The 53,985-nt window shown below is 62.0% G+C and carries 64 protein-coding genes (1 of these 64 only partly in view); 49 read left to right on the plus strand and 15 right to left on the minus strand.

Annotated features, from left to right (window positions below; translation table 11 throughout):
* Nucleotides 1–89: 89 nt before the first annotated feature.
* From ACVOMF_RS00005 to ACVOMF_RS00105, 21 genes are all read left to right on the plus strand, one after another.
* Nucleotides 90–407 carry a hypothetical protein gene (locus ACVOMF_RS00005; RefSeq protein ID WP_481507523.1) on the plus strand — a complete coding sequence of 106 codons (318 nt, stop codon included), beginning with the start codon at nt 90–92 and terminating at the stop codon, nt 405–407.
* Nucleotides 400–1,308 (plus strand): DNA methyltransferase family protein, encoded by a 909-nt coding sequence (locus ACVOMF_RS00010; RefSeq protein WP_481507524.1) that lies wholly within the window; start codon nt 400–402, stop codon nt 1,306–1,308. Before ACVOMF_RS00005 ends, ACVOMF_RS00010 begins: the two co-directional genes overlap by 8 nt.
* Nucleotides 1,298–2,047, plus strand: a complete 750-nt coding sequence (locus ACVOMF_RS00015; protein WP_180849840.1) for an N-6 DNA methylase — start codon at nt 1,298–1,300, stop codon at nt 2,045–2,047. The genes ACVOMF_RS00010 and ACVOMF_RS00015 overlap by 11 nt, the downstream gene beginning before the upstream one ends.
* Nucleotides 2,048–2,413: 366 nt before the next feature.
* Nucleotides 2,414–2,599: a hypothetical protein gene (locus ACVOMF_RS00020; protein WP_481507525.1), complete on the plus strand. Its 186-nt coding sequence runs from the start codon at nt 2,414–2,416 to the stop codon at nt 2,597–2,599.
* Between the two features lie 130 nt (nt 2,600–2,729).
* A complete protein-coding gene (locus ACVOMF_RS00025) occupies nt 2,730–4,412 on the plus strand; it encodes a DNA primase family protein (protein WP_481507526.1) in 1,683 nt (560 codons plus the stop codon).
* Nucleotides 4,409–5,509 carry an ankyrin repeat domain-containing protein gene (locus ACVOMF_RS00030; protein WP_254573920.1) on the plus strand — a complete coding sequence of 367 codons (1,101 nt, stop codon included), beginning with the start codon at nt 4,409–4,411 and terminating at the stop codon, nt 5,507–5,509. Before ACVOMF_RS00025 ends, ACVOMF_RS00030 begins: the two co-directional genes overlap by 4 nt.
* On the plus strand, nt 5,506–6,279 hold the full coding sequence (locus ACVOMF_RS00035) for an ankyrin repeat domain-containing protein (protein ID WP_481507527.1): 774 nt from the start codon (nt 5,506–5,508) through the stop codon (nt 6,277–6,279). The genes ACVOMF_RS00030 and ACVOMF_RS00035 overlap by 4 nt, the downstream gene beginning before the upstream one ends.
* A gap of 41 nt (nt 6,280–6,320) precedes the next feature.
* A complete protein-coding gene (locus tag ACVOMF_RS00040) occupies nt 6,321–6,536 on the plus strand; it encodes a hypothetical protein (protein ID WP_254573922.1) in 216 nt (71 codons plus the stop codon).
* Nucleotides 6,537–6,600: 64 nt separating this feature from the next.
* Nucleotides 6,601–7,626, plus strand: coding sequence for an ArdC family protein (locus ACVOMF_RS00045; protein ID WP_481507528.1), 1,026 nt, complete (start codon nt 6,601–6,603; stop codon nt 7,624–7,626).
* Nucleotides 7,627–7,827: 201 nt separating this feature from the next.
* Complete coding sequence (locus tag ACVOMF_RS00050) at nt 7,828–8,343, plus strand: hypothetical protein (RefSeq protein WP_481507529.1); 516 nt, start codon at nt 7,828–7,830, stop codon at nt 8,341–8,343.
* Complete coding sequence (locus tag ACVOMF_RS00055; protein WP_481507530.1) at nt 8,343–8,726, plus strand: hypothetical protein; 384 nt, start codon at nt 8,343–8,345, stop codon at nt 8,724–8,726. The genes ACVOMF_RS00050 and ACVOMF_RS00055 overlap by 1 nt, the downstream gene beginning before the upstream one ends.
* Complete coding sequence (locus ACVOMF_RS00060) at nt 8,726–8,917, plus strand: hypothetical protein (RefSeq protein ID WP_481507531.1); 192 nt, start codon at nt 8,726–8,728, stop codon at nt 8,915–8,917. The genes ACVOMF_RS00055 and ACVOMF_RS00060 overlap by 1 nt, the downstream gene beginning before the upstream one ends.
* Nucleotides 8,914–9,264 carry a hypothetical protein gene (locus ACVOMF_RS00065; protein WP_481507532.1) on the plus strand — a complete coding sequence of 117 codons (351 nt, stop codon included), beginning with the start codon at nt 8,914–8,916 and terminating at the stop codon, nt 9,262–9,264. The genes ACVOMF_RS00060 and ACVOMF_RS00065 overlap by 4 nt, the downstream gene beginning before the upstream one ends.
* Complete coding sequence (locus ACVOMF_RS00070) at nt 9,261–9,638, plus strand: hypothetical protein (protein ID WP_448478782.1); 378 nt, start codon at nt 9,261–9,263, stop codon at nt 9,636–9,638. The genes ACVOMF_RS00065 and ACVOMF_RS00070 overlap by 4 nt, the downstream gene beginning before the upstream one ends.
* 32 nt (nt 9,639–9,670) lie before the next feature.
* Nucleotides 9,671–10,141, plus strand: coding sequence for a hypothetical protein (locus ACVOMF_RS00075; RefSeq protein WP_481507533.1), 471 nt, complete (start codon nt 9,671–9,673; stop codon nt 10,139–10,141).
* Complete coding sequence (locus ACVOMF_RS00080) at nt 10,138–10,704, plus strand: hypothetical protein (protein ID WP_481507534.1); 567 nt, start codon at nt 10,138–10,140, stop codon at nt 10,702–10,704. Before ACVOMF_RS00075 ends, ACVOMF_RS00080 begins: the two co-directional genes overlap by 4 nt.
* Nucleotides 10,705–10,760: 56 nt before the next feature.
* A complete protein-coding gene (locus ACVOMF_RS00085) occupies nt 10,761–11,063 on the plus strand; it encodes a hypothetical protein (RefSeq protein WP_481507535.1) in 303 nt (100 codons plus the stop codon).
* Between the two features lie 252 nt (nt 11,064–11,315).
* Complete coding sequence (locus ACVOMF_RS00090; protein WP_481507536.1) at nt 11,316–12,845, plus strand: site-specific DNA-methyltransferase; 1,530 nt, start codon at nt 11,316–11,318, stop codon at nt 12,843–12,845.
* Between the two features lie 2 nt (nt 12,846–12,847).
* Nucleotides 12,848–15,490, plus strand: coding sequence for a DEAD/DEAH box helicase (locus ACVOMF_RS00095; protein ID WP_481507537.1), 2,643 nt, complete (start codon nt 12,848–12,850; stop codon nt 15,488–15,490).
* A 28-nt stretch (nt 15,491–15,518) separates the two neighbouring features.
* Nucleotides 15,519–17,291: an ATP-dependent nuclease gene (locus ACVOMF_RS00100; protein WP_481507538.1), complete on the plus strand. Its 1,773-nt coding sequence runs from the start codon at nt 15,519–15,521 to the stop codon at nt 17,289–17,291.
* Between the two features lie 35 nt (nt 17,292–17,326).
* Nucleotides 17,327–18,070: a hypothetical protein gene (locus tag ACVOMF_RS00105; RefSeq protein ID WP_481507539.1), complete on the plus strand. Its 744-nt coding sequence runs from the start codon at nt 17,327–17,329 to the stop codon at nt 18,068–18,070.
* A 21-nt stretch (nt 18,071–18,091) separates the two neighbouring features.
* On the opposite strand, the gene ACVOMF_RS00110 is transcribed toward ACVOMF_RS00105, so the two are convergent.
* On the minus strand, nt 18,092–19,354 hold the full coding sequence (locus ACVOMF_RS00110; protein ID WP_481507611.1) for a Y-family DNA polymerase: 1,263 nt from the start codon (nt 19,352–19,354) through the stop codon (nt 18,092–18,094).
* A 13-nt stretch (nt 19,355–19,367) separates the two neighbouring features.
* Between ACVOMF_RS00110 and ACVOMF_RS00115 the strand changes: the two genes are divergently transcribed.
* Nucleotides 19,368–19,616: a hypothetical protein gene (locus ACVOMF_RS00115; protein ID WP_152905369.1), complete on the plus strand. Its 249-nt coding sequence runs from the start codon at nt 19,368–19,370 to the stop codon at nt 19,614–19,616.
* Nucleotides 19,617–19,623: 7 nt separating this feature from the next.
* Here the strand turns inward: ACVOMF_RS00115 and ACVOMF_RS00120 are convergent, their stop codons facing one another.
* The gene (locus ACVOMF_RS00120) at nt 19,624–20,016 is read right to left on the minus strand and encodes a hypothetical protein (protein ID WP_481507540.1); all 393 of its coding nucleotides are present in this window, start codon (nt 20,014–20,016) and stop codon (nt 19,624–19,626) included.
* Between the two features lies 1 nt (nt 20,017).
* On the minus strand, nt 20,018–20,479 hold the full coding sequence (locus ACVOMF_RS00125) for a LexA family protein (RefSeq protein ID WP_481507541.1): 462 nt from the start codon (nt 20,477–20,479) through the stop codon (nt 20,018–20,020).
* 193 nt (nt 20,480–20,672) lie between these two features.
* On the opposite strand from ACVOMF_RS00125, the gene ACVOMF_RS00130 reads away from it, so the two are divergent.
* Nucleotides 20,673–23,609 (plus strand): UvrD-helicase domain-containing protein, encoded by a 2,937-nt coding sequence (locus ACVOMF_RS00130; protein ID WP_481507542.1) that lies wholly within the window; start codon nt 20,673–20,675, stop codon nt 23,607–23,609.
* 6 nt (nt 23,610–23,615) lie between these two features.
* Here ACVOMF_RS00130 and ACVOMF_RS00135 read toward each other — a convergent pair whose 3' ends face one another.
* Together ACVOMF_RS00135 and ACVOMF_RS00140 are read right to left on the minus strand one after the other, a co-directional pair.
* Nucleotides 23,616–24,188, minus strand: a complete 573-nt coding sequence (locus tag ACVOMF_RS00135) for a hypothetical protein (protein ID WP_481507543.1) — start codon at nt 24,186–24,188, stop codon at nt 23,616–23,618.
* A gap of 25 nt (nt 24,189–24,213) precedes the next feature.
* The gene (locus tag ACVOMF_RS00140; protein ID WP_481507544.1) at nt 24,214–24,657 is read right to left on the minus strand and encodes a hypothetical protein; all 444 of its coding nucleotides are present in this window, start codon (nt 24,655–24,657) and stop codon (nt 24,214–24,216) included.
* A 184-nt stretch (nt 24,658–24,841) separates the two neighbouring features.
* Between ACVOMF_RS00140 and ACVOMF_RS00145 the strand changes: the two genes are divergently transcribed.
* Together ACVOMF_RS00145 and ACVOMF_RS00150 are read left to right on the plus strand one after the other, a co-directional pair.
* Nucleotides 24,842–25,336 carry a hypothetical protein gene (locus ACVOMF_RS00145; RefSeq protein WP_481507545.1) on the plus strand — a complete coding sequence of 165 codons (495 nt, stop codon included), beginning with the start codon at nt 24,842–24,844 and terminating at the stop codon, nt 25,334–25,336.
* Entirely contained in the window at nt 25,333–26,109 is a 777-nt protein-coding gene (locus ACVOMF_RS00150) for an ankyrin repeat domain-containing protein (RefSeq protein WP_481507546.1), read from the plus strand. The genes ACVOMF_RS00145 and ACVOMF_RS00150 overlap by 4 nt, the downstream gene beginning before the upstream one ends.
* 276 nt (nt 26,110–26,385) lie before the next feature.
* Here the strand turns inward: ACVOMF_RS00150 and ACVOMF_RS00155 are convergent, their stop codons facing one another.
* Nucleotides 26,386–26,685, minus strand: a complete 300-nt coding sequence (locus tag ACVOMF_RS00155; RefSeq protein WP_481507547.1) for an HNH endonuclease — start codon at nt 26,683–26,685, stop codon at nt 26,386–26,388.
* Nucleotides 26,686–26,921: 236 nt separating this feature from the next.
* Between ACVOMF_RS00155 and ACVOMF_RS00160 the strand changes: the two genes are divergently transcribed.
* The 7 genes from ACVOMF_RS00160 (at nt 26,922) to ACVOMF_RS00190 (ending at nt 31,346) form a co-directional block, all read left to right on the plus strand.
* Nucleotides 26,922–27,155 carry a hypothetical protein gene (locus ACVOMF_RS00160; RefSeq protein ID WP_481507548.1) on the plus strand — a complete coding sequence of 78 codons (234 nt, stop codon included), beginning with the start codon at nt 26,922–26,924 and terminating at the stop codon, nt 27,153–27,155.
* Nucleotides 27,145–27,879 carry a DUF6988 family protein gene (locus ACVOMF_RS00165; RefSeq protein ID WP_481507549.1) on the plus strand — a complete coding sequence of 245 codons (735 nt, stop codon included), beginning with the start codon at nt 27,145–27,147 and terminating at the stop codon, nt 27,877–27,879. Before ACVOMF_RS00160 ends, ACVOMF_RS00165 begins: the two co-directional genes overlap by 11 nt.
* An 8-nt stretch (nt 27,880–27,887) precedes the next feature.
* Entirely contained in the window at nt 27,888–28,862 is a 975-nt protein-coding gene (locus ACVOMF_RS00170) for an SOS response-associated peptidase family protein (protein ID WP_481507550.1), read from the plus strand.
* Nucleotides 28,863–28,936: 74 nt separating this feature from the next.
* Nucleotides 28,937–29,224 carry a hypothetical protein gene (locus ACVOMF_RS00175; RefSeq protein ID WP_481507551.1) on the plus strand — a complete coding sequence of 96 codons (288 nt, stop codon included), beginning with the start codon at nt 28,937–28,939 and terminating at the stop codon, nt 29,222–29,224.
* A gap of 99 nt (nt 29,225–29,323) precedes the next feature.
* Nucleotides 29,324–29,836 (plus strand): H-NS family nucleoid-associated regulatory protein, encoded by a 513-nt coding sequence (locus ACVOMF_RS00180; RefSeq protein ID WP_481507552.1) that lies wholly within the window; start codon nt 29,324–29,326, stop codon nt 29,834–29,836.
* A gap of 2 nt (nt 29,837–29,838) precedes the next feature.
* The gene (locus ACVOMF_RS00185) at nt 29,839–30,246 is read left to right on the plus strand and encodes a hypothetical protein (protein ID WP_481507553.1); all 408 of its coding nucleotides are present in this window, start codon (nt 29,839–29,841) and stop codon (nt 30,244–30,246) included.
* A gap of 524 nt (nt 30,247–30,770) precedes the next feature.
* Nucleotides 30,771–31,346: a hypothetical protein gene (locus tag ACVOMF_RS00190; protein WP_481507554.1), complete on the plus strand. Its 576-nt coding sequence runs from the start codon at nt 30,771–30,773 to the stop codon at nt 31,344–31,346.
* A gap of 112 nt (nt 31,347–31,458) precedes the next feature.
* On the opposite strand, the gene ACVOMF_RS00195 is transcribed toward ACVOMF_RS00190, so the two are convergent.
* Genes ACVOMF_RS00195 through ACVOMF_RS00205 form a run of 3 tightly spaced genes read right to left on the minus strand, consistent with a single transcriptional unit; the run spans nt 31,459 to nt 35,930 of the window.
* On the minus strand, nt 31,459–32,280 hold the full coding sequence (locus tag ACVOMF_RS00195; protein WP_481507555.1) for a GIY-YIG nuclease family protein: 822 nt from the start codon (nt 32,278–32,280) through the stop codon (nt 31,459–31,461).
* Nucleotides 32,277–33,128, minus strand: coding sequence for an HNH endonuclease (locus ACVOMF_RS00200; protein ID WP_481507556.1), 852 nt, complete (start codon nt 33,126–33,128; stop codon nt 32,277–32,279). Before ACVOMF_RS00200 ends, ACVOMF_RS00195 begins: the two co-directional genes overlap by 4 nt.
* Nucleotides 33,129–33,131: 3 nt before the next feature.
* Nucleotides 33,132–35,930, minus strand: coding sequence for a UvrD-helicase domain-containing protein (locus ACVOMF_RS00205; protein WP_481507557.1), 2,799 nt, complete (start codon nt 35,928–35,930; stop codon nt 33,132–33,134).
* 195 nt (nt 35,931–36,125) lie between these two features.
* Here ACVOMF_RS00205 and ACVOMF_RS00210 point away from each other — a divergent pair, with 195 nt between their 5' ends.
* Together ACVOMF_RS00210 and ACVOMF_RS00215 are read left to right on the plus strand one after the other, a co-directional pair.
* Nucleotides 36,126–37,022 (plus strand): PDZ domain-containing protein, encoded by an 897-nt coding sequence (locus tag ACVOMF_RS00210; RefSeq protein ID WP_481507558.1) that lies wholly within the window; start codon nt 36,126–36,128, stop codon nt 37,020–37,022.
* Entirely contained in the window at nt 36,995–37,489 is a 495-nt protein-coding gene (locus ACVOMF_RS00215; RefSeq protein WP_481507559.1) for a hypothetical protein, read from the plus strand. The genes ACVOMF_RS00210 and ACVOMF_RS00215 overlap by 28 nt, the downstream gene beginning before the upstream one ends.
* 1 nt (nt 37,490) lies before the next feature.
* Here ACVOMF_RS00215 and ACVOMF_RS00220 read toward each other — a convergent pair whose 3' ends face one another.
* Entirely contained in the window at nt 37,491–38,615 is a 1,125-nt protein-coding gene (locus ACVOMF_RS00220; protein ID WP_481507560.1) for a COG3904 family protein, read from the minus strand.
* Nucleotides 38,616–39,003: 388 nt separating this feature from the next.
* Here ACVOMF_RS00220 and ACVOMF_RS00225 point away from each other — a divergent pair, with 388 nt between their 5' ends.
* The 8 genes from ACVOMF_RS00225 to ACVOMF_RS00260 all read left to right on the plus strand — a co-directional run bounded on the left by ACVOMF_RS00225 (nt 39,004) and on the right by ACVOMF_RS00260 (nt 43,592).
* The gene (locus ACVOMF_RS00225) at nt 39,004–39,210 is read left to right on the plus strand and encodes a hypothetical protein (RefSeq protein WP_049408821.1); all 207 of its coding nucleotides are present in this window, start codon (nt 39,004–39,006) and stop codon (nt 39,208–39,210) included.
* 50 nt (nt 39,211–39,260) lie between these two features.
* Nucleotides 39,261–39,452, plus strand: a complete 192-nt coding sequence (locus ACVOMF_RS00230; protein WP_481507561.1) for a hypothetical protein — start codon at nt 39,261–39,263, stop codon at nt 39,450–39,452.
* A gap of 187 nt (nt 39,453–39,639) precedes the next feature.
* Entirely contained in the window at nt 39,640–40,014 is a 375-nt protein-coding gene (locus ACVOMF_RS00235) for a hypothetical protein (RefSeq protein WP_481507562.1), read from the plus strand.
* A gap of 201 nt (nt 40,015–40,215) precedes the next feature.
* Nucleotides 40,216–40,407, plus strand: coding sequence for a hypothetical protein (locus tag ACVOMF_RS00240; protein ID WP_481507563.1), 192 nt, complete (start codon nt 40,216–40,218; stop codon nt 40,405–40,407).
* 20 nt (nt 40,408–40,427) lie between these two features.
* A complete protein-coding gene (locus tag ACVOMF_RS00245; protein ID WP_478060954.1) occupies nt 40,428–40,574 on the plus strand; it encodes a ribbon-helix-helix protein, CopG family in 147 nt (48 codons plus the stop codon).
* Nucleotides 40,575–40,633: 59 nt separating this feature from the next.
* Entirely contained in the window at nt 40,634–42,112 is a 1,479-nt protein-coding gene (locus ACVOMF_RS00250) for a DUF6035 family protein (protein WP_481507564.1), read from the plus strand.
* Nucleotides 42,109–42,810 carry a hypothetical protein gene (locus ACVOMF_RS00255; protein WP_481507565.1) on the plus strand — a complete coding sequence of 234 codons (702 nt, stop codon included), beginning with the start codon at nt 42,109–42,111 and terminating at the stop codon, nt 42,808–42,810. Before ACVOMF_RS00250 ends, ACVOMF_RS00255 begins: the two co-directional genes overlap by 4 nt.
* On the plus strand, nt 42,807–43,592 hold the full coding sequence (locus tag ACVOMF_RS00260; protein ID WP_237053351.1) for a DUF6988 family protein: 786 nt from the start codon (nt 42,807–42,809) through the stop codon (nt 43,590–43,592). Before ACVOMF_RS00255 ends, ACVOMF_RS00260 begins: the two co-directional genes overlap by 4 nt.
* Before the next feature lie 21 nt (nt 43,593–43,613).
* Here the strand turns inward: ACVOMF_RS00260 and ACVOMF_RS00265 are convergent, their stop codons facing one another.
* Entirely contained in the window at nt 43,614–43,988 is a 375-nt protein-coding gene (locus tag ACVOMF_RS00265; protein WP_481507566.1) for a hypothetical protein, read from the minus strand.
* Nucleotides 43,989–44,017: 29 nt separating this feature from the next.
* Nucleotides 44,018–44,431, minus strand: a complete 414-nt coding sequence (locus ACVOMF_RS00270) for a helix-turn-helix domain-containing protein (RefSeq protein ID WP_481507567.1) — start codon at nt 44,429–44,431, stop codon at nt 44,018–44,020.
* On the opposite strand from ACVOMF_RS00270, the gene ACVOMF_RS00275 reads away from it, so the two are divergent.
* The 6 genes from ACVOMF_RS00275 (at nt 44,383) to ACVOMF_RS00300 (ending at nt 49,462) form a co-directional block, all read left to right on the plus strand.
* Nucleotides 44,383–45,243, plus strand: coding sequence for a hypothetical protein (locus ACVOMF_RS00275; RefSeq protein WP_481507568.1), 861 nt, complete (start codon nt 44,383–44,385; stop codon nt 45,241–45,243). The genes ACVOMF_RS00270 and ACVOMF_RS00275 overlap by 49 nt on opposite strands.
* Entirely contained in the window at nt 45,240–45,602 is a 363-nt protein-coding gene (locus tag ACVOMF_RS00280) for a hypothetical protein (RefSeq protein ID WP_481507569.1), read from the plus strand. The genes ACVOMF_RS00275 and ACVOMF_RS00280 overlap by 4 nt, the downstream gene beginning before the upstream one ends.
* A gap of 61 nt (nt 45,603–45,663) precedes the next feature.
* Nucleotides 45,664–46,131, plus strand: a complete 468-nt coding sequence (locus ACVOMF_RS00285; RefSeq protein WP_481507570.1) for an ABC transporter permease — start codon at nt 45,664–45,666, stop codon at nt 46,129–46,131.
* A 227-nt stretch (nt 46,132–46,358) separates the two neighbouring features.
* Nucleotides 46,359–47,558 carry a tyrosine-type recombinase/integrase gene (locus ACVOMF_RS00290; RefSeq protein ID WP_023093922.1) on the plus strand — a complete coding sequence of 400 codons (1,200 nt, stop codon included), beginning with the start codon at nt 46,359–46,361 and terminating at the stop codon, nt 47,556–47,558.
* Nucleotides 47,559–47,599: 41 nt separating this feature from the next.
* Nucleotides 47,600–48,619 carry a PDDEXK nuclease domain-containing protein gene (locus ACVOMF_RS00295; protein WP_481507571.1) on the plus strand — a complete coding sequence of 340 codons (1,020 nt, stop codon included), beginning with the start codon at nt 47,600–47,602 and terminating at the stop codon, nt 48,617–48,619.
* A 333-nt stretch (nt 48,620–48,952) separates the two neighbouring features.
* A complete protein-coding gene (locus tag ACVOMF_RS00300; RefSeq protein WP_023093924.1) occupies nt 48,953–49,462 on the plus strand; it encodes a JAB domain-containing protein in 510 nt (169 codons plus the stop codon).
* A 176-nt stretch (nt 49,463–49,638) separates the two neighbouring features.
* On the opposite strand, the gene ACVOMF_RS00305 is transcribed toward ACVOMF_RS00300, so the two are convergent.
* Genes ACVOMF_RS00305 through ACVOMF_RS00315 form a run of 3 tightly spaced genes read right to left on the minus strand, consistent with a single transcriptional unit; the run spans nt 49,639 to nt 52,671 of the window.
* A complete protein-coding gene (locus tag ACVOMF_RS00305; protein ID WP_023093925.1) occupies nt 49,639–50,586 on the minus strand; it encodes a cation diffusion facilitator family transporter in 948 nt (315 codons plus the stop codon).
* Nucleotides 50,583–51,158: a TetR/AcrR family transcriptional regulator gene (locus ACVOMF_RS00310; RefSeq protein WP_023093926.1), complete on the minus strand. Its 576-nt coding sequence runs from the start codon at nt 51,156–51,158 to the stop codon at nt 50,583–50,585. Before ACVOMF_RS00310 ends, ACVOMF_RS00305 begins: the two co-directional genes overlap by 4 nt.
* Before the next feature lie 13 nt (nt 51,159–51,171).
* On the minus strand, nt 51,172–52,671 hold the full coding sequence (locus ACVOMF_RS00315) for an MFS transporter (RefSeq protein ID WP_023093927.1): 1,500 nt from the start codon (nt 52,669–52,671) through the stop codon (nt 51,172–51,174).
* A 652-nt stretch (nt 52,672–53,323) separates the two neighbouring features.
* Here ACVOMF_RS00315 and ACVOMF_RS00320 point away from each other — a divergent pair.
* Nucleotides 53,324–53,985 carry the 5' portion of a DUF932 domain-containing protein gene (locus tag ACVOMF_RS00320; RefSeq protein ID WP_023093928.1) on the plus strand. 169 nt of this gene lie beyond the right edge of the window, so only the first 662 of its 831 coding nucleotides appear in the window; the start codon lies at nt 53,324–53,326; its stop codon lies beyond the right edge, outside the window.

Here is a 53,985-nt window from a genome sequence, read left to right on the forward strand (position 1 = left end):
CCTCGCGGGCGGGGGCGCGGGGGGGGCGCCGGCGGTCCGTGTGGGCCTTCCCCCGCCCCCGCGGTTGGGCTATGCCAAGGGGGTGGCCAATGGGGCCCACCCACCCCGGAGGTGGTATCGCGCTGGTGCCGGCCCACATGGACCCGGCTTGGATGCACGACTTCGTGCTCAACCATCCCAACACCACCGCCATCCTCCTCACCCGCGGACGACTGAAGTTCGTGCGTCCGGACGGAACCACTGGAACTGCCGCGCCGACCGGGTCGGTGTTCGTGGCTTACGGCCAGCGGGCTGCCCGCAACCTCAAGAGGGCGCAGGAAGACGGTGTGCTGCGTGGGAAGTTCTTTGCGATCCAGCGGGTGACGAAGGTGGCCAACGCCAACCAGGGGAGTGCCAACGATGAGTAATCAGACCGAAGGCGCTCTGCGCGTCTTGCAGTGGCTTGGAAGCATGGAGGCTCGCGTCAACAACTCGCATACCAAGGGCTGGCGTCAGGTGCCCGGAAATCTTCCGATGCACACGTGTCCGAGGGATTACGCCAAGGAGTGGGAACAGAAGGTCGCCCACCGCAAGGGAGCTGCGAACAAGCGCTTGGTGAAGGCCATCCGAGCCATTCCCGCCAGCAACAACCGCGAGCGAATGACTTTGTTTGTGAATTACGCGCTGAAAGTGGCTGTCCATCGGCAGCTTGAGAAGTTCCAGGCCAACTTGGGATTGCCCGTGATGCCGTGGGTGGACATGGATCTGTTGGGGCCCGTGAAGGAAGGGCAGGCCGATTGGCACGGACAGGTGACCGATGCCTACGTGACTGCCATGCAGCATGCAGCGCCCTTTGAGTGCCTGCTGGGAGAGGTGTTCAACGTCGTAGTGGGGGCGGGCCAAAAATCGGATTGTCAGCACTTCACGCCCTGGGACATGGCCAGTGCAATTCCGCGACTTCTCCCCGAGGGCAGGACGTTGACGGGCGACGCCATGGTGGCGCCGGTCACGGTGATGGATCCCGCGTGTGGTTCTGGAACGCTGCTGTTGGCTCAGATCCAAGGCCATCTTCGGAATGGCCATAACCGTCCTGACGCACTGAAGAACCTTGTGGTCATGGCCAATGATCGGGACCCGCTTTGCGCCGCAACGACGGCCCTCCAGTTGCTGATGAATCAGCTGGTGTGGGAACAGCCGATTGGCCTGGTCAACGTGGAGTGCAAGGACACGATCACGGAATACCTGAAACCGAAACCGGTGTTTGGCACGGTGATCGCCCATTGGACGACTGAGTCGACCACTTTCAAGGAGAACCCCCATGACGCATAAGGAAATGTCCCCTGGTCTGGCCAGTGGTCTGGTCAAAGCAATCCGTGGAATTCCCACGCGACCGAACCGTCCGTGGAATGCCCGCGAGGCCATGGAGCTGTTCGTTCAGCACACCTTGGTGAGTCTCATCCACGCGGGCAACATGATGGCGATCGACAAGCTGGGCGCATGCTTTAGCGGCCGGGCGCTCGGCTTCGCCACGTTGCAGGAACACAGCCCTCCGGTCGAGCCGTTGGCTCATGCCATCAAGGCCTATACGGACCTGGTGGGCGAGTGCCGCCCGTTCGAAGACTTGCTGGTTTGGGTGCATGCCGAGTTGTTGGCCACCAAAGGCGGGGAAGGCATTGGTCAGTTCTTTACGCCAACGGATTTGGTGGAACTGACCGCTGGTATCGCTCAGGATCATTTCATCCGTCACCCGGCCAACCCTCGCTGCTTCAGGATTCACGAGCCGGCATGCGGTGCCGGTGGGTTGCTGTTGGGCGCTGTTCGCTCGCGAATGGAAGGCTTTCCCAGCGACACGATCGAGGTGAGCGCCGTGGACCTGGATCCGTTCTGCGTGGCGATGACGGCCTTGCAGCTGCAGGCAGCCCAAGTGCTGCATGGCGTCCCGCTCAAGCACGTCGAGCTCTGGGTAGGAAACACCTTGGCTGGCCCACTGAAGCTGGGTTACATCACCAACCGGTGGAAGGGAACGGTAGAGGAGTTGTTGGAGCAAAAGGCGGTGATGGTTGTTTAGTCAAGTGTGGCCTCCCGCCCCGCCGTAACAAGCACCCGTTACACCCGTCCCAGGTGCTTGTTACGGAGGAATCTCCCGTTGATTCAATGGCTTTGCAGTCGTGTCAGTGCTTGTAACGGGTGTAACGGGTAGGTGGGTATTACTTTCCAGTGCATAGGAAGTGTGGGCTTGAATGACTCATGAGTTTTTCAAACTGATGGATCCACTTGTTACACCTGTTACACCCGTGACAAGCCTTATCTGACAAGGGTTCCAGCGGTAACAAGGGGTGTAACAAGCACCTGTTACACCTTGGTCCAAAAGTGCGAACTACCTCACGCATTTGCAGAAAATGCTGTTGAGGAAGCAGAAATTGGTTTTAGTCAAATGATCGGTATGGACAAGTTCGTGAGCTCTGTTTGGATGGAGTTGTGGCCACAACAAGGCCACATCATCCAGGAAACGAGCAATGACGAACATCCCGAGATCGAAGAAGGCGACTCAACCGCGAGACGAATTGTTGAAGGCTCGGGTAAGCCGAGCGTTCAAGCAGCGGCTACAAGCGGCGGCTGATGCCCAGGGCAAGACTCCATCGGAAGCCATGCGCCAAGCGCTGGTGGAATGGATGAGTCGCGTCCAGCAAGCCGCGTAATCAATAAAAAACCCCGGCGCCAACCGGGGTTCTAAAACGGACAACACACACATGAACGATACAACGACAACCTCGGGTGTCAATGGGCGCCCCAACAATGTCCTCTCCTTTCGAGGAAATGCGGCTCCCAAGGCCGCGTTTGGCGCACCAGCGCCCAAAGCAACCTTGAGCGATCAAGCGTTTGAGGCTGATTTCGCCGACCATCTGAAAGCGACGGAGGAGTATGCGATCGGCGGCAAGCTGCCAGATGGCGATGACGATTGCAGCTTCTTTCGATGGCTGCCTGAGCAGGGCTATTGGGACCGGTGTTCTGAGAAGGACATGGCCGCCAAGGCGCTTTCCTGGCTCCGATTGGAGCGCAAGGACAAGGCGAACGCCGGTCACGCCACCAGCTGCATCAACACCGCCGTGCTGGAGTTGATGGGTGATCGGCAATGCTGGCTGCCCAAGAAGTCCGATCGCCGGGCCATCGTTCCCCTCAAAGGGGGCTACCTTGAGATCGTCAAGCCGGACGAACCGAGCCGTGCTCCAGCTGCGGCTGATGGTGAAGAAGTCATCGATCAAGACGTCTTCTCACCCACCTACGGACAGAGCTTGGGGCTGCGGCAGGCCATCCTGTTTCCGGAAGACGTGGCGCCCTCTAGGACGCGTATCCGGGTGCTGGCGCCGAGCAAGGAACATGGCATCACTTACCAAGTGCCGGCCAAGCTGCGGCTGGACCAGGTGGATGGAGAGGGGTATTACATCCCCAAGCCGTTGGACCCCCATTCGAAGTTCGGTCAATACCTGGATCTCTTCCAGCCCGATCTGGAGGTGTGCGCGCTCTTACAGGAAGCGGTGGCCAGCTCGTTGATGTCGATCTGCTTTGAAAAGGCCTTCTTCCTGGTCGGGTCGGGCAGCAATGGAAAGTCCACGTTCCTCCACATCCTGCGCGCCCTTCACCCTCGCAACGTGTCGCTGCGCCTGGAGAAGCTGGACGGAACTTTTGCCATGGCCCCTTTGGTGGGCAAGAGCGCCTACATCGTCACGGAGACGCCCAAGGTCCTTGCCGCATCCATCCAGGAAGTGCTGAAGGCGCTCATTTCGCGTGACCCCATCCAAGTGGAGGCCAAGCGCAAGGATGCTTACACCACGCTGCCGATCGGCACCCTGTTTGCCAGCGTCAACTCCTGGTTCACGGTGTCAGGGCACGAGCACGGGTTCTGGAGAAAGGTCCTGGCCATCCCCTTCAACGTTCGAATGGGGGAGAAGACCCACGAGAGTGCGAACGGTGGAAGTGGAAAGAAGCGCGAGCCTGATTTCCACCTGCAGATCACCGAAAGCGAGGAGGAGATGGCCCAGGTGTTGGACTGGGTGCTGGAAGGAGCGCTGCGCCTCATGGAGCGAGGCGGGTTCTCCGAGAAGCTGCCCGATGCCGTGGTCGCACTGGCCGAGCAGAACCGAATGGAGTCGGACACGACCATGGCCTACATGGCGGACCGCGAGGCAACCTACGACAGCGGTGTTTGCACCGACAAGACCGCCATCTATGCCGATTACCGCCAATACGTGTTGGAGGAACTGGGTAAGAAGCCCGTCAACGCGGAAGACTTCTGGAAGCGCGTTCGCGAGAAGTTTCCCGAGGCCGGCATCTACCAAATCTCCCATGGGGGCAAGAAGCCACGTGTGGCAGAGATTCGGATTGCTGGGATCAAGCCGTTGAGGGACTTGGCCGATCTGGAAATGCCTGTATGAGCACCTCATCCGACGATCTCCAATCTCGCTTTGCCGAAGCCGCCCTGGCCGGCAACCTCGCCGAGTGCCAGCGGCTCCATGCCCTTGGTGCCGACGTGAACCATGCCGACAAGGACCGGTTCACCCCGCTGCACGAAGCCGCCCAAGGCGGACATCCCGAGGTGTGCGAATGGTTGATCGGGCAGGGGGCGCAGGTGGACGCCGTCGACAAAACGAACAACACCCCGCTCCACGAAGCCGCTCGGTTCAACCAACCCCAAGCAGTGATGTCTCTGGTCAACGCGGGGGCAAGTCTCGAACGCCCAGGATACGAAGGACGAACGCCGCTCTATCAAGCCGCGCTCTACGGGTCCAAGGATGCGTTGGAAGCGCTCATTGCCGCAGGGGCGGACGTCCACGCCCGCATCGGCTACACGCAGTGGGACACCGTGACCCGGAAGCTAATCTACGACGCCCAGGTCGTGCGGGAAACGACGTTCAGCAACGCCACGGCTCTGCATGCCGCCGCGCAAGCTGGGGCCAACTGCTCATCGCCCAACCGGCCCGATCACTTGGGGTGTGCAGAAGCGTTGCTGGCCGCTGGGGCGGACATCGGGGCGAAAGAACGGGTGAGGGCGACGTTGAAGAACGTGCTGCCAACTGGGGATGAGGTTGAATCTTCCTTTTCACTGCTGCCGCTCAACGCGGCCACCACCCAGGACATGGCCAAGCTCCTCGTGGCCCACGGGTCACCCCTGGAAGGCAACCCATCCCCGTTTGCCAGTGCCGTGGGCGTTGTGAAGGGGCAGCAAGGCATGGACATCGCGGCCTTCCTGTTGAACCAGGGCTACCGGCCCAACGATCACGATCGGAAGGTCATGGCGAAAGTGGGGATGGAGCCAGGTGCGCTCGACCACCGGGCTCATGAGATGCGCTCGGAGGAACGGCACAGGCGCCTGGAAGAAACGTTGAATCAGGCCTCGCCCGCCGTAGCCCATGGCAGCAGCCCAAGTGCTCCATGCATGGTCATCGGCGGGGCGTTATGGAGCGCCCGCAATGACGTCAAGGCGCAGCCAGTCGCCGTCCAAGAAGCACCCCGCCAACGGATGCGCCTATGAGATCGCGTGACAGGTTTGAGATGTCTCTTCACGAGGCCGCACGTTTGAACCGCCCGGACATGGTGCTTGCCCTGTTGGAGGCTGGCGCCGACATTGAAAGGCCGGATGAGGAAGGTCGAACCCCGTTATGCCTCGCCGCGCTCTATGGGTCCAAAGAGACTTTGAAGGCCTTGATCGGCGCGGGCGCCGATGTTAATGCTCGCATCGAACATTCCACATTTGTAGGTGCGCAGAGGCAGCAGACAGGGTTTCTGAGGCAAGTCGCCGGAACGACTGCGCTGCACCTGGCCGCGGAAGCGGGAAGGCGATATGCAACGCCAAACGCTCCCGACCACCTTGGATGCGCACAACTGCTGTTAGCGTATGGAAGTGATGTTGGTGCGGAAGAATTGACTAAGGAGACTCGGATCATCGCAGGAGTCAAATGTGACGAGCCTCATCTGGTCAGCAGCTTTGTCCCACTGAATTATGCGGGCACGTTAGAGATGGCCAAGTTGCTTGTTGCCCATCGATCCCCCAGGAGCACAAGCGATTCACCCATCGTCAGTGCGGTGCGCATGCTGGAGGGTTGTCGAGGGTTAGACATCGCGGCCTTTCTGTTCAAGGAGGGGTATGAACTGACCGAAGGCGCGTGCGCCGTGATGAAATGGTTAGGCATTCCACCTGGCATGCTGATTCATCGAGCTTACGAAATGCGCGCGGGTGAGCGACACAAGCGCTTGGAAAGGCAGCTGCGCCAAGCATCGCCTGGCTCAAGGATGCGTTTGTGACCGGGGCTTGCCAAATCCCGACGCCGTCGCATGCTGAAGCCATGGACCCTTCCGACGCCCTCCACGAAACCGCCCTCGATCGCCAGGACGCCCTGACGGCTTCCCCCCGTTTCGTGGTCCTGAAGACCCCCGCCGGCATCAGCTTCCAACTTCAGGACGACGACGGCGACCCTGACGCCCGATTGACCATCGACCGGGCGTTGGCGCTGCTGGTAAACGCCCTAGAGCAAGGCAGCGCAGTGACCATCCACGCCTGACGTATCCATTCACCAATCCGGCGCCGCCGACAGGGTGCCTTTCCTTTCCCAGGAGAGCCCTGTCGTGTCCGATTCCACTTCTGAAAGCTTCCTCCAGCGCCACTCCCGCGACGTCGCCGAACGCCTGATCCGTCAAATGGAAGAGGGCACCGGCCCCTTCGTCCAGCCGTGGGACGCGCGCATGGACCTCGGGCTGCCGATGAACCCCACGACTGGCAAGACCTACAAGGGCGGCAACTTGCTTCACCTCTGGGCCCTTCAGACCGCATGGGATGTGAAGGACAACCGGTGGATGACCTACAAGCAAGCCGCGGCCGTGGGCGCCCAGGTTCGCAAGGGTGAGAAGGCCAGCGTCATCGAGTATTGGGACTGGTCACCGGTCGAGGAGGCGAAGAAGAGCGGCGATCCCGAGCTCATCACCAAGGCCCACCCCAAGGTGTTCTTCCCCCGGGTGTTCAACGCCTCGCAGATCGACGGGTTGCCAGACCTGGTGCTGGCGGCACCGCGGCCCGAACCGGAGATCCACCAGGCGTGTGAGAAGGTCATCCGGGACAGCGGGGCCGAGATCCACCACGACGGGGGCAACCAGGCGTTCTACCGCCCGATGACCGACAGCATCCACATGCCCGAGCGCAACACCTTCCACTCGGCCAGCGGCTACTACGCCACCGCCCTCCACGAACTGGCCCACTGGACCGGCTTCCCAACCCGATTGAACCGCCCAATGAAGGGCGGCTTCGGCAGCGAGGATTACGCCAAGGAAGAGCTGGTGGCGGAGGTGAGCAGCATGCTGATGGGCGAGCGCCTGGGCATTGGCCACGACCCCACCCAGCACGCAGCCTACGTGAAGTCGTGGATCAAGATCCTGCGCGCCGACCCGCGCGAAATCTTCCGCGCCGCTGCGGCTGCCGAGCGGGTGGTGGAGTTCTTGAAGGTGCCCGAGCTCGTGCACGAGCCCCTGGCGAAGGTGGAGCGGGAACAGACCTCGGTGGCGGCCAACCGGCAGGAGCTTGAGAAACCTAACGACGAAAAGGTTCGCGCCAAAGGGCGTGCGAAGACCAAGCAGCGAGAACATGTGATGGTGGCCTGATCCCCTTGCGGGTTCTCCATTTCGAGTTATGCATAGGGATACCTACTCACGAAATGGAGGTGTCTCTTGAAGCCCATCGTTCTTGCCCTTGCTCTGGCCCTCGTTGCCCCCACGGCCTTTGCTGCCGACAACACCTCCGCTCGCCGCTACGGCACCTCCGAAGGCTTGTCCGTCCAGGACGCGCGACTGGGGGAAGTCCTGATGGTTCGCCCCGTCCAGCTCAAGAGCGACAAGAAGGTCAACGCCGGTTCGGCCATCGGGGCCGCGGTGGGCTACGGCGCAGCCCGCAAGGTGGACGGCGACTACCGCAATGCCGCCCGCGTGGCCGGGGGCGTCATCGGTGGGGTGGCCGGCACGGCCATCCAGAACGGTCTGTCTGGCCGCCGAGCCATCGAGATCTACGTGCGCGACCTGAGCGACAAGCGGCAGCGTGTCATTGCGATCGTCCAGGACGCCGACGTGGACGTGCGAGAGGGTGATCGGGTGTTCCTGGTGGGGAAGGGAAGCAAGACGCGGGTGGTGCCTGTTCCCGCTGACCGGAACTCCGCCTGCGACGCCACGGGGTGCTACGGCATGGCTATTGGTCAGGATGTAGACGCTCCTGCCTGTGCTGACGATTGTCAGCCGTTAGCGCGGCAGTCATTGCCGGACAGTGATTGCCTCACCGCTTGTGGCACTACGCCAACCGGTTTCACCAGTGGCATGGGAGCTCGCTGATGACCTGGTCACCATTTCGCCCCAAGCGGGGCACACTTCCCATGACGCTTGAATCCTTCAAGCAGTCGCCGGGCAAGGTCGTGATGGACGAGAACGGCTATGCCGGTCTTTCGCCCGAAGCGGTGAATCAGATTGAACGCCTGCGAAAGAGCAAGGGGTGGGGTGTTCACGTCGGTTCCGAGCCGGCGACGGTCTGGTGGCAACGTCTTTTCCGGCGGACGGTTACCGCCCCCGGCAAGAGCGACTTGCCATTGAAGTTGAAGGTCGTCCCCTTATCGCCTACCCGTCCTGGTCCTTACGTGCCGGATGCTCCTTCGTCGCCGGGCATGTCGGCCGGCATCCTTCGGCCCTTAGTTGGCCGTGGTCGAAGTGAGGCGAACTGATGGACACCAACGTTGATGAACTGGAAGTCGAATTAGCGTCGCAAAAGCGACGGCATGAAGTTGTTCTCTCTGCCATCCAAGGGCTTCATGAGCGACACCGGGAAGAGCTGAAGCATAGTTTCTGGACGGGGGTTGCTGTTGGTGCACCTGCCGGTGTGATCGCATGGGTTCTGGGTTGGGCATTCGCATGATTATTCTAGGCCCAGCTCTTTTCATCCTGATGAGTGTCGCATTCTTCTGGGCATCCAAACAGGCGGGTCGAGGTGTGGCTATAACGCTTGCGTTTGGTCGACTTGCTTTTTCAAAGCAGGTTCCGACGCATTTCAAGGCATCGAGCTGGACGTGGATATTGTTCGCCACCTCGATTCTGGTTACGGCGGTTGGAATTTCGGCGTTGATCTATGGTGGATGGCGAATATTCTACGGCGCTCTTGTTCTCGGAGATGCTGTTGTCGTCACCTCGGTTGCAATCGTCCTATCGGTTTGCAGTATTTTCTTTGTGAGCGGCTTCTCCTCCTTCAGAGGATTTGAGTCGTGAGCACCACCTCCCACGGCCATCTCCGCCCCGACCCGGTCGACCTGCGCGATCCACGCGATTTCCTGTTCGAGGCCGACGGGCAGCGCGACGCGTTGCTCCAGGCCCTCTACGACGTATCGCTGGTCAACCGGCGGGACGTGGACGCCATCGACAGCGTGCTGGACGCCCACCGACTGGCCTACGGCGAGCCCGAGCAGGTGGCCTACGCTCAGCAGCGGGATGGCCTACATGACCGGCCATTGCCTTTGGTGAGCAGCGATGGGGGCGTTGGTGATCTTGGCCTCCAGCGCTACCTGGACGAGCACCGCGCTTGGAACCCGGTCACCCAGCGGGAGCGCGAGCTTTGCTCGCAGACAGAGGTGGTGGACGTATGAGCTTGTCTGCTTACCGTGTGGCTCGGAATGACATGCGTGCACTGCGACGCCAGACGTTGGCCAAGGTTTTCCGTTCCGGGATGACGGCCATCGAAGCATCGCAAGCGCTCGCCATGGAACTGGGCTACAGCTTCACGGACACCACCATTCATGCCGACCTGAAGGCGCTGGGGCTCACCCCTGTATCAGGCACCGAACGGGTGAGGGCGATGACCAAGGCCCGCCGCTTGGAGGTCCAGAAGGGCGTGCTCGCGGGGGAGTCAGTCCAGTCCCTTGCCGAGCGGTTGCACGCCCCGGTTCACACCATCAAATCCGACTGCCATGTCCTGGCCGAATCCGGCGACTTGCCCCAGGACATGCTTGCACGGGGGCGTGTCCAGCGCCGTCTCGCCGCCATGACGGCGGACATGGTCCGCCTGGGGCCTGAAGTCCGAGCGGCCTATGAAGCGTTATGGGAAGCGGTGGCGGACGATGCCGATAAATTTCCAGGGAGTTTTCCATGAGCCTCATTCGTCGCACTGCTTCCTGGTGGAACGCACGCCATGATCAAGCCCTCTACAGCCCATCCCTTCAGAAGGCGCTGGATGAGCGGCTTCGAGAAATCGCGGATGGGCGCGATAAGTTGATCGAACGAAGCATTCAGCTTAAAGGTGCTCTACATTCAATGAAAGTGGTCAGTCCGTCATTGCATGATGTGCTCTGCGACATAGATGCAGCTCCCACCATGAATGACGTTTGGTCGGCCTTGATGGACCCTCAGGTTGGACGCGGATTGAGTCAACGAGTGAGGTCCGAATGCGAGCAATGGATAGTAGATTGGATTCAGCCTACCCCTAGAAGTCATAGGGATGGCGTAGTGGAGCCTGCAGTCCGAGTGTTGCGACAGTTGCCTGACGATGCCGGACTCGATCTGGGGTGCATGACTAACACTAAGACAGATGCGTTTGCCATCGTTCTGAAGGAAATGGCCGAGCAGTCTATGGCAGCCCATAGGGTCGCCCTGGCCGCTAAGCTCGATGCAGCGCCCGTCAACCTTGAAACACCCAAACCTCGCCAGCGTTTCTGAACCTTGCTTCGCAGTTTCTTTGAACCCCTTGCCAACCGGCCCCCCAGGGTTTTGCCGTGGTGGACGTGCCGGGCCAGCCCAACGTGCCCGTCAGGGTGGGCGGCCGGGTGGTGGGCCAGACCGACGCCAAGGGCCGCTTGGTGACCGGCGACGTGGCGGCCTTGGTGCCCACCACCGTGCGCATCGACGACAAGGCGTTGCCCTTGGGGACCCAAGTGGGCGAGACCGAAAAGACCGCGATGCCCGGCCGCCTGACCGGCATGCACGTGGCCTTCCCGGTCCTCACCGAAACGGCCCGCGCCTACACCCTGACCGGCACCGCCATCCCACCCGAGGTCATCGCCCAGACCGCCCGCTAGACCACCTTGGTGGGTTTCGAAGGGGCGCTCTATCTACTGCACCCGGAACCTGGGCAGGTGGTCGAGGTGACGGGGGTCTGCAACGCCCAGCTGCCTCCGGACCTAGGGTCTGCGCAAACGGTGGTGCAGCTCACCTGCCAGTGATCAGCCAACCCTTGGATAACAAAGGGTTGGGCCGTCTCATAGCCTGCGAAACTGGCCCCGTATCATTGAGCTGAACGATACTTGGGGCCTGTCTTAGGGGATCACTGGATGCCACTGCTTTCTTGGTTCAATCGCGACGCTGACCTGACGCGCGCCGCCCTGGCTCCCTACCGGCTACTGGAGCCGGTCGCCAAGCTTTCCTACGGGGAGGAGGACTCCCCCAACATGCTCATCGAGGGGGACAACCTCGATGCGCTCAAGGCGCTGCTTCCTTACTACGCGGGGCAGGTGAAGTGCATCTTCATCGATCCGCCCTACAACACTAAGTCGGCGGTCAGTGAGCACTACGATGACAACATCGAACACTCTCAGTGGTTGTCGTTGATGTATCCACGCCTGGAGCTACTGAAGGAGCTTCTGGCCGAGGAGGGGTCCATATGGATCACGCTGGATGACAACGAAGCACACTACTTCAAGGTCATTGCGGACGAGGTGTTCCAACGGAAGAACTTCATGGCGGATATAACGTGGCACCGAAAGATATCTCCTGCCAACGACGCCAAGCATTTCAGCAATGACAACGATCACCTCTTGGTCTATGCAAAGAATAAAGACAAGCTTTCGGTCAATCGGTTGGCAAGAACAGAAAAGAACAATGCCGTCTTCAAGAATCCTGATAACGACCCTCGCGGCCCTTGGAATTCGGTGACCCTGACTGGCAACAAGACCAAGGATGAGCGCCCAAACTTGTATTTCATGATCACTGGCCCGCAGGGCCAAGAGGTGTGGCCGCCAGATGGCCTGACTTGGCGCGCCAGTCCAGACACCTATGCCGAAATGGCGACAAATAAGCTGATCTACTGGGGGAAAGACGGTTCGTCGCGCAGCCCTCGCATCAAGCGCTTTGCAGATCAAGCCAAGCCGGTGATCCCTAGGAGTCTCTGGCATTACGACGATGCAGGGCATACCCAAGAGGCCATGCTTGAGTCCAAGAAACTCTTCGGGCCTTCCGCGTTTTTCGGAACGCCCAAGCCGGAGCGCTTGATAAAGAGAGTGTTGGACATCGCAACGAATCCGGGGGATCTGGTTCTCGATAGTTTTCTGGGCTCTGGAACCACATCTGCCGTAGCCCATAAGATGGGGCGACGTTGGATCGGTGTTGAAATGGGCGAACATGCGCGCAGCCATTGTCAGTCGCGTATGTCGAAAGTGGTTGATGGGGAGCAAGGCGGGATTTCTGAAGCCGTGGAGTGGAAGGGCGGTGGTGGCTTCCGCTTCTACAAACTGGGAGTGCCTGTGTTTGATGAGGGTGGGCATATCCGGGAGGGCATCCGCTTCGAACATCTAGCGGCGCACGTTTGGTTCGCCGAGACCGGCACCGCGCGATCCACACGCGCACCAAAGAAACCCTTTTTGGGCGAGCATCATGGGGTGGGCTATTACCTGCTGTTCAACGGGATCCTGGGCGATGAAAGCAAGGCTGGCGGCAACGTGCTGACCAAGAGGGTGTTGCGAGGGCTGGAGCCGTTCGAAGGACCCAAGGTGATTTACGGTGAGTCCTGCGACTTGCCGAAGGAGCGGCTGGAAGAGCTCCAGATCACGTTCAAGCAGACCCCCTACGACATCAAGGCGCGTTGACGATGGCTCTCTCCCTGAAGGTGTATCAGCAGCGGGCCCTGGCCAGCCTGGCCCAGTTCCTGGAAGACGCACGGCTGACCGGTCCTGCATCTGCTTTTGAGAAGAACGTGGATCCGGGCCTGGTCACGACCTACAAGTCCATGCCGGGCATGGAAGCCACACCCTATGTGTGCCTGCGCATCCCCACGGGCGGTGGCAAGACCGTGATGGGGGCTCACATTATTCAAGCGGCAGGGGATGCTTACCTGGAGCGCACGTATCCGCTGGTCATGTGGATGGTGCCCACCACCCAGATCAAAACCCAGACGCTGGAAGCGTTCAAGAATCCCCGCCACCCCTACCGTCAGGAGTTGGATGAGGCCTTCGGTGGCAAGGTGGCAGTGTTTGACGTCGAAGACTTCACTCACATCCGGCCTGCCGACTTGGGCACGAAGGTGTGCGTGGTGATTTCCACGATGGCAGCCCTTCGCGTGGAGAACCAGGACGGCCGCAAAGTCTACGAGCACCACGAGGACTTGGAGGCACATTTCGCGGGAAGCGTGTCCGATCTGCCTTATCTGGAGCAGAACGCAGCGGGCAAGGCCATCGCCTCGTTCGCCAACCTTCTCAAACTCCACGGGCCGTTGGTCATCACCGACGAGGCGCACAACGCCAACACGCCGCTGTCCTATGAGGTTTACCAACGCTTAGGTGCGAAGGTGGTGGTGGAATTGACCGCCACTCCAGAAGCCACCAAGAGCAACGTGCTGGTCAGTGTCAGCGCCTTCGAGCTGAAGGTGGCCAACATGATCAAGTTCCCCGTCGTGCTCAAGGAGCACGTGGGACAGTGGGAGGTGGCGGTGGGCAGTGCCGTGGCCCGCCGCAACGAGCTGGGCAAGACCGCGCTCAATGAACCGGACTACATCCGCCCCATCCTGTTGATCCAGGCCGAGAACGCCAAGGGCACCGCGACGGTGGAGGAGGTCAAACGCCACCTCATCGACAACGAGAAGGTGCCGGAAAAGGCCATCGCCATCGCCACCGGAGACCAGCGGGAAATCGATGGCGTTGACCTCTTTGCCAAGGATTGCCCCATCGAGGTCATCATCACCAAGCAGGCCCTCAAGGAGGGCTGGGACTGTTCGTTCGCCTACGTCTTCTGCTCGGTGGCCCAGGTCAAGAGCGACAAGGACATCCAGCAGCTGCTGGGCCGCGTGCTGCGCATGCCCTATGCCACCCGGCGCAAGCAAGAGGCCATGAACAAGGCCTATGCCCATGTCACCACCACCCATTTCAACCTGGCCGCGGCCGAGCTGACCAAGTCGCTCATCGACATCGGTTTCAATCCGCTGGAAGCCGTGGGGGCCGTGCAACGTGAACCAACGCCGGGGCCAGGCTTGGAGCTGCAGGGCGGGGCCAATCCGGTGCCCACGCCGCCCAAGACCACCCTGGCGGTCAGCAAGCCACCGGACCTGACCAACGTGCCAGAGCGCGACCAGGGCAACGTGGTGTTCGTGCCCAACGAGGATGGCAAGGGTGGCACGGTCGAGATCACGGGGGAGGTGGACGATTCCACGGTGGAGGCGATCACCCTGGCCGTGCCCGCCAAGGAGCGGGAGGACGCCGCGGCCACCATCGAGCGTCACCAGATCGCTTCCAAGGCCGTCAAGGCTCCAAGCCAGAATGGGGCTGTTTTCAGCGTGCCCCGGCTCTGCGTCATGGAGCAGGGTGAGCTCGAGTTCATCGAAAGTGGCGCGGTGCCGCCCGGGTTTACTTGGGATCTGCTGGCTTACCCGCCGGACTTGTCCAGCCTCAAGTTCAACGCCGACAGCCAGACCTTCGAAGTTGATCTGATCGACGAGAAGGTCACCTACACCAAGATCGACGACGACGTGAACACCTACCTGCCGGGCTTTGCCAAGGACAGGACTGAGGCAGACCTGGTGGGGTGGTTGGACCAGAAGATCCGCGACCCGGCCGTGAAGCAGCCGGTGCTTCGGGAATGGGTGCGCCGGGCCATCAGCGGCCTCTCTCAGGACCGGGGCTTCTCGCTGTCCCAGCTTCTCAATGGGCAGTTCGTCCTCCGGCGCAAGCTGAGTGAGCAGCTCCAACTGGCCAAGGCCGAGGCGCTGAAGGACGGCTTTCAACAGGCCTTGTTTGGACCGGAAACCGACGTTGTGGTCAGCGATGAGCCGGACGCGATGTTCACCTACCCTGCGGACATGACGCTGTATCCGGCGCACTCCTATTACCAGGGCGGCACCTACCGGTTCCGCAAGCACTACTACCCCTTCGTGGGTGACCTACAGTGGAAGACCGCTGGCGGCAAGGTGGGCGAAGAATTCCTCTGCGCCCAAGCCATCGACCAGCTGGATGAGGTGGAGTTCTGGGTGCGCAACCTGGTGGATCGCAGCCAGTTCTGGATGCCCACGGCCAAACAGCGCACTTACCCGGACTTCGTCGCCCGGCTCAAGGACGGACGCCTACTGGTCGTCGAATACAAAGGCGGGGACCGTTACTCTTCCGACACGGAGAAGGAAAAGCGGATGGTGGGCGACCTCTGGGCGAGCAAGAGCAACGGCAAGGGGATCTACCTCATGGCCCAGCTGAAAGATGAGAAGGGCAACAGCGTCACGGAGCAGCTGAAGGCGGCAATTAACAAATAGGTTGCGGGCCACAAGTGGAGGCAAAGGAATGGCTGTCTACATTTCGGATTTGGACATCAGGAATTTTCGGTCTTGTGTAGCTGCCAACTTGCAGCTGACCCATTTCACTCCGTTGGTTGGTTTGAACAACTGCGGGAAGAGCAATTGCCTCACCGCTCTCCAGTGGTTGATTCGCAAGGTAAAGCTGGGTGTCGAGGATTTCCATGACCTGGCCCAGCCGGTCCAGGTCATGGGAACGCTGGTCGGCATCACCGAAGCTGACCTGGACGTCCTTGAAGCCAAGCACCGAAAAAAGATCGAGCCTCATGTGCGCGATGGCGTTCTCCATGTTCGGCGTGTGCAAGAAGTGCCGGGCGGTGAGGTGACGTTGACCGTTTTGGATCCGGACACCAACGAATGGGTCCCCAATCCCACGGGGATCGACAACGCCATTTCTGAACTGTTCCCTGACCCTATCCGCATCGGGGCGATGGAGAACGCTGAAGAGGACGCCAGCAAGGCCAAGACAACCACCACGATTGGCAAGCTGTTGGCCTCCATGTTGGCGGCTATCCAGGAGCACCACGAGCAGGCTTTGACCCCTCACCTGGCCGCTATCTTGGGGATGATTTCTGCCGAAGGCGGGCAGCGTTTCGAAGAGCTTGGCCGAATCGACGAGTCGATCAACCGCAAGATCTCTGACCTGTTCCCCGGCATTCGCATCAAGCTCGATTTCCCGGCGCCTGTTTTCAATGACCTCATCAAGGCAGGAACGGTCAAGGTTTACGAGGGCGACGGTCAAGGGCGTTCCTTCGGCTCCTACGGCCATGGGGCGCAGCGCGCCATCCAGATGGCCATGGTCCGGCATCTGGCAGACTTGAAGCGCGGCGAAGCCGCTGCGGGCGGCGTGACGTTGCTCTTGGTAGATGAGCCGGAGTTGTTCATGCACCCCTTCGCGGTTGAGCAGGTGCGCGAAGCCCTGCGCGCGTTGTCCGATGCCGGTTACCAAGTGGTCTTCTCAACCCATTCTGCCCAGATGATTTTGGCCAAGGATGCAAAGAACGCTTTGTTGATGACCAAGGTTCATCCCGACGGCACCAAAGCACGCCCGCGCATGCAATCGGTCGTGGAACAACTGGTGGAGAATCCAACTCACCAGCTACACCAGCTCTTCAGTCTGACGAACTCGTCCCAGATCTTGTTTGCCGACAAAGTTGTGCTGACAGAAGGGAAAACGGAACTTCGTCTGCTGCCGTCCATCTTCCAGGCCGTCGCCGGAAAGACCATGGGGCAGTCCTCTCTCGCGATTGTTGCGATGACGGGAGTAGCTGACACTAAGAAGTCCATGGAAGTCCTGTCCGCCATTGGCCTGCCATCGTGCGCCGTCGTCGATCTCGACTTCGCATTTCGTCATGCTACGAAACATGGTTTCTTGCAGGGGGACGATCCCAACATCGCTGCGTGCAAGTCCATCTTTTCCCAAATGGCCGAGGATGGTCTGGTATCCCTTGACGGCGGTTTGCCGTGCAAGGGTGTCCAAGGGTCTGCGGCCAAGGCTTTCGAGTTGCTGGCTGCGATGGACGAGGCAAAGCCCCACATTGCGGAACTGGTCAGGAAATTGCGCGATCAGAACGTCTGGCTTTGGAGCGCGGGAGCCATCGAGCCCCATCTCGGCCTGTCGGAGAAATCAGAGCACGCTTGGCTAACTTTACAGGTCCGTCTGGAGAGCGAGCCGCTGGAAGATATCTGCGCGGATGCTGAAGGCATTCGTTCCTTGATCGAATGGATGGGGGCCGTTCCCGTTGAGGTCCAACCTGCGTGAGTGGCCGAAAGTGGAATGCGTATCAGCTGACGGACTTGGAGCGCGAGCTCCGTATTTCCGAGCATCGGTTCTACGTTGAGCAGGCGAAGAGTCGGTTGCTGTCCCAGTTTGCCAACATAGAGGCAGAGGCCGAGCAAGCGGAAGCCGAGCACTGGGAGCGCAGTGGCCAGTCATTTGATCCGGAGTGGGACGATCCAGGGGACCTTGCAGAGGCCGCTCGCGACCACGGCGTGGAACTCTACCAATTGCTGAGCGACATGCATGACCGGACGCGCCTGAGCGTCGTGGCCGGCATGTATCACCACTGGGACAAGACTTTTCGGCGCTTCCTGGTCCGGGAATTTAGATGGCCACGGTTGGTGATCGGTGATCACACCCGTCGTGCACTCTGGAAGCTCGACAGTGCGAAGCTGGAGAAACTGCTCGGCGCGGTAGGGTTGGATCTGACTGGGTTGGTCTCTTATCCCCGCATTGACGCTATGCGTTTGGTGGTCAACGTATTCAAGCACGGAGAGGGGAGGTCGTTGGATGAGCTCCGCCAGCGCTACCCTGAATTCCTGCGAGCAAGTGCTCACGGTTGGAGCTTCATCGACGACACCTTCCTGGAAGTGACTGACGACCAGGTCGAGCAGTTCGCTGCGTCCATCGAACTCTTCTGGCGTGAGTTGCCATCGACCGTGACTTTCGATGAGGAGGCGGTGCTAGACGTTCCAGACGAGTTTGAGAAGGCTTGGAACAAGGACCTCGCGTCCCAGCAGGCATCCCCCGCCAGTTCCTAGATCTTCGTCCACGCTGTCGCGTCAGCGCGCTTTCACCAGCTGATCCCACCGGGTGGTGTAAGCCGGCGACAAGTTTTTCTGGTTCATCGCCCACACCGGCTTGGCCAGCGCCGGCCCCTTCGATCGCCACGCCGACGACGCCATGCCCATCGTGCCCCGGCCGAACTTCGCGTTGGCCTGATCCATGACCTTCATGAGGGCTTGCGAGCGGGGGTCGATGCCGGCGAACAGGTCGCCCTGATGGACGTCGCCGTGCGTGAGGTCGAGCAACCCGACGCCGGCTTTCTTGTAGCGGTAGCCGTTCTTCCACATGGCCTTGGCCAACCCTTGGGCCACCAGCAGCACTTCGCGCGTGTCACTCGTGGGGCCGATGAAGTTGAACGCCTTGCTGGGGTGATACTGCGCCGCGCCGGGCTTGAAGGGGTTGGTGTTGAGCCACACCCACACCCCACTGGCCTGCAGCGAGCGCGAGCGCAGCTTCTCGCACGCCCGCTGGGCGAACGTGGACACGGCTTGCTGGAGGTCCTCCAGCGACGTTACTTCTTGGCCGAAAGAGCGCGACACGACGATCTGCTGCCGCTCCGGTTCCACTTCCTCCAGGTCGTTGCATACCACGCCGTGGAGTTCCCGTTGGGTGCGCGCCAAGGTCACCCCGTAGCGAGCGCGCAGGGTGTCGGGATCGGCTCTGGCCAGGTCCGCCGCGGTGAGGATGCCTTCGGCGCCCAGCTTGGCCGTGAGCTTGCGCCCCACGCCCCACACGTCTTCCACCGGATAGCTTTCCAGCTCGGGCGAACCGGGCAGGGCGGTGACCACCCCGTGCGGGGTCTTTTTGGCGAGCTTGTTGGCGAGCTTGGCCAAGGTTTTCGTAGGACCGATGCCCACGCAACACGGGATGCCCACCCACTGGAGGATCTGGGCGCGGACCTGGCGGGCCATCGCCTCGCGCTGCTCCGACGGAACCCCGTCGAAGGTCACGAACGATTCGTCGATGGAGTAGACCTCCACCCGTGGGAACCACTCCCGCAGCACCGACACCACCCTGCCGGACAGGTCGCCGTAGAGCCCGAAGTTTGCCGAGAAGATTCGCAGTTGGCGGCGGATGTGGGGCGGCACCTCGTGGATGGGCTGGCCCATCTTCACGCCCAGGTCCTTGCACTCCTGGCTGCGGGCGATCGCGCATCCGTCGTTGTTAGACAAGATGCACACCGGTTGGCGCCGCAAGGACGGGTTGAAAACCCGCTCGCAACTGGCGTAGAAATTGTTTCCGTCAACGAGGCCGAACATAGGAGTGTGTGGCGTGACGAACTTCGACATGGAATCTTGCGAGTGGTTGATCGAACATCAGAACGATCCGTGGGTAAAAAACCATCGGGCAGAACGGTTGAAGAACTGCCTTGAGCAACAAAAAGCTAAGCAGGAAGCCGAGGACCAACGGAACAGGTATCGCAAGGCAAGGAGGGACCGGAAAGCGCTGCAACGAGAAGTGGCTGGCGAGCTGAAGGCGGCACCTGCCAGCAAACGTTCCAGCAAACGTCCCATCATGTAACTGCTGGCTAGACTGGCGCCCATCCAAGCTCGGCGGACCCAAGGTGAGTCCGCCGCACCTGGGACATAGCTCCCTCGAACCGTTCCAGCTCGCCTTCGTCGGTGGCGGCCCGCCGGTAGGTTTCCCCGTCGTTGTCTAGCACGTCTAACACACCCGCCACGCCGGTGCCGTCCTCGGCCAGGGTCACCTGGCTTTCGTAAATGCACGTGCCGGTCCTCGAGCGCCAGCAGCGCAGTGTTTCCCCGTCCAAATGCACCGCCCACCGGTCGTCCATGTCGCGCGGCCAGAGGCCCTCGCGCAGGCGCACCACATCCTCGGCGGTGAAGACATGGCCACACCGGATGGGCCAGCGCGGGCCCTCCATCGGTTTGAGCTTGCTCCAGCGGCTTGCATCGTCCATGTCAGCGCCTCCATTGCTTGCGGAAAGACCAGGTCACCACGCCCCACACGTCGAGCTCCACGTCCTCCGGGACGACGATGGGGGCGTTGGCAGGGTTGCCCGAATGGAGCTCGTAGCGCCCGGCGCGCAGGCGCAGCTGCTTCACCGTGAAGCCGCCTTCCCAGTTCACCATGACAATGTCGCCAGGCCTTGCGGTGATGGAGCGATCTACTACCAAGGTGTCACCTGGGAAGATCCCGAAGTCGACCATCGACGTGCCCGTGTCCGCTTCGACGTAGAACGTGGCCACTGGGTTTCGCACCACGCGCTGGTTGAGGTCCAGCACGTCCTGCGAGCCGTAGAAGTCTTCAGCAGGCGAGGGAAAACCGCACGTGACCCGCACCGGCAGCAGGAGCAGCGGCAGGGGAGTCGCGTGGAGGTTGGCGGCGCCCAGGTAACCGGGCGGAAGCGTGGTGTCGAGCATGGCGGTAGTCTCTACAAGTCAGAATCACCCGGTGAGACGCACCGGGGAGACAGGCTAGCCCCGCTTCCAGACCCTCGTCATTTAGTATTTCGCTGAACGGGCCCAACCCCTTGTCACTGCGAGGGTGGGCGGGGCCGTGAAACCGATGGGACGGTGCGCGGGGCCGGTTCCACGCGCGGGAAAGGGAGAGGGGATGCCAACTTGGAAGCCATCGCGGCTGCGGAGCTGGTTGTTCAGCGGGAGCGGCTGGATCTTCAACTCAGACGGGGACGCGTTCGAGCTGTCCCTCGATCGTGGCCGGCGCGTCGTGAAAGGCCCCTTGATCCTCATACACTCGCTGGAGTGCAAGCCGCGGCACAACTTCTCCACGACGCTCGAGTGCCACTTCCACATCATCGGAACCGGTTGGGTGGTCGGGGAAGGTCTGGGGGAGGACAAGGCCGAGGAGCTCCAGCAGTTCGTGCGGGAGGAAGTGACCGGCAGCCTGGCTCACTACGGATCCCGCGCCATCAAGATCCTGGACCCTTGGCAGCGGCAGGTGGATCAGCGGTTGGAAGCGGTGAATGAGGTGGATCCGGCCTTGCTGGAGCAACTTAAGGCGACCATCCCTTCGCCAGCGGCGATTGGCTTGCCCACTTGGGGAGCGCTGCTCGATCACCCGGCATTGGCTAAGGAGCGCAAGAAGAAAAACAGCTTCTACCCGACGCTCGACCAAACCCCCGAGGCTTACTTAGAGGGCGTGGACGAGCGCCGCCGCCGTGCCGTGTTCACCAAGGCCTTGGCAGCTTGGGCGCAGCGGCAGAACGCGTGGGTAGGCGAGCAGGGCTGGATTGGCCGTCGCCGCCGGCGAGCGCGCCTGGCCGACGATGCTCCTCCGGTGCTCCAAGGCGTGCAGTGGATCGATGCCACGCCACCGTCCTACCACCCTACGGCAGAGGCCTGGCTGGTCCGGTTGGTGGACGCGCACAACGCCGCTTTTGAGGCACACCAGATGGAGGCCAAGCGCTCGTTCTTCGAGCGGGTGGAGTCCAACCCCCTGACCGAGGAGCAGGCCAAGGCAGTGGTCTGCATGGACGACGAGCTGCTGGTCGTGGCCGCCGCCGGCTCGGGCAAGTCCTCCACCATCGTGGCCAAGGCCGGCTACGCGCTGGAGGAGGGGCTCTGCGCACCGGAGGATATTCTTCTGTTGGCTTTCAACGCCGACGCGGCCGAGGAGTTGCGTCAGCGCATCGCCAAACGCTTGGGCCACCTCGATGGGGCTGATCGCATCGCCGCCAAGACCTTCCATGCGTTCGGACTGGAAGTCATCGGTGCGGCGACGGGGAAAATGCCTACCCCGGCGCCTTGGTTGAGCAATGGCAAGGACGAGGCTTTCATCGGCCACTTGGTCGATGAACTTTGTGCCGAGAATCCGACGTTCGCGGCGCAGTGGGATCTCTTCCGATTGCTCTACTTCAAGGACGTGGGGCGGTGGGACGCGCGCGAGGAGCCCGAGGACTACGACCCAGATAGCCAGCGCAAGCGGGGCTTTCGCACGCTGCGCGGGGAGATCGTCAAGAGCAAGTCCGAGCGCCTCATCGCGGATTGGCTGTTCCTCCACGGTGTGAACTACCGTTACGAAGAGCCGTATCCCCACGACACCCGCACCTCCACCAAGCGGCAATACCGCCCGGACTTCTACTACCCCGACATCGACGTCTTCCACGAACACTTCGCGCTCAACGCCAAGGGCGAGGCGCCTCCAGCCTTCAAGGAATACTTGGAGGGCGTGCATTGGAAGCGCAAACTCCACCGCGAGCAGGGCACCAGGCTGTTCGAGACCACCGCCCACGGCCTGCGCACCGGGGCCGCGCTGGCCGCGCTCAAGGACCTGTTCCAGTCAAGGGGCATCGACCTGGTGTTCGACCCTGATCGCGTCCCTCCGGACAATGACCCGGTGTCACCGCAAGCCATCGCGAAAGTCATGCGCGTGTTCCAGCAGCACATGAAGGGCTCGCGGCAGACGGTCGAGCAGGCCCGTGAGCGCATCGACACATTGCCGGGCGCCTTCGTTCCGCGCATGGAGTTGTTCCTCGATCTCTACGAGGCCGTTGCCCAGCGCTGGGAAGACCGGTTGGCAGCAGAGGGTCTGGTGGACTTCGACGACATGCTCAACCAGTCCGCCGACCACATCATCGCTGGCCGCTTTCCTTGCAGCGTCAAGATGGTCTTGGCGGACGAGTTCCAGGACACATCCCGCGCGCGGATGCGTCTGCTCCAGGCAATCGTTGACGCCAGTGGTGCGCAGTTCACGGCGGTGGGCGATGACTGGCAGAGCATCTATCGGTTTGCCGGCGCCGATCTAGCAATCATGTCGGGGTTTCAGAAGGCCCATCCCCATGCGGCCGTTCGGCACCTTTCCCAGACGTTCCGGTGCCCTCAGTCGTTGTGTGATCTCACATCGGAGTTCGTGTCGAAGAACCCGATGCAGTTGGCCAAGAAGGTCTTCACCAGCAACCCATTGAAGGGGCCCCGGGTGAGCGTGGTCGCGCTGCCGACGGTCGAGGACATCCCCGGACGGTTGAAGGCCAACATCCAGGCGCTCTACGACAAGCTACCGGAGGCCACGGAGGGGAAACCGCTGCGGTCCATGCTCATCCTGGGCCGCTACCGCAACGACAGGCCCAGGGAGCTGGAAGCCTGGAGGCAGCGATTCGGCGACAAGATCGAGGTCCGATTCCTGACGGTTCATCGGGCCAAGGGACTGGAAGCCGATTTCGTGGCGTTGCTCAACGTGGTTCAGGACACCCTGGGATTTCCCAGCCAGGTGCAGGACGATCCCATTCTTCAACTGGCGATGCCCGAGCCGGAGACGTTTGCCTTCGGCGAAGAGCGCCGGCTCTTCTACGTGGCCCTGACCCGTGCGAAGAGGTCCGTGGTGATCTACACCACTCAACACCAACCCTCTCAATTCCTGGTGGAGCTCCAAGCAAACCACGGTGTGGAGATCACGCAGGTGGAGGGGGCGCCGCCAGAAGCCTGCCCGGTGTGCAGGAAAGGCGTGCTGGTGGAGCGCGTCAATCGTGCAACCAAGGAGGTGTTCCACTCCTGCAGTCGGTTTCCGCGTTGCCCACCGAACAAGGAAGATTGAAGCTGGTCAGGGGGCCTGAACGGGTCGGAGCAGCTGGCGGTCGAGAAGTTCCAACAGAGCATCCGCGACATCTGCGGCGGCCACGGCCCAATCGTTGTCTTCTCCGAAATACGTTTCCTCCAGCGGGTCTTCCTTGCCCCCGTGGAAGAGGTTGTTGCGCACACGGCGCATGGCAACGACCAAGGCTTCGGCTTCGTTATGGGGCAGGTTGACGGGCTGGTAGGCGGCTCGTGGTCGGCCTGCCTGGTCGAACTCAATTCGCTCCCTTTTTGGCCGATTGCGTGGTGGTGCAAGCAGCATTCTCTGCGCGGGCATGGGAACGAGGGCGACGAAAGTTTGCCCCATACGTGCCACCGCTTGATCCACCTTGTTCCAGTCCACGTCTACCATGTGAACGGGAGCAGGTGGTGATGACGCGCTGCGGCGCACATCGATCTCCAGTGAGCCGATCTTGAGCTTTTTCCAGATTGGTGGCTTGGGAGTCTTTATCTGAAAGAAATCGCCGGTTCGCTTGAGCTGGAACTCAAGCATTCCGAAAGCTTTCAACAGCCGATAGGCATTGTTGGGTGATACGGGCATGGACGCATGATAGTCCAGCCTCCTACTACCCCGCTGCCTTCCACGGACGCCCCTGCCGGGCGGCCAGGTCCGCCGCGTCCTCCACCCCTTTCATCCACCAATGGGTGTCGTCCAGGGTGGCGGGCGCGCCGCGCTCGTCCAGCACGCGGTCCAGCGCCTCGCACACGGCGAACTCCGCGTCCCGCTCCCGGCTGCCCGGTGGGTGCGCGTGCGCCCGGCCGTGCCGATACGCCACCAGGGTTTTCGCGCCCATGTTCCGGCCCTTGGCCAATTGGGTGATCACCAGCGGATCAGCCCCACTGTCCAGCAACGCCCTAACGGTCGGTGCGTCGGCGGTGAGCAGGGCGACGTGAAACGGCGTGTAGCCACGGGCGTCGTGCGCGTTGGGTTGGGCCCCGCGCCCGATCGCCGCAGCCACCTGGGCGGGGTTGCGCTGCTGGATTGCAGCGAGCAAGTCGGTGTTGGTCATGCGTCCTCCTTTCCCCTTGGTTTACCGCGGCAGTGGAAACGCGCAAGGGGGCAGGAGTTTGAAAAACTGTCGGGCAAGCCCAGCAGTTTTTCGCTTTAGTCGGGAAAGACCACTGGACAGATGGATCTTATCTGCTTGCATGGGTTTGAAGGGATACAAATGTATTCCATGGGGGGAGGCGGGGATGGGGATCACGAAAACCATTGATGGGGCGGGAGGAAAAACGCTGAAGCGGTCGAATCGTCCACCCACCCGAAACGCCGAGCTCTACACCGTGACCGTCTACCCCGAGCGAAAGAACGCCGCGATTGCCGTGACTTGGCGCACCCCCACGGGGCATGCGAGAAGCCTTAACCTGGGTTGCCACGCCTTGCGGGTGATCGAAACCCAATCGGGGCTTCCCGACACCAGCAACGGGCAGATCGCCTTTGAGCTTCGCATTCCGTTGCCGATGCTCGTGGCCATCCAGGCAGAAATGGGAATCGATAGCCGGCGGCGGAGGCGGGCCTATGTGCAAGCCATCGAGCGCGCTATCGCCATGACGCGGGAGCTGGGATTCCCAATTGGTGGGGCAAACCCCATCGGGGTTCCCCTCGACTTCAACGGCATGCTGCTCCCCGAAAAGCCGCCCCTTGTCACGGACAAGCGGCGAGCCGGGGTCCCAAGGAGGCCGTTGTGAAACCAATCAATGGAATCAGGAAACGGGTGAAATGGTGGATTGACGAGCTTCGTGATCTCAATCCCTGGGGGCAAGTGAATTGGTGGATCGAAGCGTTTCGTGATCCCAGAAAGGGCTTGGATGACGACCCCTGTAAGGCGCGAGTGGACTTCTTCCTCTTTACGACGTTTTCCCCCCTCTTGATCCCCTACCTAAGGGTGTTGGAGCGCCTCGGAATTCGCGTGGGTGTCAGGACTAAGCGGTGGCAGCGGTTGTGGAAGGAGCCGCCTATCTTTCGGTTGTTGCGGTTTCGCCACAAGGAACGGGAACGATTCTATCTGAATGAACTTCAGCAACTGATTGCTGAAGGCGCCGATGTGAATGCTCGGGAGAAGGAAGGCGGAGAGACCGCGCTTCACCTGGCTGCACGATGTGGGCGGGTGGCCGTCTGTCGCGTGCTGTTGGCGGCTGGGGCAGATCCGAATGCCGAGCGTTCCGCGCAAGATTTCTCCGAGGAGGAGGGTATCTGGGTGCCCATCTTTTCGGCTTACCTTGAGGGCAATGTTGAGTTGCTCGAGGTGTTGCTGGAGGCGGGGGCAGACCCCCATGTTGAGGCATGGGTGCGAAAGCTTGCTCCAGAGGAGAAGACGCACCCTGATGCGTGGCTTGAACGGCAACGCCCAGAAATGCGGGATCGCTTGCGCCAATGGAAGGCGGAACAAGAGGAAAAGCGCTTGGAGGAGACGCTGCCAGATGCCACGAAAACTGCGCCGAAGGTCAGGGCAAGGCTGTGAACCTGGTGCCGAAACCCCCTCTGTCGGCCGTGCTTCCGAAGGTGCCACTCCCAGCAACCCTGCGTGCCTCGCTGCTCGCACATGCCAAGGCCGCTGGGGTGGGTGAGAGCGACGCCGTGCGCCAATGGCTCACCGCCTACCTAGCGCGACCCCAGCTGCTGCGCTCTCCCGTCGCCGGCCCCAGAGAGGACCGCTTGCCGCCCATCCGGGCGTCCCGAGACCTGGTCGACCGCGTCCGCCGCGAGGCGCAGCGCCGAAACCTGAGCGTGGCGGAGCTCATCCGGCGGGTCGTGGCGACGCACGCGGTTTGACCCGCAACTTGGCCACCCCCGGCGGGTGCCATTTCCCCTTGGCCAGGCGCTTCTGAACGAAGGCGCGGTAGGCCTCGGGTGAGGGTGGGGACTTCCGTTTGTGGCGGCGTTGGTTGCACAACCAGCAGGCCGCGGCGATGTTCCCGGCCACGTCCTTGCCGCCGTCTTGTTGGGCCACCAGGTGTTCGGCGGTGCAGCGCAACGGGTTGGCCGTGCGGGAAGGCAGACCGAAGGGTTTCAGTTCATCGGGGGAGGCGTTCCACATCGGCAGGCTGCAGTAGCAGCAGCGGCCCTTCTGGGCGTGGAATGCATCGGTTCTTAGGCGTTGGAGTTTGGGCATGCTTAGTCTCGGGAAAAACAGGAAATAGCTTCCCGACGTCTCTAGGCGAGAACGCTTCGGGCACCTGTTGCCTTGAGCTAAGCAGGCAATACACCGGGGGTAAGTTCCCACGCGGCAGGGGAGTTATCGCGCCGTAGGGTGGCCGGTGTCAAGATAGGGGCATGACCACCTTCGATCAGCTCACGATCCTGCTCGACGCCCTGGAAGCCAAGCTTCCGGACCTGCTCGCGGCCTACCCCGCCGATGGCGACTTTTGGATGGCGTTTGCCGGCGAGGCCGACGTGATCGAAGACCAGGCAGGGGAGCACGTTGGCGTTGTGAACCAGCGGATCAGCGCGATGCTGGCCCGGCATGGGCGGTTCATCGCCGCTGTGGAGATCGACGATGCCGGATGACGGTGCAACAGATAGCCTCTGGCCGGTATGGCTTCAGGATCCGCGGGTTCAACGGGCGCTGGAATGGGCCGACCACGTGCGGCACTGGAATGAGAACAGCCTCTATGGCCTGGAACTGGATGGGCTGTTGCCCGACCACATGTCTGCGGTTGCGTTCGCCGTGGTCCATGAGCACCAGGCTTCGGCCGCGCTCCTGGTCAAGCACGGGTTGCTGGGGTCGGCCACCGCGTTGATGCGGCCCGCGTTCGAAGCGTTCGTGCGTGGCATCTGGCTGCAATGGGCAGATGACCAGGAGCTGGCCCACTTCCAGAAGGGACACGACACCGCGACCCCGGACAAGATCATCCGCAAGGTGGTCAAACGCTCCGGTGTTCAGCGCTACGCAGACCTGCTGGACACCTGGCAGCAATCCGAGAAAACCATGCATGGTTACGTCCATCATGGTTACCAATCCCTGATTCGGCGCTCAGGTGAGATCGACACGCCGCCGGAAGAAGTCGTGGACTTGCTGGGATTCAGCACTTCCATGGCGCTTCATGCCTCGCTGGAAATCCTGGAACTGGCGGAGAAACGCGTGCCTGCCAGCGAGGTGGAAACCCGACCGCAGTTCGTCGCCGCCAAGCAGTTGGAAATCGTGGCCATGCTGCGAGCGATGGGTCTGGTCCAGGTGCCGGGCGAAGCCGCCCCCGCGCCAGCCACTTTCGCAAGTGAACCGTCTTCTTAGGAGGGAGCATGTGTTACTCCGCTGAAGCCTGGACCCTCTACGACAACTACGTGAAGGAATTCGGCGCCGACATCGACATCCGCGAGTTCTGGGAGGTCTACCTCAAGCGGGACGAGGCCTACCGCGTCCGCAAGCCCGCCAAGTTCACCCCCAAGATCCCGAAGGGCATGGATCTGAACTTCCTGCCGCCCAAGTCCGACCTGGAGCGGCAGATCCAGGAGCTCATTTCCGAGTGGAACGGTCGCAAGCTCGCTGAGAGCGAGGCCGAGCTCGACGCCCAGAGGGCGCGCCTCGCTGCTGCTGAAGCGAAGTTGGCGAAGAAGGAGACCAAGGCCGCCCTCAATGATCAGCGAATTGCGGGCAACAAGATCAAGCAGATGGAGCGCTGGATCGCCGACGCCAAGCGCACCAAGCTGGAGCCGGCCAAGGACAACCGGATCTTCCCCGATTGGTATGTCCCCGTCCTGATCTCGGAGAACGGCCGCAAGGTCGTGCGCCCCATGCGCTACCACTGCCGCCCCGCCGGCATGGATCCCTCAATCGACTGGACCAAGGATGGGCGCGTGTCGGGCACCTACAACGCCAGGCGCGACAACCTCCAGCGCTTCTGGCGAAACCAGTTCGGCCACACCCACGGCCTGATGCTGGCCGAGACGTTCTACGAGAACGTGGACGACGGGAAGGGCGGATCGAAGGAAATCCAGTTCCGGCCGCGCACCGGGGAGACCATGTATATCGCCTGCCTCTACTCCCACTGGGTGGACCCGAAGGGGGAGGAGCCGGATTTGTGGTCGTTCGCCGCCATCACCGACGAGCCTGAACCGGAAGTGGCCGCGGCCGGTCACGATCGCACCATCATCAACATTCGCCCCGAGCACGTGGACGCCTGGCTCAATCCGGATCCGAACAACCTGGACGCCTTGTTCGCCATCTTCGACGACAAGCGCCACCCCTACTACGAGTTGGTCAAGGAGGCCGCGTAGGCGTAATTCATGGCCAAGCCATTTGTTGCTATCGTTCAGAGGCCGCCAGGAAGGCGGTCTACAGGGGATTGCCTATGCACCTGAAAAAGCTGGGTCTGGCCGCCGTGCTGCTGGCCGTGTCCACCACTGTTTTCGCCAAGCAAGGAGAGGTCTGCTCTTCGAAGCCCGTGCTCAAGGACGGGACCCTCACCAACGACACCGTCTTCGAGTGCAAGACCGCCGGCTCGCTCACCATCCCGCAGCTCTACGCCCAGGGGTGGCGGGTCATCACCGTTTTGCCGCAGGCCACCATGGGGACGGATCCGAACACCGGATTGCCGCAGGCCAGTTTCGCGTGGACGGTGGTGGTGGAGCACGACTGATCGGAAGGGGCCGGGGATTACTCTAGATTGCGGCCACTATGTGGCCGAAAACTAGACTTATGGGCTATAACCCATGGTTCCCCGGAACGGAGATACCCCTTGGCCCTGACCACCTTGCAGTCGATCAACGCGGAAATCAAACAGCTGGAAGCCCAGCGCAAGCTGATTGAGAAGCGCGACGGCGAAGTGCCCAAGGCGCTGGCCGTGCTCCAGAAGTATGCGAAGGTCCTCAGCCCCGCCCAGCGTCGCCAGGTGGCCAAGCTCATCGGGGAAACGCTCGACGACAAGCCGGCGCGCGCGCCCAAGGCCGCTCCTTCTTCCCGCAAAGGTCGCAAGCTCGGCAAGGTGGCCCCGAAGTATCGATTGCCCACCGGGGAAACCTGGGCGGGCCGTGGGCTGACCCCCAAGGCGTTTGCCGCGTGGGCGAAGTCCGCAGAAGGCAAGGCCTGGGCCCAGGCCAACCCCGGGTCGAAGTTCCCGCCGGCCAGTGGGGCGACGAAGGCCCCTGCGAAGGCAATCAAGAAAGTGGCCAAGGGGGCGAAGAAGGCGGCTCGAAAGGTCGTGAAGAAGCCCGCGAAGAATGTAGCGAAGAAAGCGGCGAAGAAGGCCTGACCGTGCGAGGACTGTTCCCCAAGCGGAAGAGCAGGCTGACGGCGCAGGGCAAGGCGGTGGCCGCCATGCACGCCCTGCTCGACACCGTCGATGGAAAAGTGGACGAGAAGGCCGCCGCGGCCAGGCTCCGGGAGCAGGTGGGGCTCAACTGGTCGTTTCTGACTTGCATGCAGTATCTCTCGGGCAAGGAAGCATTGGCAGCGATCGAGTCCCTGCCCGCCGGCTGGGAAGAGCAGGGGCGGAGCAAGCGCCATGCCTTTGCTGCATCGGTGCTGGCGGCCCACACCGTGGCCAACCTGCGTTCCGACGGCACCATGCTGTGTGCCAGCCACCTGGCAGAGGAGCTGAAGGGGAAGACCGTGGAGCAATGGCTGGCGGAGAAGTCCGAAGCGGGACGGAAAGAAGTCTGACAGCACGTGCCGCTGGGGACTGATTGTCGCAGGACCAGCGCGGGCGGATCATGGGCTCGCCGTCCTGGCCACTTCACCCGGTAACGGGGGACGGGGGCGAGAATCCCCACTCAAGCGCCGACGACCGGAGCCCCCGCAAGGGGGCTTTGTCATTTTTTCCTTGGGTGGAGGTGGTTCTAGGCGGGTGCCAAAGGGCGTAGGAAAGGCAGAATTAAAGCTCTGCTTCGTCTAGACTTTGGAAATTCAGGGTTGTCCCTGATGGTTTGGGGCTTTTCTTTCAGGGGAATAATTTGGCACTCGTGACATGCGCTGAATGTGGTCAGCAGGTCAGTGACCGCGCGTCGTTCTGCCCATCGTGTGGGAATCCCGATATCCGGCCTGCAAGTGAGGCCGCGGCGCCCATAGACGAGGCGTTACTGAGCACTCCTTTGGAGAGCGCGCCGCCCTCCTCCCCATCGCCACCGCCATCGCCACCTTCGCAGGCCCAGTCATCGCCGACGAAGCAGCCTGCTGCACAGGCGACCATGGATGGTCTGGCTGGACTGCAGTTCAAGCAGACGAAGAGTCAGCGAAACAAGCCACGAAGCGTGTGGCCGAAGATTGTCTTGGGGGCGATGGTTTTTGGGCTGGGGTATGTGGGATATACGAACTACCCTGTCATCCTGGCGAAAATCGCAGGGAAACCATCAACTGCTCAAATTGAAGGGTTGTTGGCTGAACCGTTGTCGAGTTCATTGACGGTGAACGAGTTCAAGGTCCCGGCCAAGTTTGTGGAGATTGTCGAAGTAAATGTGCGGAATGTTGAAACTTTCGACAAGCGGGATGGGGTCGTCTTCTACCGGGCGACTGGAAGCGCCGTGGCACGCTTGACGGCCTCAGGGGCGGCGATCGGAAAAGACGTTGAGGGGCAGATCGGTGCAAATGCTCAGCGTCTCAACTACCGATCGGCCGTAGCAGCTGTCTACAGCCGGTTCCAGGCGCACTCTGCGATGGCTGACGTTCCGGCAGGAACACAATATCCGCTCGGTTTCGAGGTGGTAGTTCGGGTGGTCGATGGAAACGCGGTGTTGGTGGATGGGCGTGTTTCGTCGAACAATTGATAATCGAACATGCATGTGTCGTCGTTGAGGCGACGCCCCACTTCATTGACGAAGTTGGAAGGTGAGCAATTCCAACGCTGAAGACTGAAGCCCCCGCAAGGGGGCTTTGTTGTCAGTTCCGGTTGTAGCCGTGTTCGCGCGACAGCAGCACGGATTTCCAATGGCTTTCCCGCTCGCAGACGTCGTCCTCGGTGGCGGACAGGTCAGCGATTTCCAGGACAGCGAAGCGCAACGCGTGCCGGCGCTCTTCCGTGGCCTCGATGCCAAATTCCTTGCGCAAGGCCACGTTGCCGCCGTGCCCATTGGCCGCATACGCGCACCAGCGCCCCCAGATCCCGTCGGCCCCAGAGGCCTTGCCGACGTAGAGCCGGCCGGTGGTCGTGTCGGTGATGACGTAGATCCCCTTCACGGAGGACAAGGCCGCGCGCCATGCCGCGGTTTGCTGGCGCACAACGATGTCCAATTGTGCCTTGGTCAGGTTTACCGCCTTGAATCCGGGGAAGTCTGAGATGGACAGCCGCTCGGCCAACAGCTCCGTCACCGTCAGGTCCTCGGCCAGGGTTTCACCCTTGGGGTAGGAGTGGCGCTCGGTGTATCGGCTTTCCAGGAAGAGGCGGCCCACCCAGTCCTCGCACGACGGCACCCGTTCCAACGTGTAGTAGAAGTGAGGCTTGGGGTCGGCCTCTTCCACGCAGTCGAAGGAGCGGAACAGGCCTGCATAGAGCCAGCGCGTCGGCGCGCCTGCATTGACCAAGGACACGACAAACTCACGCTGAAAGTTGCGCTTGTTCTGCCAGCGCTGCCATTCGTCGAACTGGCCCTCCAGGAACACGTCCAATGGGCGCTCGTTGCCGTTGTAGCGCGCCAGGTGGACCTTGGCCTTCGTCGCCTCGAAAGTGGGTTCCCAGACCTTGAGCAAGTCGAACAACTTCATGGGTTCGAACCTGGGGTATGACGGGCCACGCATGCCGCCGCGTGCTCGGCAAGATGGGCCGGGTTGGGCCGATGGGCCGGCGCGGAGGGCAGGGCCAGGGACTTGCCCTCCAGGGCCGCGTAGTCGGTGGCGAGCAACGAGGGGGCCAAGGCCACGGTGTTCTCGGGCGTGACCCAGAGCAACCCGCAATCGAAGAGCGTGTGGAGGTCGGCGCGCAAGAGCAGGCCGTTGTCCAATCGGTTCGTGTGCTCACCCTTGTAGGGGAGCACGTGAGCTGCTTCCAGAACCTCCACGGCCGAGCACCCGGTGATGGCGCATCGTCCGCCGTAGGCGTCCAGCAGTTTGGCGCGGAAGAGCGGTTGACCACGGCGCTGGGCCACGGCGCGCATCGCCCACACACGGGCGTCGTGGGCGCTGTTCAGCGGGGTGTCGAATGCATCGATCTGCGCCTCGGCTTCCACCCTGGCTTGGTCGTCCAGGGTCAGGGGCGCGGCTTGCCACTTCGTATCGGCACCCCGGAGCAGGTTCCAGTGGCCATGGGCGGCCGGGTTGAACAGCATATAGCGAGTTCGTCGCGGTGGGCCCATGTCCACCACCTTGAAGAGACGGTCGTGGGGATGGTCCTGGTCGCTTCGCCAGTTCGTGCGCGAATAGTTGTAATGCACACGGCTGGGGCTGTTGACCGTGAACAGCTCCAGGTCGGCCCGAGCGTTGCCCAGGGGATCCTGTGGAAAGCGCTCGCGGTCCCAGGCTTCCACCTCGGCCAGGGTGGCGCTCCCCAGTTCGGCAATGGCATCCACCGCCCGCCAATACTTTACCCCGTCGCGCTTCGCGCGTGGCTGGGCCATCAGCTACCTCCTCCGTGCCCGCGATGGGTATTGGGCCTGTTTTGTCCGGTGATGGTGTTTTGGCGGCTTGTAGCCGCACAAAGGAAAGTTGGAGCACGAGCGAAAATCCCCGTAGGGTCCCGTGCGCAGCACCAGCACACCCTGCTTGCAGGCAGGGCAGGCCTCCTCTTGGACGGCCTTGCCCTCGGTGTCGGTGAGCACCACGGCGCCGTCTTGTTCGAGCTCCCGAAGGAATGTCGAGCATTGGCCCTTGGTGGTGAACATCGCCACGCTTCGCCGGGCACGGGTCAGGGCGACGTAGAACAGCCGGCGTTCCTCGCCCAGGTGGAAGGTGTCTCCCTCGGGCATGGCCAAGGCGAGCACCGGATCGTCGGTGCGGGTGTTGGGGAAGCTGCGCCCTTTCAAGACGGAAAGCATCTCAGGCAGGATGACGTAGTCGGCTTCGCTGCCCTTCGAGCGATGAATGGTCAGGAACGACACGTCCACCCAGCGGTTGAAGCGGCTTTGCCTCGTGGGCACATACTGCCGATCAGCGTTGTAGCGGCCCAACACGTAAACCGACACCTTGCCGTTGCGCCCCGGTGGGATCGTGCCGTCGCGCACGCCCTCGGCCAGGTTCACCACGAAGCGGTCGATTGCATCGGCCAGTTTGTCCTTGCTGTCCACCTGGAACGCCTGGAGCACCGGGCCGTGGCCGGGGGTGGTCGAATGCACGCGTTTGGCGATCTGGGCGGGGTTCTTGGAGACGAACGCGCTGGACACGTCGCACAACGCCTGCGGGCAACGGAACGTTTGCTCCAGCTTCATCACATGTCCGTGGCCAAACCATTGCCGGAAGCCCGTCATCACCGACACGTCGGCGCCGGCAAACCGGTTGATGGACTGCCAGTCGTCGCCCACGGCGAACAGGAAGCGGCCGGGCGCCTGGACCAAGGCGCGGCACAACCGGGCCCGCGCCCGTGACGCGTCCTGGAACTCATCGGCCATCACCAAGTCGTAGGGCGATTCCACGCGGCCGCTCTCCAGGTGCTCGGCGGCTTGATTGAGCATGTCCTCGAAATCGATTCCGCCCTCCGCGGCCAACGCCTTGTCCCAGGCGTCCATGATCGGTGCGGCAATGTCGAGGAACATTTCATAGCGGTGCTTGAAGGCATCTGCAGGAAGTGAGCTCAGCTTCTGATGCAGCATGGGAATGGTGAGGCAGTTGCTTTTGGCATGGCTCATGAACGTGCGAACGAGCCCGATAAGCTCCACGGAATCCATGGGTCTCTGCCCGCCCTGGGGAATCTCCCGCTCGGGGTTGGGATCCATCACCACTCCACGGGATGTCAGTTCGGCCTCGAGGCGAGGGAGATCAACCTTGGACCGAAGACCGTGGGAGGTGGTCTCGAACAACGTCGTTCCCATGTCCTTGTGCAGCTGTCGCTTCCACTGGACGCCCTCCAGATAGCCTTCGAAGTCGGGTGGGGGAAGGCCTTGGGCGTTGAGTGCGAAATGCTCGTGGTAGAGGTCCAGCTCGGGGTAGTAGAAATCGGGTCTGTATTGGCGGTGAGATTCGTCGGCTGTGCGATGCTGGTAGGAGGGTTCGTATTGGTAGTCGACACCGTTCAAGAACAGGAAGTTGGCGATCATCACTTCCTCCTGGCTTTTGACACGCTCACCCCGGGTGGTGACGAGCGCACCCTTGCCCTGCGCATCCCAGACGTCGGCAGATTCCGGGGCGCCAAAGGCCGGCAGGTCTTTCCCGAAAACAAAACGGAACAAGTCCCATTGGTTGCGAAACTCGGAGGAGCGATCCTTCAACTCGTCCACGATTTCGGTGAGTTTGCGCACCCCCCCGGCTGCGTCCGTGGCCCACTCGGGTATATCGGGTTTTTCTCTGGTGGCCTTCCCGATGAGGCGCAGGCCCAAGGCGTGGAAGGTGGATGCTTCCACCGCCACATCCACCATGCCCAGTCGCTCGAAGGCCTTGGTAGCGCGCTCCTTGAGCTCTTCAGCGGCCTGCTTGTTGAAGGCCAACAGAACAATCCGCTTGGGATCCACAAATCCGCGGTGGATGGCGTAAGCCGCCTTGGCCACCATCGTGGAGGTTTTGCCCGAGCCGGCCGAGGCCACCACCTGCACGCGGTTGTCGAAGCACACCACGGCCCTTGCCTGTTCCGGCGTAAGCGGTTTGCTCTCCACCCGGTCCAGTAAGTCTTTGCAGGCCACCAATTCGCGTTCCATGTGGGCTGCGTTCAGTGCAGCCCAGGCCGGGCGGTGGTTGGCTTCCCATTCCACCAGCGAGCGCTCGATCGCTTGAGCCACCGTTCCCATTCGGATTGCCACCCCTGGATTCTTCAGGCGTGAACGAAGTGCGGCCGGATCAACTTTGGGGCGGGCCGCCTGAATATCGCCCTGTTGTTCGTGGGTAAGCCATCGGCGTTGCTCGAGGCAGGCTCGCTCTTGTTCTGCCTTGTAGTTTAGCCATGCGTCAATCAAGCGCTGCTCGCCTTCGAGGAATGCCACGTCTTCTCGGAGGCGCTTGTCCGCTAAAGCCAGGTTCAACGCGTGGGTAAGGGCGGCGCCCTGGGCGTTGGGCAGCCCGTCGGCTTTCACCTCCTGGCCGCGCCCGGTGTGGAAAGTAATATCCGTCCAGAACGTGCCGGTGTGGACACGGTAAGTGGCCTCGTCCTCGACGTTGACCCGGTGGGTCCGGTCCTCCAGTGTCAAGGCGAGCTCCAAGCCCTCCAGGCGCAAGCGCCAATCCGATGATCCCGTTAAGTGCTGGCCCAGCCACGACGGGGCCCATTCCTTTGCCATTTCTTGCCCCACCTTTCCCTTGGAATGCCGGCGTGACAGACCGCGACAACCGGCTGTCCCATGGTAAATGGCATGGGCTCTTGCGGTAATGCCTGATCTGGCCCTACATGCTGGGGCGCCGTCTCAGCCCGTGAGAGCGCCCAAGGGCACGCTGGTGCCGGGGAACGGGCCTGAGTGCCGAACAAGGGGGAAGGGATGAAGCACCGTGTATGGGCCGGCGCGTTGGCGCTGGCGTTGATGGCGGGGCACGCCCAAGCCGATCCGGCCAAGCTGGGGTCCACCCCTGCGCCGGTGGTGACGGTGAAAGGGCGCAGCGTCCAGGACGTTCAAAACGCCATCGTGGCGATGATGCTGCCCGCGGGGAAAACCCCGACCCGGCAGGACCAGAACGTCATGGTCTATGAGTTCCCGCTCTCGTTCTGGCAATCCATTGGCGTGCAGATGGCGCAAGGGAACAGCGGGTGGCAGGAGCCCAAGGGGCGCTTGACCTTCACGATGGCCCAGATGGGTCCCGACGTGATGGTGAGCAACAAGTTCGAGACCGTGGCCACCAACATGTTCAACGCCAGCAATTCGGTGGAGATAACCAACCCGGTGGTCTACAACGAGAACCACTTGGGCTTGCAACTCATAGCGGCCTTCGCCGAAGGGCGCATGGTGCCCGGGGACCACAACGCGCTGGGCATTCAGGCCTACGAGAAACCCACTCGAAAGACCCGCAAGGTAGGGGCCGTGATCGAAACCCTGGTGCCGGGCGCGCCAGCCGAACAGGCCGGACTACGCCCCGGCGACGTCATCACCCACATCGGTGGCGTCCCCTTGGCCGAACAGAGCCCGGCCGCCATCCAATTGCTCGGCTTCTTGCAGATCGGTGAGGCAAAGCTACAAGTCCTCAACAAGGGCGAAGTGATCGTCCACAAGCGTCCAGCGCCCAACGCCCCTGCAGTGGCTCAAGCCATCGCCACTCCTGCACCCGCAACGACCACCGTTCCCGCCGCTGCCGCAGTTCCGCCCTCCGCGGCGTCCGCACCTGCCACGCCAACGCAAGAAAGCGGACAAGGCTGGTGGCAGAAACAGAAGCAGGGCGACTGATCGCCATGCGAGGGATGGGGTGGGGCCTCATCGCGGTGCTGTTGGCCGCAGGCTGGTTACTCCAGACCATTGGTAATACGGCCTTCACCGCCGTGGTCTGGATCGTGGTGGGATTGGTCCTGCTGGCCCAGGTCATCGGGTTACTGGCGAGAGTCGGGTTGCTTCGACTCCCGGCGCCGCCGGCTCCGGGGCAATTGAGCCCCAAGGACGAACGGCGGTGGCAACGCTCCCGCCAGCAACGCGAACGGGGCGTGGCGGCACTGCTGGTGGCCGTTGAGCGCCGCGACCGGACCGAGGTGGAACGGTGCGTGCTCCAGGAAAACGTCAGCCCTTACGAGTCAGGCCTGTTCCAGAATCAGCGGCAGATCAGTGCCTCCGCCCTGGCCAAGGAAATCGGCTTCGATGAGGCGATACGATTCTTCGAGACCTGGAAGGATCGCGGAAGCGCCGCACGCATGGAACCCTGAACTACCACTCTCTGCGGCCGTTCTTGGTCGCGCAGCCCCGTTGAATCCACGTCGTGATGTTGGCATCGCAGAGGGCGGTGTCGTCGCCTTCCACATTGGTCATGCCAGTGGGTGGGGCCGACCACATTTTCTGGAGCACGTAGCGGGGTTCAATGCCCATGCGACGCAGGTAGAAGAACACCTGGCGGTAGGCCTCGCTGTCGAACGGAATGGCTTGGCCGTCCGAGGTGTAGATCTGGTGGAACCCCAGTTTGGGGTAGGGCGACATGTTGTGTCGCTCCACGCCGGCCATGAACACTAGCGGGCAAGCAGAGTAGCAATTGTTGAACAATGAGGTCTTGAGTCCCTTGGCTCGAATGTAATTCCCTGCATCGATGGCCTCGCTGACGTAGCCTCCACCACTCCCAAGCGTGATCCATTCCACGTTAGGGTTCGCTTCTATGGCGTCCTTAACCTTCCGCGCAAACCCCTCCTCGATGTCACCCAAGATCTTCAGAGTGTTGTCTCCCTTAGTCACGACGTAGAACGACGACTGACCTTCTTGCTGGATGAAAGCGCGTGGCAACCCCAGCTGCCCGGCGCAATCCAGGTTCCAGGTGACCACCCGTTCGTCGTATGGCATCCCCAGGATGTGCTTGGCGACGCTGGCGAAGTTGTGGAGCGAATTGCTCATGATTCGCAGGTCGGAGGCGTTCTCCGTGGTCTGCGTGTCGTAGTCGGGTTCGTAATCGATGGCCAAGGAGCTGACCAGGTCGGCCTTCCCGAGCAACTGGCCAAGCACGTAACACTTGTGCTCGGGGATGTGAATCTCATTGAAGGCCGTTCCCGCGTGGATGTGGCCATCGATTGCCACGCCGGCGTCGAAGACCTTAGAGCCCAAGGCGGATCGTTCGTCGATGAGCTTGCGCAGTCGGGCAACCACCGCCGGATCATCGACGTGCCCCTTCGGTTCCTCGGCGACGGGAGCGGGCTCTTCGACCGGCACCGGCTTCGTTTCCGGTTCGGGAATCGGCTCGGGTAAGACCGGAGCGGGAGTCGGTGCCGCCACGGGTGGCGAGGGTGGTGTGGGCGCGTTGCATCCCACGAGCATGGCCACGAGGGCCAGGCCAATGATCCGTTGGCTCATAAAGTGTTCTTCCCCTGATGGGGAAAGAATACCCGAGGCCCCGAGGGGTCGCATGGTGGGGCGGTGACCCCCGCGCCAGCACCGCAAGGCCACGGCTTCCCTTCCCGGTGCGGCCACACCGATTTCGGCCGCCGAGCACCCCGGACCATCCTCCACCAGAGCGAGGCGACGGCGGGAGGGACGTGGGCCACTGCTCCATTGGGCGCGATTGCCTGATGCGAAACCTTGGGTCCACGCGTCCGGGCGCAAGTGCGTTGCACTCCTCCACGGTGTTTCGGCCTCTGAGGGCTCCTGCGCTGCCGCTTCGTCGCTGACGAGGTGCTGCACGGCCTTTCGTCTCCCCGGATCGGTTCGCGAGCAATCCGCTCGAACCCAACGGAGAAAGACCATGGCCAAGAAGAACCAGCCCGCCAACGACCGCCTCGACGCCTTTCTGGTGGAGGAATACGAAGTCCAGGGCGAGAAGCGCAGCAACTGGTCGAAGATCGGAGCGGCCTGGCCGCACCAGGACGGCAAGGGCTACCGCCTCGTCCTCAACGCAGTGCCGGTGAGCGGGGTGGTGGTTCTGCGCCTGCCCGAGCCGAAGGAAGACTGACCGCCACGGGGCCCTTCGGGGCCCCTTTCTCTTCCTCAAGGAGGTTACCCATGACGACCATCACCGCGAGCTGGCGTGACGCCTTCAACGCCGCTCTTCAGTCGCACTTCGCCATCACCATCGGCGACGCTGGCCTGACCGACACCGAGCTGTCCCGCTACGCGGATCTGGAGCCGAAAGCCGCGGCCCTTCAGTTCGGCGAGGACTACGACCTGGACCGGGTCGATCAGAGTTGGCGCTGACACGCGCACGGGGCCTTCGGGTCCCTCTTCGTTTCCCTTCCTAACAAAGAAGCGAGCGGTGCTTCGCGAATTTCAACTTTAGTCTGCAACGTCCCCTTGCGCGTTTGTCGTGCAGATGTATCCCAGAGGTATGACGAACGGGATACGAGCGTCATACACCGACAGACGAAACGCTTTGGAGGAAAGAATGTTGATGGGATTGAGAATTACTAGAAAAGGCTTGGTGGATCTCGTTGTGCTGTTTGTGTTGCTGATCTTGTTGTTCGTTGGTATGGATCGATTCGACCAGTTCTCAAGTGATTGGAATCGAACTTTCGGGGCGAACATGCCGAACTCCACGGCATTGCGCGAGAAGGTCAGTGATGTGCGTTCTGGCGTTCCAGACGTTGGAGAGGAGTTCATTGCCCGCGCAGAAGCAAACGCCAGTAACAGCGAGTCGTTGTTGGACGTCATTAGGGGCGTCGCTGACCTGTTCCGTCCGAATGCTACCCCTCTGACATCGGCGCCGGCCCACGGCACCATCGAAAACCAGGAGAGCCCTTATGACCATCTCGCCGATTAAGCCCTTGAAGCCTATTAGCCTTCAGGACTGCTATCGCATACCTCTGGAAGGGTGGACGTTGCTCGTCCGTTGCGGAAGGATGGTCGCAAACACGGAAGCGACCGTTACCCAGCGACGCGACGCATTGCTTGGTCTGGTCGGGGGTTACACGGTCGTCAGTGCGTGGGTCGTCTTTCCCGCGATGATTCTGGCAGGTGCCGCATGATCGCCCTGGGAGCCATCGTCACAACCGCCTGGGTGGTCCTGTTCCTCTTCATCGTCTTGTGCATCGCTGGCATGCATTGGAAGAGCGCGAAACGCCAGACGGGCGTTGCCCGCCGCCGTTCGCTCCTGAAAGCCGCGATCATTGCGGGCCTGGCCGTGGCGGTGGTGTTGACCTTGGCGTTGCCATGACACGGCCGGCCTACGTTCAAATGGCCGTAAGGTTGCCCCCTGAGCTCAAGGAGCGACTGGAGCGGTTGGCCGCGCTCGAGCAGCGGCCCGTGTCCGACGTGGTTCGCGAATTGGTCAGAGAGGGCCTCGCCAAGCGCAACATCGGCCCGGATCAAGCGGGATCCTGAAATGACGAGCAGTGGACTCCGTCTCGCGTGGTGAGACGGCGTAGGACTACGCTGGTTGCATGGAAAATCCTGTCCGTTATGTGCCCGCCGCGAAACGGTCCCATGACCACGTCTGGGACAGGGTGAGCGGTGAAACCCTCACCCTCGAGGACTTCATGGAAGGCCGGGACTACGGGGAAGTGGTCCGAGATGGCCGTCTGGCTGCGGAGCTCGAACTGCTCGACGGAACCCCGCGTTACATCTGTCCCCACTGCAACGACGCGATGGGCGTCAGGTCCAAGGCCATCCGTAAGCGCACCGAAATCCGTTTCTACTTCGACCACCTCACCGCGCGCTTGCGGGAGAGCTGCACCGGACGCAAGGGCCACTCTCCCGCGGCCATCCTGGCCCGCAAGTTCGGGCTGCACAAGGAAGGGGCGCTTCACAAAGCCTTCAAACAATGGGTGAGGGACAGCCTGGATGCCGATCCAACGTTCACCGGCACTAAAGATGAGGAGCGGTGGTGGGATATGGAGCACAACAAGTGGCGCCAGCCCGACATCCAGACCCAACGAGACGGTCAGCGGTGGGCCATCGAAATCCAGCTCTCCACCACCTTCGTGCACGTCATCGCCGAACGCATGAAGTTCTACCGCGAGAACACCGGGCACATGCTCTGGCTGTTCAAGGATCTGGACCTGTCGAAGTTCCGGTTGGCCGAAGACGATCTGTTCTTCTCCAACAACCGCAATGCTTTTCGCGTCACCCCGCAAACGGTGGCACGGTCCCAGCGGGAAGGGCGCTTCTACCTGGAGGGGGCCTGGCTGGAGCCCCGCCTTGCAAACGGGGTCTTGGAGGACGTGGAAGTGCGTCGGGAGGTGGCCTTCGACGACTTGGTGTTCGACACCTGCAGGCGCGGCGTTCCCAGGGCCTACGCCTTCGACTACGAAACGCAGAAGGCACTTGCCGAGCAAGCCCGTGAGGCTTGGCGGGAGGAGCAGGTGTGGGCCAAGCGACGGGAGGCCTTCGAGACATTCTATGTGGCACTGCTGCGCGGGAAGATCGAGGACTACAAGGAGCGTGACCGGCGGTGGGACGAACTGCGCCGCTCCTTCGCGCGGGTTGGAATCGCCCTGCCTCAATACGTCAAAGGCCAAGGAGAGCTGGACCGGCTGTTGGTGGCCGGCTATTCGGCCAAGCATGGCCAGGGAAAACCCATCGGGATCGGATTCGAGACCTTGGCCGAACTCGGTCATCACATCCACAAGGTGTGGCCCAAGACGCTCTGGTTCTACCGCTGCATGCTCCGCGCGCACGGCCAGTTGAAGACCGTGCTGGAGCAGGACCGAACCAGAAAGCTCCAGGGCAAGATGAAGGACGTGTTGTCCAGCTTGGCCAAGGGCGAGAGCAGCTTTCAGCCCGATCGCACATGGGACGGGTTGCTGCTGCGCCTGTTCCCCGAAGTGGCTGAAATGTGGGCTGCCGACCCAAAAACGGTGGCGAATAGTTTCTTGAAGCCTTCGACAGCAGCCAATGAATACGTGAGGGTGGTCTCGTGAAAGATCCGGCATTGCTGGGCGTGAATGACTGGCCTGACGAGGTCTCCTTTCTGCCCTACGTGGGACGCCGCTACCTGGAGGGATTCGATGGGCGCCGAGTGCTGTTGCTGGGTGAGTCCCACTACCGAGAACAAGGCTCGACAACTGATGCGGGCATAACACGTTCTTTCACGCGCGAGACATTTAGCGACATGGAGACTTCCGAGCGGAAGGGAGGTGGGAAGTTCTTCGATGAATTGGATCGCTTACTGACGGGCAAGAGAGCGCCATCGCTAATGGAGGCCGCTGAGGCCTGGCAGCGTGTCGCCTTTTGCAACCTATCGCAGCGTTTCGCGGGCACTGCTTCGGGGCACCGCCCGTTGAGCGCTGACTTCAGGCATGGGGGGCGGGTGCTGGTCGAGAACATCCTCCCCATTCTCTGTCCTGACGTTGTCTTAGTGCTCGGGCGCACCACGTGGCGCATGCTTGACTACGGAGAACAGTCAGACCTGCCCACCTTCCATGCCCGCCACGTGAATTCCGAAGGACGGCGGCGCCGATACTTGGAAATGCGGCAGGTGTGGTCCCTTGGTTACGATGGTGGGGCGGCGTGGATGACCTGGGTCTACCACCCATCCTGGAACGTGGACCGCTGGGAGGATAGGGTGGCTGCGCTTACGCATCTGTTGAATTGTCCTCTTGGCAGGTCAGTGGCATGAGCAATGACGCGTTGAATCAGGGCATCCAGGCAGCGCTGGGCGCAATGCGCCATCGCCGACGGCAACCCACTGATCAAGACATCTCCCGCGAAGCCAGTGAGGCCCGAGCCGCCTTGGAAGCCAACATGGCGGGCATGGAGCAGCTTCACATTCCACCGAACAGTGAGCGCCACCGCGTGACGTTCCAGCTGCTTCGCGCTTCCATGGACTACGGCCGGGCTCTGCTGTTCCTACTGGAAACCCACCCCATCGACTTGCCCGCGGTTGCGTTGGGTTTGCATCGATCGCAGATCGAACAGTTTCTGCGTGCGGTATTCGTCCAGTTCATCGCTGACGACGAGCAGTTGCGTGACTTCCTCGATGAGGACAGCGGTCCCCGGCGGAAGAACGAGAAGGGAAAGTGGGTGCCTATCCGTCTGAAGGACTTAGCGGCGGAAGTCGAAGCCACGGTAGCTCGACTCGGGCAAGACGATGGGCCGCAAAAGCTGGCCCGCATGGTGACCAACGCCTGGGATCCCCTCTGCGGACTGGTCCACGGGGGCAAGGCCATCCGGGTGATGTATGAGGATCCCAACGGGCAGATAGGGGCGCACGTCCCCGCGGCCATCCTGTTTCAGACGACGGTCAACACGGTGGCCACGACCAACCTCTGCATCATCGCGGCGCTGACGGCCACTGGGGTGGGTGCTTACGATATCAATGAGGTGGTCTCGCGGGTAGCCGGCCACATGGGTCGCTACATGGAGCAGCGAACAGCAAGGGTGGGCGAGCTGGCGCTATAGCTGCGCGCGAGCACGGGGTCGCTAACCCGGTGTGGTCTTCATTCCTTCTTCGGCGGTAGTTGTAGAACGCTTGAGCTCGCGATGAAGATCGGCCCTCAAGCTCTCGAACTCGGCGTTGAGTTGGCGGGCCGAGCGGCGCAGGGTGCCCCAATGAGTAGAGCGTCTTCCAGGCGATGGCACCTGGGAGGCCAAGGCGTTGGCGGCAAGCGAGAAGGTTTCGAGGCGCTGCCTGATCGCCGCAGGCAGCGGGCCGTCCTGCTGAAGCAAGGCACGGGCCTCTGCGAGGTTGAGGTCGAGCATGTTCAAGTCCACCAGCGCGGCCAGTTCGACCGGAGGCAGTGGGTGGGCGGCGGATGGGTTCTTGGGAGAGAGCAGGCGGGAAATCCATTTCCACATCGTCGGAATCCTTTCCGTGGGAGGGGCTACTACACCGATACCTTCGCAGTGAACGCGCGAATCCGGACCAACAGTTCTTCCTGCTTCTCAAGCGGAAGCTTGGACATTTCGTCCGGCATCCTTTCTCCGCGCTCGTATCGCGAGACCCGCGGCGCGCCCGAGTTGCCGTCTTCCAGCCCAAGCCGCTCGCCGAGCTCCGCCTGGGTCCAGCCTCTGGCCAAGAGCGCCTGTCGAAGGCGGCGGCCCAGGGTTGTTGCGGCAGGCAAAGGAGCGGGCATAGGCTGGCAGAACGGTGGCTGACTCGGCCCGCCAGTTTGACCTTTCCAAGTGTGCAGCGCATTTGACAATATGGCAAATAGGCTAACAAAGCCAATTGGACCGACAGGGGGTTCCAGTGAAGAAGTGGACAATCGTGGCTGGCGCAGCAGCGCTGGCCTTTGCATGCCATGCGCAGGCCGGGGACGGGAAGGGGTTGCTGGAGACCATCGGGCGGGCACTTGGCAACACGCCTCGGGTGGTGGCAGAGAAGGCGCGCAGTCCTTACCTGGAACCGGCCGGGACCTACTGGGATCTGGATCAGGAGATGCTGGAGGGGGCGCAGCACCTCCGGGTGGGCCTGACCGCGACCGCCAGTGGTGGTTCGGACATGTGCGACATGAAGCTGCTTGCGATGGCGCACTCCAGCTACCGCCTGGATGCCAAGGATCGGCAATGGTGCCTCTACCAGTGGTGGGTGGCCGACACCAAGATCAATGGGGCCAACGGGATCGATAGGACACAAACAGACGCCATCGAACGGCACTATGGGCCGGCCTTCGATGCACGGCTGGAGAAGTTCAAAACCACGCGCCGCTTCGCCGTGCGGCCCGATTTTGTGTCCTGGGGCGGGGTCGAATACAACGCTGCTCGCGGAGCCATGGAGGTCTACGTTCCCCTGCCGGAAATCTCCGCCGGTGGCCTGTCGGTGACTGGCGAGGGATTCGTGCCGTGGTCCCAGCGAACCGACAGGGTGGTATTCAGTCCAAAGTGGGCCGGCCGATATCAGCTCTTGATCAAGATGGATTCGGCGGAGGCGGCCAACCTTGCCCGGCAAGGCCGCGATGCCCGCGATGACCTGGTCGTCTTCACGGTCAACCGGGTGTGGGTCGAGAACAAGGTTCCGAAGATGGACGTGACGGTCGAGCGGGTGCGCGTCGGCTACCGCAACGAAACGATCGAAGTGGATCTCACCAACAAGCAAGGAGAAGGCGCATGAAGAACGCAGCAATCGCACTGGCAGTTTTGACGCTCACGCTGGCAGCGTGCGGGGGCAAGGCAGACATGCCCACGGCAGAGCAGGTGGCCAAGGCCTACGAGATGCACATGAATGCCAACCTTGTTCCGGAGCTTGGGCAGCGGATTGAGATTCGCGGCTGGGACGACCTGGAGGTGGACTGCAGTGCAAGCGGCCCCGAGCGGGTCACCTGCGTGACCGGTGGGACCGTGGACATGGTGGGTTTCCATGGTGGCAAGCAGTTGAAGCCGGAGCCGGTTCCGGTGCGGTCGGAATTCGACTTCACTTTTGCAAAGCAAGACAACGCTTGGGTGCCGATCAGTGCGCAGAAGAAGGGCTGACCCTTGCCAGCTCGCCGAAAAGCGTTATGAGTAGGGGAAGCAGCTCATCACGGAGGTCCACATGAACATGAAATCGCCGTCGCAGCACATGAATTGGGGTGCCTTGGCTCCCGCCTACGTCATCTTGGGCGGTGCTTCCTTGGTGATGCTTGCCGGGGCGCAGGAGATCCACCAGAACAACGGCCATCCTTTCATGGTGGTTCTGGCCCTGCTCGCGAGCGTAGCCCTGGTCGGATTGCTGGCACTACTGACCTGGATGAACTGGCGGGCCGCGCGCTTCCGTGCCTCACGCTGGGGACTGTATGACCAGACCGGCCAGAAGGGCGGCTTCTTCAAAGGTTTCCTGTTAGGGCTGCTGGGTGTCTTCGGGGTCCACGTGGCCCTGTTCTTCGCTGCGTTCACGCCAGCAGCACCGGACGCGGTGCAGGCCATCGCCTCCATCGCGCTGCTGCCGTTTGCCGTCCTCTACACCGTTGTGCCCTTGGTGACTGGATATCTCACACGGTTCGTGCGGGCCACGCGCATTTGAGTGCAGAAGAGCAAGTTAGTTACTTCAAGCCCCCCGAATGGGGGCTTTTTTGTTTCACGATGACTCCAGCTCGGCAATTCGCTGGACTACGCCAAGGCTCGATACAGCAGGTTTATCAATTACTTAGGCGAGTTCAACATATGCCGGTGCTTTCCGAAACTTGACCCGGCTTCCCCTCGCGTGGCTCCCATGCAGCTCTTGGAATCCGGGCTTTCCGAGGAGTCATCATGGCAAAAATCAAGCTCACCAAGTCCGCAGTCGATGCGGCACAACCCCAGGCCAAGGCCGTCGAACTGCGGGACACCGTGGTGCCGGGCTTCCTTTGCAAGATCACCCCGGCGGGCCGCAAGGTGTTCATGCTCCAGTACCGCACGAACGCCGGTGAGCGCCGCAAGCCCGCCCTAGGCCAGTACGGGGAACTGACCGTCGATCAGGCGCGCACGATGGCGCAGGAGTGGTTGGCTGAGGTACGCAAGGGCGGCGACCCCAGCGCGGCCAAGAACGCTGCCCGCAAGGCGCCGACCATGAAGGAGTTTTGCCACACCTTCATGGAGGACTATTCCAAGCAGCGCAACAAGGCCAGCACGCAGCGCGGCTATCAGGGCGTCATCGACCGTTGCATCATCCCGATCATGGGGCGGATGAAAGTGCAGGACGTGAAGCGCCCGGATGTGGCCGCTCTGATGAAGAAGCTGGCCTACAAGCAGGCCGAGGCAAACCGCACCTTCGGCGTGTTGCGCAAGATGTTCAACTTGGCCGAAGTGTGGGGACTACGCCCGGACGGCACGAATCCATGCCGCCACGTCCCGATGTACCCACCCGGCAAGGAAACCCGGCTTATCGTGGACGATGAACTGGTGCGGATCTTTCGCCAGTTGGAGAAGCTGGAGGCGGAAGGACTGGAAAACTACGTCATCCCGCTGGCAATCCGCCTGCAATTCGAGTTCGCCGCCCGCCGCTCCGAAATCTGCCCGCTCGAATGGGCGTGGGTTGATCTGGAGAAGCGCCGCGTGGTGTGGCCCGATAGCAAGACCGGCGGCATATCCAAGCCCATGAGTGAAGAAGCCTATCGGTTGCTATCCACCGCACCGCGCCGGGATGGCTGCCCCTACGTCCTGCCATCGCCAAACGATCCGACTCGGCACCTGACCCACGGTGAGCACTATGGCGGCTGGAAGCGCGTGCTCAAGGTCGCTGGCGTGCCGCATGTCGGCACGCATGGCATCCGCCACCGAGCGACGACCGACATTGCCAACTCAGGCGTACCAACCAAGGTGGGCATGAAGCTCACAGGCCACAAGACCGTGGCGATGTTTATGCACTATGTTCATACCGAAGACAAGCCGGTGCGGGATGCGGCCGAACTGGTGGCGAACCGGCGATTGGCGATTACCGGCACGCGGAACACGGCGGAGGTACGGGTATGACCAGACGCAGAGCCTCCATTGCAGCACCCACAGCGCCGACGGTGCTGCTGGGCGATATTCGGACATTGATCGACGCCGCGCGCAAGCGCGCCGCTTCGGCGGTGAATAGCGAACTGTCGATGCTCTACTGGCGCATCGGCCAGCGCATCCATACGCAGGTCTTGGAAGGTCGGCGGGCCGACTACGGCGAGGAAGTCGTGCTGACCTTGGCAGCGCAACTGGTAAAGGAGTATGGCACCAGTTTCTCGGTCAAAAATCTGCGCCGGATGGTGCAGTTCGCCGCCGCTTACCCGGACGAGCGAATTGTCGTATCGCTGATACGACAATTGAGCTGGACGCACTTCATAGCCCTGATTCCGCTGAAAGACCCGCTCCAGCGGGACTACTACGCGCAGATGGCGAGCGCCGAACGCTGGAGCGTGCGGACGCTGCGCGAGCGCATCGACTCGATGCTGTACGAGCGCACGGCGCTGTCCCAAAAGCCGGAGGAAACCATCGCACAGGAGCTGGCGGCCCTGCGCGAGGCACAGCGCATGACGCCGGCACTGGTCATGCGCGACCCGTACATCCTCGACTTCCTGGGATTGCGCGATACCTGGCAGGAAGGCGACTTGGAAGCCGCGATCATCCGCGAAATGGAAGCCTTCCTGCTGGAACTGGGCGCGGGCTTTTCCTTTGTCGCCCGGCAGAAGCGCATCCCGGTTGACGACGATGATTTTCACCTTGACCTGCTTTTCTACAACCGCAAACTGCGTCGCCTGGTGGCCGTCGAATTGAAGATAGGCGAGTTCAAGGCGGCGTACAAAGGGCAGATGGAGCTTTACTTGCGCTGGCTGGACAAGCACGAGAGGGAGCCGGAAGAAGCCTCGCCGCTGGGGATCATCCTTTGCACCGGCAAGAAGCGCGAGCAGATCGAGTTGCTGGAACTGGATAAGTCGGGCATCCACGTTGCCGAGTACCTGACCAGCTTGCCGCCACGCGCGGTACTGGGCGAGAAGTTGCAGCAGGCGACCGAGCGGGCGCGGTTGCAGATCGAGCAGCGCAAGCAGGACACAGAGTAGGCCAAGCAGCAACCATGCGTCCCGGCGTGCTGCCGTCGGGTTCGCGGGCTGCACCCCGCGCTTCGTGCCGTAGTGCGGCCATCCGGCTTTGACCCCTGACGCCTTCGACCCTGGCGGGCCTGCGCGCTCCGCTTGCAAAAAGGCGAGTGTGTGCATTGGGCGGGTGTAGGCGGTCTTGCTGTCCCTTTCACCGTACCACGGCGTTCTCGCCGTCAAGGGCTTCGGGCCGATGGCCCTTGCGTCCTGGCGGCCGTCTTTCGACCCCTGACTGCTTGCGCTGCGCCGTGCTTCCACGGTTCCGGGCAATTCCGCCCGAGCAACCGGAGCACGATCATGTCGCAACTGTCCTTTTCATCGTTCGATTCCCCGCTGATGGTGCGTGACGCACAGGGCCGCTACCTGCTAGCGACTGCAGAGCAGATTCTGGAGGCCGCGCGCCACGCCATCGAGCGCAAGATGCAGCGCGGTACTTCGTTCACTTCACCGGCGGCGGTCAAGGAGTATCTGTGCGCCAAGCTGGCCGGCTTCGAGCATGAAGTGTTCGCGGTGCTGTTCATGGACACGCAGCATCGGCTGATCGAATACGCTGAAATGTTCCGAGGCACCATCGACGGCGCATCGGTGTATCCGCGCGAGCTGGCCAAGGAGGCGCTGCGGCTCAACGCGGCGGCGGTCATTGTTTCGCACAACCACCCGAGCGGTAGTCCCGAGCCGAGCGGTGCCGACAGGACACTGACCCAGAGGCTGAAGGAGGCATTAGGCCTGGTGGACGTGCGCGTTCTGGATCACATCATCGTCGCAGGCACCGACGCCACATCGTTTGCCGAGCGCGGGCTGATCTGACAAAAGGGGCTTCGGCCCCTTTTTTTGCTCACCCGCATGATGTGGCGATGGGAGTTGGCATGGCCTTTAGAGGCTGGACTGTGCTCAATTCCCCTTTGCCAAAGCGCCACGCGCAGTCGGCAGCGCAGCCGCCCCAACAATCCAGCAGCCCTACTCCTGAAGCGACCGAACCCGCGCTATCTCAGCGGCTCAGGTGCATGGTGCGAGAACACCAGCACCGGGCGAACCTGATCATGCCCGCCAGCCAGCGCGGCCTCCACGCGCTGGCGACACTCATCCGCCGCGTGCGTGTTCATCTCGGTATCCGGGCCGAGCTGGGCATGGATCATGACTTCCCAGGAGCGACCGATGCGTACGGTGCGAATGTCCAGCGCAACCAGGGGCACAGCTTTCAAGGCCTGCCGGATCGTGGCCTCGATCGGCTCCGTCTTGCTGGGTGGCGGTGCCATGTACAGCAGTTCGGCCAAGGCCCCCTTACCCAGCGACCAGGGAATACCGACGGTCATGGCGACCAGGGCAAGCGACAGAATCGGATCGACATAACGTGCAGCTTGTGTGTAGCCGTAAGCCTGCAACAGGTATGCAATCACGAAGGCCAGCAACGCACCGAACGCGGTCAGTGCGTCGATGACACGCGCAGCCAGGTCGCCTTGGACCAGTGGGCTTTGCAGATGACGGTAGCGCAACCAAACATAGACTGCCATACCAATAGTGACGGCCGCAGACACGAAGGCATAGAGCAGCGCGACCCCGAAGCGAATGTCGGTTCCGCCCGTGAGAAGGCTGGATACGGCGTACCAAATCGAGAGCATCGAGACACCGGCGATCAGCAGGCTCTTGATGAGGTTGACCAGAGGTTCCAGCGGCGCGTAGCCAAATGGAAAGCGTCGACTGGCGCCGAGTCGCAACAGCCGGCCGACCCGGTACGTGAAGATGCCGGTGATGAGGTACACGAGGTTGAAGAAGCCATCAAGCAAGATGGCCTGTGAACCCGTGAACGGCACTGCGATCAGGGCGAGCAGGGACACCACCGCGCCGGTGTAGATCGGTAGGCGCAGCACCTTGAGTTCAATGTCCACTGGGGTCATCGCCTGCGCCCCTGGTTCAATGTCCACGCGCTTCATTGGTCCGCGTCCTCTTTGGACACCTGAGTGCTCTTCTCAGACCTTGGAATCATGTCCAGAAGCATACGACCGATACGTTTGCGCAAGCTCGCGGGCAGCGCTTTGTTGGAGAACGATTGGTGAACCCACAGGCCGTCGGCCGCCAGGCGCACCACCCACAGCGCAGCGACGACATCCTCTTGTGCCGGGGTAGCGGGAATCCAGCGCGACAGCACCGCCGACCAAGGCGCGGCCAGGGCAGTCTGGGTAGCGCCCTCCAGCATGAGCTGCAGTTCGACTCGGGTGGATTTGCCTTGGGCGCAAGCCTGCACATAGGCCGCGAAGCGCTCTTCCGCGCTGGCCTCATGAGCCGGTTTGCCCGCGACTTTTTCCAGCAGTGCCTCCCACTGGTTCGCCAGGTGTTCGTGAATGCCCAAAAGCAAGGCATCGCGGGATGGGAAGTGGTAGAGCATACCGCCGCGCGTCAGCCCGGCCTCGGCGGCCACCGACTCGAAGGTAATCCCGGTGACGCCATCGCGATGCACCACACGGATGGCGGCGTCGAGGATCTTGCTGCGATTGCTGGGGCGCATGAGCACCGCTCCTTCAATGGGTGGCCGTGGCAGTGCCCGGCCCGTGGTGCCGTAGCAACCAGGCAGTCACCAGCGCACCCAAAGCCTGCACGCCTGCGATGACCCACAACACCACCAGATAGCCTCGATCGAAGGCGGATGATGCGGACTCGACCAGCGCGGTATTCACAGGCTCGCTGGCTTGAGCGATCTCCAGCGCCTGGGCAATCCCTGCACGTGCGGCATCGGGGACGTCAGGCGGCAAGCTCACGCCCATCGAGTAAAGCGCCCCCAGCAGGCTTCCCAACAGGGCCACGGCGATGAGACTGCCGAATTCGTATGAGACTTCCTCGACCGACGATGCCATGCCCGCTTGGGCCGGAGGCACGTTGCCGACGATGGCGCTGGAGGCCACTGCCATCACAGCGCCAAGGCCTGCGCCATTGAGAACCATCCCGGCTACCAGCCACCCCAGGCCCAGGTGAAGGCCGGCTGTGGTGGCGAGTGCGCCAATGGCACCCGCCGCCAGTCCGCCGGCGATGAGAACCCGCAATCCCAGCCGGTGAAGGAAAGCCCCGCCCAGCAAGGCCGTAGGCAGCGATCCTATCGCCACTGCCGAGACCAGCAAACCGGCCTGCAGCGGCGTGAAGCCAGCGACCAGTTGGAAGCGTTGGGTGGTCACCAGCTGCATGCCGCCGATGGTGAACATCGCGAACGCGGCAGCCAGCACACCCGCGCTGAAAGCAGGCTTGCGGAAGATCTTGAAATCAAGCAGCGGCGAGCGCAGACGCGCCTGCCGCCGGACAAATAGCCAACCGCCTGCGGCGGCGACTGCCAGCGCAGCGCCTGCCAACGGCCACGAGGGTCCGGCGTGCGCGACTTCCTTGATGGCGACGACGAGGCCGGACAGGGTCAACAGAGCCAGGATCGAGGACCACAGATCCCAGGGTTTGTCGCTCTCTACCGTTCCTTTGGGCGCGAACGCCAGGGTGCCGATGAAGGCCAGCACGACCACCGGCACGTTGAGCAGGAACACCGAACCCCACCAGAAATGCGACAGCAGCAGGCCTCCGATGATCGGGCCGAGCGCAGCGCCCACTACCGACAGACTGCCCCATACGGCGATGGCGATATTGCGTTCGCGCTCGTTGTCGAAGGTGATGCGGATCAGCGCCAGGGTTGCCGGCATCATGGCCGCCGCACCCACCGCAAGGAATGCCCGTGCGGCGATCAGCAGCGAAGCAGTCGGTGAAAACGCTGCGGCCAGGGATGCAACGCCAAAAATCACCAGGCCGAACAGGAACATGCGCCGATGGCCGATGCGGTCGCCAAGCGTGCCCGTGCCTAGCAGCAGGCCTGCCATAACCAGCGGATAGGCGTTAATGATCCATAGCCCTTGCGTGGCGCTGGCGTGCAGCTCGTGGGTCAGCGTTGGCAGCGCCGTGTAAAGCACCGAGTTGTCCAAGGTCACCAGGAGAAGGCCGGCGGCGACGGTTACCAGCAGGGACCAGCGCTGGGATTTGGAGGGAATCATAGGCAAGCAGGCTCCTGGGCTGGTTACAAGCGGCCGCGAACTGATGCGGCAGGGCTCCCGCAGGTGCATTGGCGGAGAGTATAGGAATTATAACTATACAGGATGACTTGTATAGTTATTGTGAAAAACAAGAATTCAAACTACCGCTTCATTAGCGTCTCTGGCCATTAAGCATGGCCGGTCGCGCTGTCGTGCTGCGCATCGAACCCCCTTCGGGGTTTCGCCCCTGACGGGCTTCCATCGTTCCCTCGCTCCGCTCGGCTGACGCCTTCGGCCCGGCTTCCAGCTTCGGGCCTGCGCGCTTCGCTTGCGTGCGGTTCGGCACATCGAGGCGGCCGTTGCCATGTCCAGCCGTCTCCCCTGACTTCATCACCTTCTCCGCGACCGTAGCCCGCTCCCGTGTGCCGTCAAGGCGCGCAGGGCCGTGTCCTCGGCTGCGCCTGCGGGCCGCACCAACCCTGCGCTTGTCTCCTTGACGGCCCCCGTCCGCGCGCTCCTTTGGCCGCGGGCGATGAACTCAGGAAAGACGGTGGCAACAGGGCCAACCGGGTTCCTCGTGCCAACCGCACAGAACAGCCGAAAGGCTGGGCTCCGAATCTAGGAATCCGGTGTGCGGCTTGAACAGCAAACCCTTTTTGTCAGGAGAAAGACCATGCAACTCGCATCCCGTTTCGCTTCCCGTTCCCCCTCGCTGCGCAGCGACTACCCGCTGACCGATGACCAGATTCACCGGGTAGCGCCGTCCATCTTCGCGGACGCGCCGCATGAAAGCCGTTCGCAGCGGTACGCCTATATCCCCACCGCCGCCGTGCTGGCCGAGCTTCGCAAAGAAGGGTTCCAGCCCTTCATGGTGACGCAAACCCGCGTGCGCGATGAAGGCAAGCGCGAGCATACGAAACACATGCTGCGCCTGCGCCACGCCAGCCAGATCAACGGCGCGGAGGCCAATGAAATCGTGTTGTTGAACTCGCACGATGGCACGAGCAGCTATCAAATGCTCGCAGGCATGTTCCGGTTCGTGTGCAGCAATGGGCTGGTGTGTGGCGACACCGTGGCCGATGTGCGCGTACCCCACAAGGGCGACGTTTCCGGGCATGTCATCGAAGGCGCTTACGAAGTCTTGCGCGGCTTCGACCGGGTGAAGGATTCCCGCGATGCCATGCGCGCGATCACGCTGGACGAAGGCGAGGCCGAAGTATTCGCCCGCGCCGCGCTGGCCCTCAAGTACGACCCCACCGACAACAAGCCCGCGCCCATCACCGAATCGCAAATCCTGATGCCGCGCCGGTTCGACGACCGCCGCCCGGACTTGTG

The organism is Stenotrophomonas sp. STEN022 (assembly GCF_056760155.1).

Coding starts and splice junctions, on each gene's coding strand:
- ACVOMF_RS00100 (WP_481507538.1), top strand. CDS start 15,519: ATGGCTGTCTACATTTCGGATTTGGACATCAGGAATTTTCGGTCTTGT.
- ACVOMF_RS00110 (WP_481507611.1), bottom strand. CDS start 19,354: ATGTTCGGCCTCGTTGACGGAAACAATTTCTACGCCAGTTGCGAGCGG.
- ACVOMF_RS00095 (WP_481507537.1), top strand. CDS start 12,848: ATGGCTCTCTCCCTGAAGGTGTATCAGCAGCGGGCCCTGGCCAGCCTG.
- ACVOMF_RS00025 (WP_481507526.1), top strand. CDS start 2,730: ATGAACGATACAACGACAACCTCGGGTGTCAATGGGCGCCCCAACAAT.
- ACVOMF_RS00315 (WP_023093927.1), bottom strand. CDS start 52,671: ATGATTCCCTCCAAATCCCAGCGCTGGTCCCTGCTGGTAACCGTCGCC.
- ACVOMF_RS00220 (WP_481507560.1), bottom strand. CDS start 38,615: ATGAGCCAACGGATCATTGGCCTGGCCCTCGTGGCCATGCTCGTGGGA.
- ACVOMF_RS00175 (WP_481507551.1), top strand. CDS start 28,937: ATGCACCTGAAAAAGCTGGGTCTGGCCGCCGTGCTGCTGGCCGTGTCC.
- ACVOMF_RS00290 (WP_023093922.1), top strand. CDS start 46,359: ATGGCAAAAATCAAGCTCACCAAGTCCGCAGTCGATGCGGCACAACCC.
- ACVOMF_RS00035 (WP_481507527.1), top strand. CDS start 5,506: ATGAGATCGCGTGACAGGTTTGAGATGTCTCTTCACGAGGCCGCACGT.
- ACVOMF_RS00250 (WP_481507564.1), top strand. CDS start 40,634: ATGGAAAATCCTGTCCGTTATGTGCCCGCCGCGAAACGGTCCCATGAC.
- ACVOMF_RS00155 (WP_481507547.1), bottom strand. CDS start 26,685: ATGTGGAACGCCTCCCCCGATGAACTGAAACCCTTCGGTCTGCCTTCC.
- ACVOMF_RS00240 (WP_481507563.1), top strand. CDS start 40,216: ATGATCGCCCTGGGAGCCATCGTCACAACCGCCTGGGTGGTCCTGTTC.
- ACVOMF_RS00140 (WP_481507544.1), bottom strand. CDS start 24,657: ATGACCAACACCGACTTGCTCGCTGCAATCCAGCAGCGCAACCCCGCC.
- ACVOMF_RS00030 (WP_254573920.1), top strand. CDS start 4,409: ATGAGCACCTCATCCGACGATCTCCAATCTCGCTTTGCCGAAGCCGCC.
- ACVOMF_RS00265 (WP_481507566.1), bottom strand. CDS start 43,988: ATGTGGAAATGGATTTCCCGCCTGCTCTCTCCCAAGAACCCATCCGCC.
- ACVOMF_RS00060 (WP_481507531.1), top strand. CDS start 8,726: ATGGACACCAACGTTGATGAACTGGAAGTCGAATTAGCGTCGCAAAAG.
- ACVOMF_RS00005 (WP_481507523.1), top strand. CDS start 90: ATGGGGCCCACCCACCCCGGAGGTGGTATCGCGCTGGTGCCGGCCCAC.
- ACVOMF_RS00160 (WP_481507548.1), top strand. CDS start 26,922: ATGACCACCTTCGATCAGCTCACGATCCTGCTCGACGCCCTGGAAGCC.
- ACVOMF_RS00135 (WP_481507543.1), bottom strand. CDS start 24,188: ATGCCCGTATCACCCAACAATGCCTATCGGCTGTTGAAAGCTTTCGGA.
- ACVOMF_RS00230 (WP_481507561.1), top strand. CDS start 39,261: ATGACGACCATCACCGCGAGCTGGCGTGACGCCTTCAACGCCGCTCTT.
- ACVOMF_RS00210 (WP_481507558.1), top strand. CDS start 36,126: ATGAAGCACCGTGTATGGGCCGGCGCGTTGGCGCTGGCGTTGATGGCG.
- ACVOMF_RS00145 (WP_481507545.1), top strand. CDS start 24,842: ATGGGGATCACGAAAACCATTGATGGGGCGGGAGGAAAAACGCTGAAG.
- ACVOMF_RS00125 (WP_481507541.1), bottom strand. CDS start 20,479: ATGCTCGACACCACGCTTCCGCCCGGTTACCTGGGCGCCGCCAACCTC.
- ACVOMF_RS00040 (WP_254573922.1), top strand. CDS start 6,321: ATGGACCCTTCCGACGCCCTCCACGAAACCGCCCTCGATCGCCAGGAC.
- ACVOMF_RS00075 (WP_481507533.1), top strand. CDS start 9,671: ATGCGTGCACTGCGACGCCAGACGTTGGCCAAGGTTTTCCGTTCCGGG.
- ACVOMF_RS00280 (WP_481507569.1), top strand. CDS start 45,240: ATGAAGAACGCAGCAATCGCACTGGCAGTTTTGACGCTCACGCTGGCA.
- ACVOMF_RS00080 (WP_481507534.1), top strand. CDS start 10,138: ATGAGCCTCATTCGTCGCACTGCTTCCTGGTGGAACGCACGCCATGAT.
- ACVOMF_RS00130 (WP_481507542.1), top strand. CDS start 20,673: ATGCCAACTTGGAAGCCATCGCGGCTGCGGAGCTGGTTGTTCAGCGGG.
- ACVOMF_RS00225 (WP_049408821.1), top strand. CDS start 39,004: ATGGCCAAGAAGAACCAGCCCGCCAACGACCGCCTCGACGCCTTTCTG.
- ACVOMF_RS00305 (WP_023093925.1), bottom strand. CDS start 50,586: ATGAAGCGCGTGGACATTGAACCAGGGGCGCAGGCGATGACCCCAGTG.
- ACVOMF_RS00300 (WP_023093924.1), top strand. CDS start 48,953: ATGTCGCAACTGTCCTTTTCATCGTTCGATTCCCCGCTGATGGTGCGT.
- ACVOMF_RS00165 (WP_481507549.1), top strand. CDS start 27,145: ATGCCGGATGACGGTGCAACAGATAGCCTCTGGCCGGTATGGCTTCAG.
- ACVOMF_RS00310 (WP_023093926.1), bottom strand. CDS start 51,158: ATGCGCCCCAGCAATCGCAGCAAGATCCTCGACGCCGCCATCCGTGTG.
- ACVOMF_RS00200 (WP_481507556.1), bottom strand. CDS start 33,128: ATGGCCCAGCCACGCGCGAAGCGCGACGGGGTAAAGTATTGGCGGGCG.
- ACVOMF_RS00015 (WP_180849840.1), top strand. CDS start 1,298: ATGACGCATAAGGAAATGTCCCCTGGTCTGGCCAGTGGTCTGGTCAAA.
- ACVOMF_RS00010 (WP_481507524.1), top strand. CDS start 400: ATGAGTAATCAGACCGAAGGCGCTCTGCGCGTCTTGCAGTGGCTTGGA.
- ACVOMF_RS00065 (WP_481507532.1), top strand. CDS start 8,914: ATGATTATTCTAGGCCCAGCTCTTTTCATCCTGATGAGTGTCGCATTC.
- ACVOMF_RS00260 (WP_237053351.1), top strand. CDS start 42,807: ATGAGCAATGACGCGTTGAATCAGGGCATCCAGGCAGCGCTGGGCGCA.
- ACVOMF_RS00120 (WP_481507540.1), bottom strand. CDS start 20,016: ATGGACGATGCAAGCCGCTGGAGCAAGCTCAAACCGATGGAGGGCCCG.
- ACVOMF_RS00285 (WP_481507570.1), top strand. CDS start 45,664: ATGAACATGAAATCGCCGTCGCAGCACATGAATTGGGGTGCCTTGGCT.
- ACVOMF_RS00270 (WP_481507567.1), bottom strand. CDS start 44,431: ATGCAAAGGCCAGCGCTGCTGCGCCAGCCACGATTGTCCACTTCTTCA.
- ACVOMF_RS00050 (WP_481507529.1), top strand. CDS start 7,828: ATGGTTCGCCCCGTCCAGCTCAAGAGCGACAAGAAGGTCAACGCCGGT.
- ACVOMF_RS00195 (WP_481507555.1), bottom strand. CDS start 32,280: ATGAAGTTGTTCGACTTGCTCAAGGTCTGGGAACCCACTTTCGAGGCG.
- ACVOMF_RS00090 (WP_481507536.1), top strand. CDS start 11,316: ATGCCACTGCTTTCTTGGTTCAATCGCGACGCTGACCTGACGCGCGCC.
- ACVOMF_RS00170 (WP_481507550.1), top strand. CDS start 27,888: ATGTGTTACTCCGCTGAAGCCTGGACCCTCTACGACAACTACGTGAAG.
- ACVOMF_RS00235 (WP_481507562.1), top strand. CDS start 39,640: ATGTTGATGGGATTGAGAATTACTAGAAAAGGCTTGGTGGATCTCGTT.
- ACVOMF_RS00245 (WP_478060954.1), top strand. CDS start 40,428: ATGGCCGTAAGGTTGCCCCCTGAGCTCAAGGAGCGACTGGAGCGGTTG.
- ACVOMF_RS00020 (WP_481507525.1), top strand. CDS start 2,414: ATGATCGGTATGGACAAGTTCGTGAGCTCTGTTTGGATGGAGTTGTGG.
- ACVOMF_RS00055 (WP_481507530.1), top strand. CDS start 8,343: ATGACCTGGTCACCATTTCGCCCCAAGCGGGGCACACTTCCCATGACG.
- ACVOMF_RS00205 (WP_481507557.1), bottom strand. CDS start 35,930: ATGGCAAAGGAATGGGCCCCGTCGTGGCTGGGCCAGCACTTAACGGGA.
- ACVOMF_RS00190 (WP_481507554.1), top strand. CDS start 30,771: ATGGATGGTCTGGCTGGACTGCAGTTCAAGCAGACGAAGAGTCAGCGA.